Here is a 57,671-nt window from a genome sequence, read left to right on the forward strand (position 1 = left end):
ATGCTAATCTCTCCCATAGACGCCTCCATTCAGGTTGTTTGCAAACCCACAATGGCACATCGAGGCCAGCGGGGGCGTCTACACCTTCAGAACCAAGTTTTGCAGGTAGTGCGATTAAGGGATTTGCACTGTTGGAGAATTAGGCTGCTTGCTCCCTTACCAGGTTGGCAAATCTACGAATGTAGTCGGGCAGCGCCGGTCTCTGGCGAACGATCAGGTGGACGTCCCGTGCGGTGCTGATCCCCTGCACCACGCGGAACGCGAGGCCCGCCGGATCAATCATTGCCACCCTTTGTGGCAGAATGGTCACCCAACCGCCCGTACGCACCATGGACATAAGCGTCATCGTATTCTGCGCCAGCGCCGTCCCCCCACATGTCAGACCTTCACGGACGTCCTCGTCCAACTGCAGGCAGAGATCATTGTTGACAAAGCCGGACGCGGCGATTTGCCGGATAACCGGAGGCTGCTCCTGACGCGCCAGCGGATGATCGCGGGTGCAGATCAGCCCGAAACGGTCGCTGAACAGCAATTGCTGTCGGGTACCACGGATCCCGTGCGCTACCGACGCGATGCCGATATCAACCTGTCCACGCGACAGCGCTGCTGTAACCGAGGTTGAATCCGCGTCCCTGAGTTCCACCTGCACCGTAGGAAACTCCTGATGGAACCTGCGCAGCACCTCGGGAAAGATCAGCGCGGCGACAGATGGTACAGCCGCTGCGCGCACCAGCCCCTGTGGTGCCTGCGCGATGGTTTCAATTGCCCGAATGGTGCCGTCGAACTGCTTCAACTCTTCCTGCGCCAACTCAAGCACCTGCACACCAAGCGGCGTTAGCCGATTCTTGCGGTCCGCTTCAAACAGACGTTGGCCCAAGTGATCCTCCAATGACTTCAGCGTCATTGAAACCGCCGACGGCGTTCGCCCCAACCGTCGGGCCGCGTCAGCCAGGTTGCCGGCCTGGGCGACCGTATTGAAAGTACGCAACATTTCGATCTTGATCGCCAATTTCAAGATTCCTGAAGTTTTGTTAAGTTGTTTGAATTTGACTGACAATGAGGTCGAAGTCCATCCTTGCTCAAATTTTTGCAAGGGATCCCTGATGACCGAGACCAAGCTGAACCTGATTGCCGGAAATTGGATGGCTGGCGAAAGCGAGATCGAAAACCGTAATCCGTCTGATTTGAGTGACCAGGTAGGTGTCTTTGCCCAGGCCAGCGCCGATCAGTTGGGCGCTACGCTCGATCAGGCGCAGCGGGCGCAGGTGGAATGGGCCGCCTTTGGGCCAGAACGCAAACAGGCGGTGCTGATGAACATCGGCAGCGAACTGATGAACCGCGCCGAAGAGTTGGGCAGGCTCCTCAGCCGCGAAGAAGGCAAACCGCTGGCCGAGGGCCGGGGCGAAGTCTATCGCGCCGGTCAATTCTTTACCTATTACGCCGCCGAGTGCCTGCGTCAGATCGGAGAAAACGCCGACTCTGTGCGCCAGGGCGTCGAGATTGACGTGCGCCGCGAGCCGGTGGGCGTTGTGGCCGTCATCAGCCCCTGGAACTTTCCGACCGCAACCGCTTCCTGGAAAATCGCGCCTGCGCTCTGCTATGGAAACGCGGTTGTCTGGAAGCCCGCCAACATCACCCCAGCCTCTGCCGTGGCGCTGACCGAGATCATCAGCCGTCAGGACATTCCAAAGGGCCTGTTCTCGCTGGTCATGGGGTCCGGACGGACGGTTGGACAACGTCTTGTGGAAAGCCCGAAGGTCAACGCGATCTCGTTCACCGGTTCCGTCCCGGTCGGCAAAGGCATCGCCGCCGCCGCCATCGAGAACCTGACCAAGGTGCAGATGGAGATGGGCTCGAAGAACGCACTGGCGGTAATGGACGATGCGGATCTGGATCTGGCCGCCGCACTGGCCGTTGGTGGCGCCTTTGGCGGGACTGGGCAAAAATGCACCGCCTCGTCGCGCCTTGTGGTCCATTCTCGAATCCATGACGCCTTTGTCAATAAACTGCTGACGGCCACACGGGCGATGAAGGTCGGCCACGCGCTGGAAGCAGGTGTGCAGATGGGCCCCGTGGTAAGCCAGCAGCAACTGGACGAAAACCTGGCCTATGTGGATCTGGGAAAGTCTGAAGGCGCCGAGCTTGCCTGTGGCGGCCACAGACTGGAGATGCCGCACGACGGATTTTACATGTCTCCCGGCGTGTTCCTGAACACTTCCAACGACATGCGCATCAACCGCGAAGAGATGTTCGCACCTCTGACCTCGGTCATCAAGGTGGACAGCTATGACGAGGCGCTGAGCGTGGTGAACGACACCAACTTTGGACTGACATCGGGCATCGTCACCCAGAGCCTTGCGCGCGCCACTCATTTCCGCCGCAACGCGCGTACCGGGGTGGTGACGGTTAACCTGCCGACCGCAGGAACCGACTATCACGTGCCCTTTGGCGGTCGCGGCGACAGTTCGTACGGTCCGCGTGAACAGGGCAGGGCGGCGGCCGAGTTCTACACCACCGTCAAAACCGCCTATGTCAGCGCCGGGACACCGCTCTGATGCCGGCTGTTGCATTCACCCGCATGGGCAATGCCGGAAACAGCGCCTGCTCCTCCCCTCACGGGTACGGGCGCTGTGGAAAAAATCATGAGGTGCCACCATGCTGATCGACGGGTTGCAATATGCGAACTGGTCGGAAAAGATCTTTCGCCAATTGCGCGCCGGTGGTGTGGATGCGGTTCACGTCACAATCGCCTATCACGAGAATTTCCGCGAAACGGTTCTGAACTTTGAGAAATGGAACCGGTGGTTCGAGCAATATCCGGACCTGATCATGAAGGGTCAGTGGGCCTCGGACATTGACAGGGCGCGCGAAACCGACCGCACCGCGGTGTTCTTCGGGTTCCAGAACCCCTCGCCGATGGAAGACGATCTTGGCCTGATCGAAATCCTGCATACGCTTGGCGCGCGTTTCATGCAGCTGACCTACAACAACCAGTCGCTGCTGGCGAGCGGGGCTTACGAGGCCGAAGACACCGGGATAACCCGCATGGGCCGCCAAGTCATCAAAGAGATGAACCGGGTCGGGTTGGTGGTGGACATGAGCCATTCGGCAGACCGCTCCACAATCGAGGCGGCGGAGGTTTCCGAACGCCCGATTGTGATCAGCCATGCCAACCCCAAGGAATGGGCTCCGGCGCTCAGGAACAAGACCGAAGACGTGATCCGCGCGGTCACCAGCAACGGCGGCATGTTGGGCTTTTCGGTCTATCCGCACCACCTGAAGGACAAATCGGCCTGCACGCTAGAAGACTTCTGCGGGATGATCGCTCGCACGGCGGAGAAATTTGGCCCCGAACACCTCGGAATCGGAACCGATCTTTGCCAGGACCAGCCCGACAGCATCGTGGAATGGATGCGCGTCGGTCGCTGGACCAAGGAAATCGACTATGGCGAAGGATCGGCGAGCGACGCGGGTTTTCCCGCCATGCCCGGCTGGTTCAGCGACAACCGCGACTTCGGAAACATCCGCAAGGGTCTTAGCGCGACGGGCCTCAGCACTGCCGAAGTGGACGGGATCATGGGCGGGAACTGGTACCGGTTCTTCGCAGAAAATTTCACTCCAAAAGGATAAGTCATGAACACATCCGCGCAAAACACGGTCCCCCGGCGCGATCCCGCGCTGGTGATGCGCCTCAGTCGCCTCGGCTCGGCCCATCAATGTCGCCTCAGCTTCATGCGGGTTCTGACCCGTCGGCTGGCACGTGACAACTGGAGTTTTGCGCGCGCCCTCTTTGACATCGACGAGAAGGGCGTGGGGCACGCGGTCTACACCGCAACCGGCCCGGAACGGACGTATTCGCTGATCGCCTTTGCACATGATCTGCTGCCGGAAATGCGGTCGGACCGGGTGATCGCCACGGCCTGGGACGCCACCTTCACTCTGTTTGACGGGGTGCCGACGGCGACAGACATCGAACGGCTGTCGAAGAATGTTCCCCGACAGGAGGCGGGACGCGTCGACGAACAATCCCTGTCTGTTTCCCGCGCCAACCGTTCGGTCAGGCTATGGGAACATACGGTTAACGCGCTGTCACAGGGCCGCCAGCCGGATGCCGAGACCGTTACCGCCGTGGGTTATCTGATGCGAACCACCGCCGTTTATGGTTCGGGCAAACTGGGGGCTGCGGATCACGAGAAGATTTCCGACCGCCCGGAAATGGCCGCGCCGTTTCAGGCAGAGATGCTGTCGGTCTTCCTGACCCGCGCCTTCGTGCGTGATCTGGTCAACCACATGGCGTGGCGGAAAGGCGGCAACCAGGCAGTGGAACTGGACGTGCGGACCGCCCGCAATCTCGGTATTGGCAATTCCACCGGGCTTGGCATGGCGCCTTTCCTGATTAACCACCCGGTCCTGTTCAACAACTGGATCGGAGCCCGCGAAGAGGCGATCGCCCGTGTGCGCAGCCTGCCCGCGGCATCAGAGGATGAGGCCGACATTTTCCGCGACTTGTTTGCCCGCTCGCGGGCTTCGGTCGACGCGTGGAACTCCGGACATCCGGTGCAGATCGAAAAGCTAAATGAACTGCGCGGCGACCTGTCCAGGATAGCGGCCTACCTGGAGCAGAAGAACCTGACGACGGATGCGCCGTGGAACCGGCTTTATTCTTGGGCTGAAAACGCACTGTCGGAAGAGGGGCAGGAATTTATTTCGTCCCTGATGCTGGAGCCCTACGGCGATCTGGTGGACGGGCTGTCCGCCTCGATGTCCGACGGTCGGCCAGAAGCCTCCCTCATCAATGGCGCAATGACCGTCGGTGCGGTGCGCGACCTGATCGAAGCAGTTCATGGCTGGACGCTCGGCACCGACTGGGCGGCGCGCGAGAATTGCGCCCGCGCCTGGTATGTGTCCGAGGAAAAGCTGGAACCGCGCCTCGGCGAACGCTTCGAGGAACCTATTGCAGAGTACGAACAACCGCTGGCCCCGGCCCGCGATGCTGCCGCCGCCCACGCCGCGTTGGCGGGGTGGGACGCCGAATTGCCGGTCGCCGAGTTCCTGCTGAAACATCCGGAGCATCGTCACAGCATCCGCCGCGCGCAAATCAGCGCCGATGCGCCCTACAGCGAGATCCAGGACAATACCATTTCCGCCGATGTGCTGCCCATCGACATGTTGCGCTGCAAGCTGGCGGTCTTCGGGGCAATCCATTTTGACCCGCGCTCGGACCGATGGGTGCGGATCAGCATGTTTGGCAATGCGCCATACCCTGAGGAGCTGACAGCGGATAACGCCGATATGTGGGTCTATCCGGCTGTGGAGGATGTGAAATGAGTTTTGCACTGAACGAGATCGAGGCCACTGCCAAACGCTCTGCCCGCGGTGCCGGCCTCAGTTGGGGCATGGCGGAAGAAGCGTCCAGGGCCACCCGCTGGCTCTGTGCGCAGGGCATTGACGGCGCTGCGGTTCTGGCTGCGGTGCTGGAGCGGAATGACGGTAGGCCCGCCGACATCCTGCGCCCGCAAAGCCTGTCCGGTGACTGGCGGGCCGAAGGCGGCATCCTCTGCCCGCTGCTAGCCGGGGCTGCTCTTTCCGATAGCGCCGCGCGTCTGGCGGATGGGGACATCGTGATGCAGGCGATATCGCATCCGGCGATGCTTCTGCCCTTTGCCGCAGCGGCGTCCGCCCAACTGAGCCGAACGGTGACGCTGGAATGGGAAGGAAGTGTGGCTGTCACCGATGGGAAAGCCGTCTCTGTCAGCGGCGATGCGCTCCTGCAGGCAGATGCCGCCGGTGCCCGCGCCAGCCTTGGCGGAACGCTGGCCGCGCCTTTGCCACAGGCCACTCGGGCGACACCCGACACCGCCGCGTGGGGGCTCCTCAACCGCTTCGCCCACCGCACCCTTGCACCCGCCACCGAAGCCTCGCGTCTCGCAGGTGCCGGGGCCGGGCTTTCCGACAACGATTAACCGGGAAAGATTGAATGACAGACACCCGCACGCTTACCCTGACCGAGATTGAGGACATCGCCTTTCGTGCCCTCGTTGCGGCGGGCACGTCCGAGGCAAACGCGCGGCCCCTCGCGGCTGCCACCGCGGCGACCGAAGCCGATGGCGTGGCCTCGCACGGACTCGCCTATATCCCGATCTATGCCGAGCATGTTCAATGCGGCAAGGTGGACGGGCAGGCGAAACCGGTGCTTAGCCAGCCACGCCCCGGCGTGATCTGCGTCGATGCGGCGACCGGTTTCGCCCATTCCGCCATCGACGCGGGTTTTGAGAAATTGATCCCGCTGGCCCGCGAACAGGGCGTGGCGGCGCTGGCCGTCCGCAACAGCTATAATTGCGGTGTGCTGGGTATCCACACCGCGCGGTTGGCCGAAGCCGGACTGCTGGCGATCGGCTTTACCAATGCGCCGGCCTCCATTGCGCCTTCGGGCGGGTCGAAACCGGTTGTCGGCACCAACCCGTTTTCCGTCGCAGCACCCGGTGCGGACGGTCAGGCCGTAATCCTCATCGACCAGAGCGCCAGCACCATCGCCAAGTCCGAAGTGATGAAACACGCGCGCGAAGGCAAACCGATCCCCGTCGGCTGGGCGCTGGATACGGACGGCAACCCGACCACAGATCCCAACGTTGGCCTCCAGGGTTCGATGGCGCCGTCGGGCGGCTACAAGGGTGTCGGCATCGCCCTACTGACCGAGATAATGGCCGCCGCCATGACCGGCGCCGCTCTGGGCACGCAGGCTTCACCATTCTCCGGCACCGCGGGCGGGCCGCCAAAGACCGGTCAGTTCTTCCTCGCCATCGATCCGGGCGCAACCTCGGGCGGGGATTTCGCCACTGGCATTGCCGCGCTGGCCGCATCCATACGCGAACAGGAAGGTGCCCGGCTTCCGGGTGACGGGCGCAAGACAAAACGCAACGCAGCATTGCGAGAAGGAGTCGCTGTCAATGCGGCCACACTCGACCGGATTCGGGCCATAACGGGCTGATTTCCAAGTCGTGTCACTTACCGGCCGGGGACATGGTCACCGACGGAAAGGAACCCTGCGGCGGCTGCGCGGGGCCAAAGGGACAATTCGTGCGAACAGGGAGGGGACATTATGTCATCCAAAGCACCATTCACAGATCTGGAAATCAAAACATCCAGTTCCGGGTTTTACGAGGGATACAGCATTCCGATTGCGCTGCTCAGCAAGGGCGTGATGACGGCTCTGGTAATCTGGGCTCTGGTCTGGCCGGCCAACGCCAATGGCGTTCTCGGCAGTCTGAACTGGCAAATCCTTGGCGATTTCAATGCCTTCTATATCGTCATCACCGGCTTCTTCGCCTTTTTCCTTTTTGCGCTGGCCGCCTTGCCCCAGACCGGCAATGTGCGGATGGGTAAACCGGGCGAACAACCTGAGTTTTCTAACTTTTCATGGTTTTCGATGATGTTCGGTGCCGGGCTGGGGGTGGGCCTGATGGTCTTTGCCACCGCCGAGCCGCTGGGCCTGTGGGGCTCCAACCCGGTCGTGGTGGCCGGTGAGGTTGCAGGCTATACACCCGAGGCGGTTCAGTCCGGCTATCGCTACACTTTTGCCCACTATGGCATCCACGCCTGGGCAATCTATGTGGTGACCGGCCTGTCGCTGGCCTATTACGCCTATACCCGCGGAATGCCGCTGACCATCCGCTCGGCGCTGACCCCGCTATTCGGCAAATACATCAACGGATTTCTGGGCCACGTCGTGGACGTTCTGGGAATTGTTGCAACCATTCTGGGCGTATCAGTGACCATCGGCTTCGGCGTTAGCCAGTTTATCGATGGTGTTTATGCAATCACCGGAATGCAGTGGATCATGGATCTGAACGGCGAGGCGCCGGTTCCGGGAACTGTGGGGCTTATCTCCGGCCTGGTCATCATCATGGGCCTGTCGATCGTTTCGGCCGTGACCGGCGTCGACAAGGGTGTGAGAATCCTGTCGAACCTGAACCTGATCCTGTCGGTGATCCTGCTTCTGACATTTGTGGTCTTCGGCTCATTCCTGTTTGCCATGACCACCTATGCCACCTCACTGGTGGATTATATCCTGCACTTCGTTCAGATCAGCTTTGGAGCCTGGACCCCTCAGGATCCGGCCGCCTTCGCAGCCGCCCTGCCGGAAGCTGCAAAACCGCTGGCCGATGACCTGATCGGAGGCGCCACCAATGCATGGGGCAGCTTCGACGGCTTCAGATCGGGCCTGGAAGGCCCCGCGGCCGAGCTGGATGAGGCTACCCTAGCCGCCGTCTACGAGGCCGGAAATGCAGGCCGTCAGTTTGGCTGGCAGGCAGGCTGGACCACGTTCTACTGGGCTTGGTGGATCGCGTTTTCACCCTTTGTCGGCCTGTTCCTGGCGCGCATCTCCAAAGGCCGCACAATCCGCGAGTTCATCATAGGCTGCGTATTCGCCCCGACGGCGGTCTGCTTCGCCTGGATGACCATCCTGGGTGCCACCGCTATCGACTTGGAAATTTCTGGCGCAGCGCAAGGCGCGATCATCGGCGCATCGCAGTCCTCCAAGCTATTCGTGACGCTGGAACACATCCTCTCGGGCGGGTTCCTGTCGCTGATAACCGCAATGTGCGTGGTGCTCATCCTGACATTTCTGGTCACCTCGGCGGATTCCGGCATTCTGGTGATGAACACCATCATGTCCGGTGGCGAGACCCAGGCCGGCGTAAAGCACCGTATCGTCTGGGGCGTGATCCTGACGTTGGTGATGGGCACTTTGCTGATTGCTGGTAAAACCAATGGCGAGGCCGATCCGATGGAGGCACTGAAAAGCGCGATGATCATCGGCGCCCTGCCGTTCACAATGGTCATGGGGTTGATGTGCCTGTCGCTGATGAAAGCGCTCTACAACGACCACAGACGCAGCAAATCGGCTCAGGTTCTGGCAGAGTAAGTCGGGCCCGACAACGGCGGGGCAGGTATTCATGCTTTCGAAGCGCAGAAACGGCCAAATTCCGGCGAAGTTCTCTATGCGTCTCGGAGGTGATCGACCTGCCCCGTAAGATTGTCATCGGGGATCAACCGAGAAGTTTCGGTTTCAAGGCCATCAATAAAACGCTCCGTAGGGGCCTTTGAAGTTTACCGACTTGGCCCGAAGTTTTGGCTGATTGCGATATTCACGCTACTCCGAGTTGAGCGATGCTCGACCCCAGGCATGATCTCGCGCTTTGCCGCCGGATATGAGAGAAGTTTGTCGGCAAACAGATCCCTCGGCGGATGGCCTTTCCGGGTCAGCAGCTTGCGCATCGGGCGCAGGGCAGCCCGCCGGTTGCGGCGGAGTTGAACCAGTACATCCAGAACGAACCTTTCCTGATCGATCGCGCGCCAAAGCCAATGCTTGCGTCCCCCGGTCGAGACGTAAACTTCGTCCAGATGCCAATTGTCGCCGAACTTACCAGCTGACCGGCGCCGGATCGTTTTTGCGAATTCCCTTCCGAACTTTCCGGCCCAAGCTTGCACTGTCCGATGCGATGATGCGGCGCTCGGCAAAAAAATCTTCGGCCACCGGAAGGCTCAGAGAAAACTAAAACTCAGCCAGGCGCATAAGAAATCACATCGGGCGGGAAACGGTGGCGGCTATAGAGACAGGCATCGGTCATGCCGCCAAGTCGTACTTTACGCAGGCAGCCGCATAAACTTTACGGTGCCGTTGAGACCCTTACTGCGCCATTTGAACCTGAAGAGATGAACGTTGGCCACTTGTATTACACATCAGGAATGTGTAAATGTTGCACACGAACCGGAGCACATCATGCCTCAGCCAAACAACGAAAAGCAGCGAACAAATGTGACATTGAACGCCAGTAACTTGGCGAGGGCTCGTGATTTGGGTCTCAATGTTTCTGCGATCAGTGATGCCGCACTGGCCAACGCCGTTGCGCAGGCGGAAGCCGAGGCATGGGCTGAGGAGAATGCTGCCGCGATTGCAGAACGTCGAAAATGGATCGAGAAGAATGGAACACCTTTGGCCGATGTCCAGGTTTTGAGAGTCGATTGATGGCTCAGTTCCATGTCTATCACATTTCCAGGGATCGGATTGTTCTCGATTTGCAGTCCGATCTCATCGAAACTGGAACCCGCGTTGTGGCACCTCTCATTCCGTTGTCGCAGGGGCCTACGCCTCTCGGGCGGTTAGAGCCCATTTTTGAGATTGGCGGGATCGCGCATGTTTTGCATACTGCCGAGTTGGCCGCGGTTCCCTCAGGCATCCTGAAGGGCCAATCGCTGGCCGACCTGACCGAACACGATTACAAGATTCGAGGCGCTCTCGATATGGTATTCTCTGGTTTCTGATATCCTGAGACATCTTTCACTTCCAACCGGGTTTAAGCCAAAGATCAGCCTTAACATTGCGTATTGCACTTTTGGATCGAAGGGGAACGCCGACACAGACAATCAAGCAGTCTGCGGCCAACAGCCACCTCGAGCTGATATTGTTGAAAAACACTGATTTTGCCGAAAACAGAGACAAAATTTGCGCACAGAAAGCCGGTTGCAAATACTGGTCAGGGCGTCGGCCAAAGCGCGGGTGTGGCCATGTAGGGGTCGATTCCGGCTGAGTGCTGAATAGGGCGTTAGGGCCGGATTGGGCTTGTGCAAATGAGTTCAGTCTTCATTTTCGGCAAGAAACCGGTAGCTGGTGGTCTTGGAGAGGCTGAATTCGGCCATGAGGTCTTTAATCAGATAGAAATGGCATCATCAGTCCCATGAACAAGGCGACGCCTCCCGTCGCGACATAGTGCGGGAGGACGTCACTAATCCATGCGGGGCGCGGTTTGATCTCGCGCAGCGTGTTCTGCAGAACGATCCCGTCAGCAGACGCGCCCCCTGCAAATGCCTGTGAGGCATATAATCCGCTTATCAACAATCCTGCCAAGATCGGAGATGTTGGCGACACTTCGTCAGGGACGCGGATCAGGTCATCAACAATCACATCGTATGTCAGCTCTGTTTCCCGGCTGAATGAAGGTTTTTTCTGACCCCGTAAATTATCGCTCAGTGTCCCGAAGCCGCGACTTCGAAGTTCATGTGCGACGATAGCCTCCCAATGATCTGTTGATCCTGTCAGAGCGTTGACGAACACAAAGGTCGGTGCGCCATCGCGGGTTGACGACAAGTGGAGATAGAAAATTGAATTTTCGTGATCGAAACGCAGATGGCCATCCATTCGTCCACCATTTTTTCAGCATGAAACACCATGGTGCCGTCCCACCAGAACTGTTCGCTTGCGCTGGCTAAAATACGAATGAAAGCATTCGAGCGCTTCTGACTCGGAGCCGTAGTTGACTCCCGGATCGCTCAACGATCGCTTTCCACCACCGAACGTATGGGCCCTCGGTTGTGCCGGTGAAACGGATCAAGCCTCTGCAAGCAGACGGGCGGTTCAGAGCCCCATGCGAACTACTCGGAGCGAAGTGAAGGGCGACGCACTATCCTTAATCCGTCGCTGGATTTGCGCTATAATCGGGAGCGAAAGCGGGAGAGCCGGCATGCTGATTCAGCTGGGCGAGATCGAAATTTGGAGAATTTTGGAAAGCGTGGACCCTTTCCTCAAACCACATGAATTCTTTCCCGATATGGAACCTGATGGATTGGAGTTGCTGCGCCGCGAGGCACCACGGCAACTTTGCAGGTTGACCGGAAAGATGCTGATTCCGATCCAGGGCTTCCTGGTCAGGACCCCGTCGCACAACATCCTCGTCGACGCCTGTGTCGGAAACGACAAGACCTGCGCGATCGCACAGTGGCACATGAGATCGGATGGCAGGTTCCTGGCGGGCCTGACGGCGGCCGGCGTTTCTCCTGAAGATGTGAACGTCGTCCTGTGCACGCATCTCCACCTCGATCACGTCGGCTGGAATACGCGGCTGCGAGACGGCCGCTGGGTTCCGACTTTCCCGAATGCCAGATACATCCTGCCGGCGGCCGATGATGTCCATTTCAGCGCCGAGGCGGGCCCAGTCTATCAGGAGAGCGTTCTTCCCGTCATCGCCGCAGGCCAGGCGGACCTCGTGAGCGCCGATCACATGATTGGCGATCATGTTTCACTCGTTCCGACACCTGGACACACACCGGGGCACGTCTCGGTCAAAATCGAAGCCGCGAAAGGATCTGTCGTGATAACGGGCGACGCAATCCACAGCCCGGCCCAGTGTGGGAGACCCCACTGGAGTTTCACGAACGACACGGACGCCTCCGCCGCGCGCAAGAGCCGCCGCGCGCTTCTTGAAATGGTAAGTGGCTCGGAGGCGTTGGTGGTTGGAAGTCACTTTCCGCTGCCGTCCATTGGGTCCATTGCGCCCAAGGCAAAGGCATTCTCGTGGTCGGATAGTTATACGTCGGCCTGACAATTCGCCGTTTTATGGCCTCGGCGGACGGCCGCGTCAGCTTGAGACGCGCGGCACCGGGTATCGCAATTTGAAGGGCAGAGACATGTCGGACATATTCCAATCACTCGATCAGCTTGACCGTAAAAAACTGCAGATGGTCGCCGACCGTCTCGAGTATCGGGGAACCTATCCCGCGTTTGTTGCCATGCGGGAGAGGTATTTCGACCGCCTGCAGTTGGCTCGGCCCCGCAACGTGCTCGACATGGGCTGTGGAACCGGTGTTGTCACCCGTGCTTTGGCGACAAGGCTCGCCGCAGAAGCAAGGTTGACCGGGACCGACTACTCGGCAGAGCTTATCGAAATTGCCCGTGGTATTGCTGCCGCGGAAGGCCTGGGTGAAAGGATCTCCTTTGAGATTGCCGACAGCCATGAGACCCCAGATGGAGAGAGCCTATACGATCTCGTGGTGCTGCACACGCTTCTCAGTCACGTTAACGATCCTGCGCAGGTCCTGAAGGTTGCAGCCAGCATGACAGAACCCGGAGGGCAGGTTGTCGTGTTTGACGGCGACTACGCCTCGATCACGTTTGGAGCCGGAGACCCTGAACTCAACGAACGCGCGCTGCAGGGTCTCTTAAAGACGGTCGTTGCTCATCCCCGGGCAATGCGACAGTTTCCTGAACTCCTTCCCCGGTCCGATCTTGAACTCGTGGATTTTCTGCCCGAGGTCCTCGCGGAAGCAGGGAAAGCTGGTTTTTTCGTGAGCATGTTGGACAGCTATACACCATCTATGGTCGCGGCAGGGCATCTTGACGAAGAGACGGCACATCGGTGGTCGACTACGCATCATGAGGCCTCTGAAGCTGGAACCTTTTTCGGATCATGCAACTTCTTCACCTATATCCTGCGTAAGGTATGATACGAATTATTTCATCCCGAAAAAGAGGCATTTCGAGTATAGCCTGGCGGCACTTTCCGGCAGGGGCGGAGCTTGCTCCTGGTGCGGTGTCCGCATTCAAATCTCTCATCAGAGGTGTTCGACGAGTCCCAACTTCGTCCGCAAGCTACTCTAGCGCTTGCTCGACTCGCAGCGAAACGCACGAACGTCCGCTCTTGACTCCGCCGTGCAGTGCGCCGTGCGTCGCTAAAGGATGTTGCAGGTGCGAGTTAGATGGAACCAGTAATATCTGCCTTGGGCACTGACCCAATTTTCTGATGCGGCGAGGCTGTGGGTCCGGTCTAATTTGGCGAACGGCGCGCTGAAGGTGCGAGTCTAGGAGACCACTGAATGCGAGCTATTGGCAGATCAAGTGACGGGGGATCGCTGCATGCGTTTCGGGCGGCTCAGAGCCCATTTTGCCGGATGCTGCACGCTGCATGAATGGCCGGATTGCGCAAGACATTGCCGCGCTCAAAAGGATCCACTTAGCGCATAGCTTCCATCTTCGCGGTGCACTTCGCGGCCGCTTAGCGGAGGATTGAAAACGCAGACAAGCCTCAAGTCAGCGTCTGTGGCGCGCACCAAGTGCCGGTCATGTTGATCTAGGGCATAGAGCGTAAATGGTTCAAGAAGATGCCAGGTTTCATCGTCATCGGCTCTGATCTGTCCTCTGCCCTCGATACAATAACACGCCTCTAGGTGATGGGTGTATTCAAGCTCAAGCACTGCACCCTTTTTGATGATCGTATCGGTTAGCGAAAACCCCATGCCATCAGAGGCAAGCAGTAACCTTCTGCTATTCCATCCCGGACCGGAAACGTCTCGATCTGTATCAAGGATATCTTTGAGTGCCGTAACAATCATATTCCACCGTCTCTTTACTATCGAACCGCGCGGTTCATCCCGCCATCGGACAGAATGCTCTGACCATTGATATACCGGGCTCCCTCACTGGCAAGAAACACGCAAGCCTGTCCAATTTCTTCGAACGTTGCGGGCCGCTGCGCCGGGATGGATCGGCGGGCCTCTTCAGATAGGTTTACGTTCTCGCAGAACCCTGGGAGCAGGTTGTTCATGCGAATGTTGTGCCGTGCATAGCGATCCCCGTAAAGCTTTGAGAAACTGTGCAGGGCGCCGCGCAGCATACTCATGGGATAGGGAGCGCGCGGCTCGACTGCATTCATGGACGAGATGTTTACGAAAGCGCCACCGCCTTGTTCGATCAGTATGGGCGTGACGATACGGGCAATCTTCACAACGTTCAGCACATACATGTCCAGACTTTCGTGCCACAGTTCGTCGCTGAGTTCCAAAAGCGGCCCGTCAAAGTCAGGATCGAAACCAACGGTTTTGATGGCTTCAGGCACCGTTCCACCGTGACCCATGTTGCTGACGATTGCATCAATCCGTCCATACTTGCTCATGGTGTCGTCGATCATCGCTTGCAAATCATCCACGTCCAGCACAGAGCCGCGGCGGCCAATGCCCCCAAGCTCCTCCGCCAGTTCAACAGACCGGTTAGACGGGGACATCAACGAGACCTTGTAGCCAGCCTTGGCCATTTCGATGGCGCAGCCCCGGCCAATGCCTTGTCCTGTACCAGTCATTAGTGCGACTTTGGCTTCGGCCATTGCTTTTCCTTTCTTTAGACAAATGGTGTGTGAGATTTTTTGATCCGAAATCAGTGTAACCTTTAGGAATTATCGGATCCTATCGAGTTCTTGGAAATTACTGTTAGGTTTTCTCACATGGCGGAGAACCTCAGACACCTTCGAGCCCTTTAAGCTTTCGACGAAACCGCAACCCACTCCAGCCTGACCAAGGCAGCGGATGTTCTGAACGTCACCCACGGGGCGATCAGGCGGCAAATCAAGTTGCTGGAATTGCATCTTGGCGTGACGCTTTTTCATCGCCGCCCCAATGGCGTTGAACTGACCAAAGCCGGGGAACGCCTGTATCAATCAACACGCGGGGCATTTTCTGCATTGCAGCTGGGCGTATCGGAGGTGAGGCGATTGCATCACCGCCAGTCGATTACAGTGTCTTTATCCACGTCGCTGGCGCTCAAATGGCTTGTACCTCCACTAAGTTCATTTCAGCAAAAGCATCCGGGGATCGCGTTGTTGCTGGACACAAATGATGCCTTTGCGGATTTCGATACGTCCGAGGTGGATGTGGCCCTGCGGTTTGGGGAGCCCGGTTGGGACGGGCTATATCATGAGCAAATAAGACAAGAGGAATTGATTGTCGTGGCCGCGCCGTCTCTTGTTGAGAAAACACGGCTGCCAATGCGCGCCGAGGACGTGGCTGATCTCCCATTATTGCACGATGCCTACAACGTCGGATGGGAAAGCTGGGCTGCGCAAGTTCGGTTGAGCGCTGATCGAATTAAGTCTCAGAACATCAAGTACGTCGATAGTGCTGTTCTTTTGGAGGCCGCGATTGACGGGCAAGGCGTGACATTGGCGAGACATCTTTTGGCGGCAAGAGATTGGGAACTTGGCCGGCTGATCCGGCTCGACCAAAGCAGTATTCCATTGGATCGTGGGCTTTACTTCGTCTGTCGCCCTGGCGATCAGGAGCGGGTCACGGTGAGAATTTTCAAGAAGTGGCTCATGTCGATTTGAGCCTTGCGCCCTAATCGAAGGTCCGCGAGAGCGGTCATTAGACCACGTTTAACAGAAGTCAGCTTTGTTGCGAAAACTGTGAATTATTGACCTGAAATTTGCGGCATTCTGCGCGAATGGCCGGTTCTTCCGCTGCAAGGCAGCACCGTAATATTTGCGCGCGCGGCAGCCTTGACGCCTCGTAAATGCGCAGCGAGAGTTCAAGACTTCTCCTATGGGCTCGTTTCCGTCCCTCTCTGCGTGCTGAATGGAGGTCTTTAATGACCATTCGCGGCTACTCGAATGCAGGAGACACAATCACTCTGCTCCTATCCGGTTGATCAAACCTATTCCGAGAAAGAGGGCAAAGCGGCGATAGGCTCACACCGCCTGGGCGATGATCTCACGTGGAAAGCGAAAACCCTTCAGGCGTGGCATGTTGGTCGAAATCTTAATCTGGAGCGAATGGCGTGGTCGGAACTGTCAGAAAACTTGGTGATCCCGCCTGATTTCGTGCCCCAAGCGACCAATCTCCCGGCCCCAATAATGCGCACCGGCACAGGCTTCCATCGCCACCACGCATCTCAACAGCTTGGCAAAAAACTCAAGAACCTGACCTCTGCTAAGTTTCTTCCTCAAAACAGCGTGACCAGTGTGATCTGCTCCGTGCACCTGGAAAACGTTCTTCGCCAAATCCAGGCCAACCATGTTAATCTCTTCCCTAGACGCCTCCATTCAGGTTGTTTGCAAACCCACAACGACACATTGAAGCCAGCGGGGCGTCTACATCTTTAGAACCGGTAAACACAGCAATTTTCAACTTGACTTCAAACTTCAGAGAAGATTGCGAGAAAGCCCAAAGGAATTTGTGATAGATTTCGTCGCGACCGTGCATTCAAAAAATTCCGAGGAAAGAACAAGATCTCGAAGGATGAAACGGTAGATAGTCGGACTCTGCCGAAATGCATGTCCTTGCTAATTCTTCATTCAGTTCCTGGATTAGACAGTGGTTGCTGATTACTCCCGCCCGACGCCCGCGCGCATCCTCATTACATTCAAGCGGGCTCCAATATCCAAAAATGGCCGTGGCGGCAGGATAGCTGGTGGCGCAAGCCTTTGTGCTTCGGCCAAAGCCCGCGATTGGAGACCGGCATATTGTTCGACAAGTAGCTTTGCTAAAGCCGTACCGCGCGCGATACCTCCAGCATTGAAGCCGCCGACCGCTAGCACATTTGGTGCAGGACGGGCAAAAACCGAAGAGTAGTTTCTGCTGATTGCCACGACACCCGACCATGTGTATTCGATGTTGAGATCTGGCAGCATGTGCCAACGGTCTCGGATCGCGCGCAAATGCACGGCGCGGCGGGCAGCCAAATCCGCCTCGGACATTGCCAGATTAGGCCAATATTCGGCCGTGTTTCGCATCATGATCCGGTGATCGCGTGTATAGCGAATTGTCGCCCCCATCCGATGTGCCGACAGGATACCCCAAGGGTCCGGATCACCAATTTCGGCGCGTTCGTCTTTGGTCAAAGGATGGGTCATGCTGGCGGTCAGGGTCAGGTGCATCATGCGCCCCCGGAACAACCCAAATTCTCCCAGCAGGCCATTGGTCGCCACCACCACGTTGTCCGCAGTCACCGTCCCGCTCACACAAGTAATATCAATGGTTGAGCCATATTCGATTCCGGTGACCGGACTGTCCTCAAAGACAGTGACTGATTTCGGCAAGTTTATCGCTAGGCCACGCGCAAGTTCTGCAGGCTGTACCAATGCCGCGTGTTTTGTCCAGAGCCCCTTGTGGTAATAAGGGATGCCCAAGCGGCGATCCAGGCGATCCCCTTCCAGCCACTCGTATGGAATTTCGAGTTCTTGCAAGATGTTTTCGAAACTCGCCAGATTGCGGAAATGCCGGGGTTCGGCGGCGCAGTGAAACTTACCGTTGTCATCCCATGCTGCATACAACTCGTGGGCATGCACTGCAGTACGGAGGTAATCCAGCCCCTCCATATTGATCAGATAGTTCGACAGCGCCTTGGTGATCATGGTTTCGTCGTCACCGACCCGGCCCGGGGATGCTTCAACGGCAAACCCCGAATTTCGTCCGGCCGATCCTTCACCTATGCGTTGTCCTTCAATCAATGCGATATCTGCCTGCGGATAAAGTTCTGCAAGGCGACGGGCAGCGGCCAGCCCAGAGAACCCGCCACCGATCACGGCCCACTGTACCCGCAGCGCACCGTTCAGCGAGCGGATGTCATTCCGTTCGGGCAAGGTTTCGATCCAACCGCAACTGTTGTCGTTTACGGCGAGTTTCGAGATTTTGGCTCTGCGCGATCTGACAATATGTTCGTACATCACTTTTCCTCGAGTTTGCGCTTGATAAGGCCAGCGGTCACTAGGACCACAAGGCTGACGAACACCAGAACGGTTGATACAGCCGCCAGTGAAGGATCAATCTCTAACTGGATCCCTTCCCACAGACGCTTGGGCAGGGTGCTGACGCGGGGGCTGGACAGGAACAGAGCAATCAGCAACTCGTCAAACGACACCAGAAAGGAAAACAACCCCGCTGACAAAAAACCCGGCATGGCCATAGGCACGGTAATTCGCAACACCGTTCTGACCCGGTTGGCACCGAGGTTGCGGGCAGCGTTTTCGACACTGGGATCGATACCCCGAAACGACGCTGTCATGATCGTGATAACGAACGGGATCGCCAAAACCGAATGCCCAAGAACAAAGCCGAACACTGTTCCGGTCCAGCCCAGCACCGAAAAAAGTCGGAATATAGCAATCGCCGTCAGGAGGCTAGGGATGATAATAGGAAACAGAAAGAAGGAATTCAGCAGACGCTTTCCCGGAAAATTTCCGCGCACGATCCCGTATGCTGCGGCACTCCCTACGATCAGTGAAACAATGACTGTCAGGATGGCAACATAGAAACTGGTGAATGTTGCGGCGATCCAGCCCGGTTGGGTCAGGTATTTGTGATACCATTTCAGGTTGAACCCGCGCGGTGGAAATTCCAGTACCGAGGTCGGTGAGAAGGATATCGGTGCAACGATGAAGTTCGGCAGGATCAGAAAGAACAGCACTAGCGCAACAACACAGTATAACAGTGCTTTTTCGGGGGTCATGGGACCATCGAGTTTCATGGCTCAGCGTCCTTCGTAGATACGGTCGGCAGAGATGAAGCGGTCGTAAAGCGCATAAAGCGTGACCGTCAGCACCAGCAAAATGGTCGACAGCGCGGCGCCGAATCCCCAGTCCAGGCTGTCATTGATCTCCAGCTCGATAATCTGCGCCAGCATGGTGTCATTGGGTCCGCCCAGCAGGGCCGGGGTGACAAAAAAACCAAGGCTCAGGATAAACACCAGCAACACCCCGGCACCGATGCCGGGCAACGAAAGCGGCAGGTAGACGCGGGTGAAGGTACGGCGCGTGTCGGCGCCCAGATTGGCGGCAGCATCCATCAAGTTCTGCGGTATGTTTGTCATCACCGAAAAAAGCGGCAGGATCATGTAGGGCAGCATGAAATGCACCATGCCGATGGTCAGCGAGAAGTGGTTGAACAACATAGGAATCGGCGCGTCGATCAGGCCAAACTCCATCAGGTTGCGGTTGATCACTCCATTTCGTCCGAGTAGCGCCATCCACGCAAACATACGAACCAGGATATTCGTCCAGAACGGGATCAAGACCAGCGCCGTAACGATCAGCTTGATCCGATTTGACCCATGCGCCATCACGAAGGCCACGGGATAGCCGACCAATAAACAGATCAGAGTCGTCTCTCCTGAAACAAGCAGAGTTCGCCACAGGATCTTCATGTAGATCGGGCGAGTAAACGCCTTTTGGTAATTTTCCAGCGTGAAATTAGGGTCCAAAAAACTCTGAGACAGGAACATGCCCAACGGAACCACGAACATCAGTGCAAGGAACAGCAGAGCCGGGGCGAGAAAGGCCAGATAAACAAGCTTCTCACGACGCTCCAGGCGCTTGAGAAGGGATTCTGACGGAGGGTGCGAAGCCTGCGATACAGGGGTGGGGGAAGCGATTTGCATGGACTGTCCGTTCCGTGTGGTCCGGGCCCGCGTACGGGGAGAGGTTTTTGCGGGCCCGGCTGGTCCCGGCCTTAGCCGAGTTTCCATTCCTTCCAGCGATCAAGCATTGGAAGATAGGCATCGCCCCAATAATCATAATCACAGGGCAACTGCACATCAGCGAAGGTGGTTGGCAGCAGCGCCGCACGATCAGGGTTCACCTTCTTGATCGCATTGTGATTGACGGGGCCATAAGTTATGTAATCGCTGAGGCGCCAGTTGACGTCTTCGTGGCTGGCCCACGCGATGAACAACTGCGCCAGATCGGCGTTTGGCGCACCTTTAGGGATAGCCCAGGCGTCGCCCATCAATTGAGCTCCGTTCCAAACGATTTCCAACGGCACGCCTTCGTCGCGGATCACGTCCAGACGTCCATTCCAAGCCGTGACCATCACCGCTTCGCTATAGGCCAGCAGCTGGGGCGCCTGGGCGCCTGAGCTCCACCAGATCACGTCATCCTTGATCTCGTCCAGCTTGGCAAATGCCCGGGCAATCTTGCCCTCGTTTAACGGGTAAATCTGGTCGAGCGGCAGGCCATCGGCCTGCAACGCATAAGCGAGCGTGGCGATCGGATTGTCGCGGATGGCCCGCGGCCCGGGGAAGTCGGTCGTGTTCCACAGGTCGGCCATCGATGTGGGTTTCTTGTCGGTGAAAACGTCTGTACGGAAGGCCAGAACCTCGGAATAACTGAGGTTGCCGACACCCCATTTTGGCGCAAAGCCTTTGAAAACATTGGTCTTGTCGACGATGGAGTAGTCGATCTCCTCCAGCGCACCGGCTCTGCCCAGCGGGGTCGAACGATAGGTGCCGATATCGACCAGATCCCAGATCACATTTTCCGCCTCGACCATAGCAATGATCTTGGGGTCCTTAGGATCAGTATCCTCGATGATCTCGATACCAAACTCTTCGGCGAAAGGTGCAAAAAACGCGTTGCGCTGCGCTTCTTGGAAGGAACCTCCCCAAGACGCGACGGTCAGGCTGCGGCCCTTGTGCTTGGCCAGTTCAGTCTTGATCTGTTTCAGGCTGTAACCTTCCGCGCGGGCCATGCCCGGACTCATTGCGGTAACTGCAAGACCCGCCGCGGTGCCCTGCAGGAATGTCCGTCTGTCCAACTTCATGATTTCCTCCCATTAGCTTGGATTTCGGTTGCGGGTGTGTCAGGCCGCTTCGACCAGCAGCATGTCGTCAGTGTTCCAGCCGAGCGTGACTTGAGTATCGATCTTCAGGGTCTCGTCGGGCAGGTTGCCCGGCACCCGTGCCGTAAGACGCTGACCCGAAGCAAGACGCACCAGGTACTTCGTCGAATTGCCCACATACAGATATTCTTCGATGATGCCCTGAGCGTTGCATTCTGCCCGGTCTTCACCGCGCAAGATGCGCAGACTTTCCAGCCTTAAGGTGAACGTGGCCGCCGTATTGGGTCGCATAAAACCGTCGCGCATACGGCCAACAAAGCTCTGCCCGCCCGCATCGATGGTGACCAATCCGTTCGTCTGATCGGTTACCTTGCCGCTTAACAGGTTGGTTTCACCAATAAAATCGGCGACAAAACGGTTCTTCGGCGCACGATACAATTCGTCCGGTCGACCTATTTGCATGATCCGACCGTCATTGAAAACTGCGATCCGATCCGACAGGGTCAGCGCCTCTTCCTGATCGTGGGTAACAAACAGGATTGTGGCACCGATCCGGTGGTGCAGCTGCTTCAATTCGAACTTCATCTCTTCGCGCAGCTTTGCATCCAGCGCACCCAGAGGTTCGTCCAGCAACAGGATTGATGGCTCAAATACCAGCGCCCTCGCCAGCGCGATGCGCTGCTGCTGCCCTCCCGACAGTTGCTTTGGCCGGCGGTCGCCATGCTGGTCCAAACGCACTAGGTCCAGAGCGCGGGCCACTCGTTCGGTGATGTCGGACTTACCTATTCCACGCATCTGCAGCGGAAAGGCGATATTGTCCGCCACGCTCATATGCGGGAACAAGGCGTAGTTCTGAAACACCATGCCGATATTGCGTTTGTGTACCGGGACCGGCACGATCGACTGTCCGTCGACCAGAATATCGCCCCGGGTCGGGACCGTGAACCCGGCCACCATCATCAGGGTCGTGGTCTTGCCCGAGCCCGACGGGCCCAGGAAGGTAACAAACTCGCCCCGGGAAATGTCCAGATTGACAGCTTCTGCAGCCTGAACTGAACCGTAGTGTTTCGACAAGTCGGAAATCTGTATGCGCGATCCACCTTGCATGTGGCAATATTCTCCTCTTCATCCTGAGATGGATCTTTGATTCAACCATCCAAGGTGTTAGAGAATAAGTAACACTTTTTGCAAAGTCGTTTCGATTCTCTCATACCCTGTATATTTGGCTTAATTAATGTACTTTGATGTACTTTCAAAATCGCAAGTTGTAGAGATATAATAAGTAGAAGTTATTTTAATGGAGGTATCCGGGTGTGAATGAAAGGCAGCTGCGCGCCCTCAAGTTGGCGGTCAAGACCGGCACTCTTGTTCAGGCAGCCCGGCTTATGCATGTCTCGGCCCCCGCTGTCAGTCAGATGCTGACGGCGCTGGAGCAGGAGATCGGGATATCTCTTCTGAACCGTCGTCAGGGGCGCGTCTCTCCGACGCCTCAGGGGCTGTATTTTCTGGAGGCTGCGGACAAGGCGCTCTCGACGATGGAAGCTACCCGCGATGTGGCCAGAATGCTGCGAACCAGTTCGCACGGACAGATCAGGGTTTCGACCACTCCTGGAATGTCATTAAAAGTTTTGCCGCGTGTTTTTGCAAGATTCAGCAAGGTGTATCCCACGTGTGAAGTTTCGGTTCAGGCCAGAACCTCGCCACGAACCGTTGATTTGATCGCTCATCAGGTCATTGACATCGGAATCGCCGATGCCCCTTTTTTTGACGAAATCGCCGACCCGATAGTATTCGAAAGCCCGCTGCGTTGCGTATTCTCAGCCAGTCATCCTTTGCGCGCTAAAGACTATGTCACACCTGAAGATTTGACGGAAATTTCGCTGGTAATGCTTAGCAAAGATCTGCTGCCTACGCAGTTGTTAATGCAGACCTTTAAAGACGCGAATATCGAGATTGACCCAAAGTCCGATTGCAACCTCTTTTATTCAGTCATAGCGACGGCGCTGCATTCCAACATGGTTGGGTTTGCTCCGGGTGTCGCGGCGACTGGTGAACTGGATGGCTTGCCGTTCGAAAGCCGCCCATACTACCCAACGGTCAATTACAAATTCGCGGTACTGCAATCCATGGCCCAGGAGTTGCTGGATGAAAACCAGCTTTTCCTGGACATTCTCATAGAAGAATTGAACGCGGTATATCAAAGCGCAATTTAGGATCCGTCACCGAAAGTGGGCACATCGAGATCTCATCAAGCCAGCATCTTGTTGATAGCCCGCGCGCGGACCACGACGCGACGCATGTACCCCAAGGAACTCAGCCGAAGGCCAACAGAGGCAGAACGAGCCAAAATGTAACCAGCGACACCGCTGCGGCGGATCAATCGCACTGCGAAAAACCGCCTGACTGGGAGGGGCCAGTTACCGAAATCCTGACCACCGCGGGCACAAAAATTCTTCATCTGCAAAAGCGAAGCGAGTACAGCGGAGACTAAGGCAATCAACTAGATGCTTAGGGGTTATGGCTGTCCGATCCAGATTCGAGATGATCAGGAGAAACTTGGCAATGCCCGCCGGTGAGCCTGGTTAGGCTTCGAGCGCCAGCTTGTGCACATGGATCTCATTGATGGGGTGGCTTTCTGCGCCGATCACACCGGGGCGGGAATGACGATACAGTGACCGCCAGTACGGCTGGATGATTGTTCCGTCATCCCGCATGAACTGCTCGATTTTTTCCATGTGCCCACGTCGCGTTTCCGCGTCCGCTATGGCCGACGCTTCTTCCAACATTGCGTCGAACTCGGCGCTTGCCAAACCGGTTTCGTTCCATGCCACGCCCGACTTGTAGGCCAGTGTCAGAACCTGAACGCCTAAGGGTCGATGCCCCCAATCGGTCGAGCTAAACGGGTATTTGTTCCAGTCGTTCCAGAAAGTGTTACCCGGCAATACCGTACGTCTGACGTTCAGACCTGCGTCACGCAACTGGGCCGCCAGTGCGTCTGTCGTGTTGCGGCGCCAGTCATCGTCAATGGAGAAAATCTCATGCTCATAGTCGAGCATGCCGACTTCTTCCAGCAATGCGCGCGCAGCCTCGACGTCCTTTTCCGGAGCCCCAATGTCGGCGTACTCGGGGTGAATGGGGCAAACGTGGTGGTTCTCGCCCAACGTTCCGCGATTGGCATATCCCAATTCCAGCAAAACGGCGTTGTCGCAGGCCATTGCTAAAGCGCGGCGCACGCGTGCGTCGGCATAGGGCTTAACGCCGTCCACTTCGGCGTCGCGATTTGTGCGCAGAACCATCGTGTTCGCAGAGACAGACTCGCTCTGGTTCCAACCGATGCTTTCGTAGATATCGACAAATTCACCGACCGTTTCATAGGTCATATCGATTTCTTCTGCTTCCGCAGCAGCCAGATGCGCGGCACCGTCGGTGCCATAGTCTATGAACTCGATCCGATCTAGATAAGCGCCTTCGCCCCACCAGTCGTGATCCGTGTTCTTCTCCAGAACGACCTTTTCACCTACTTGATACTCGACGAGCTTGTATGGCCCCGTACCGACCGGATCATTGGCTGGATCGCCAGACCAACCGTCGGGCACGATTGCAGCAGGATATTCCGTGACGGCCGGGATAATGGTGATGTCAGGTCGCGTCAGCTTCAGTTTAAGTGTCAGATCATCGACCACTTCCAACGCTCCGTCGGCAGGGCCATCTCCGGCTTCGTTCTGTAAGGAGCCCATGCGCGCGGCCATGGAATTACCTTCCCAAGTACCGTCGCACCAACGTCCAAAATTGTACGCAACATCCGTGGCCGTCAGCGTTCCACGCCCGTCATTCCAGTTCACGCCTGGACGCACATGCAGAACATATTCCGTCGCATCGTCATTCACCTCCCAGCTTTCGAGCAACCGAGGCTCGAACGTACCGTCCGCATTGTACTGAACGAGGTATTCCAGAAAGCCACGGACAACGTTTCCAAGTTGAGGCCAGTTATACAGCGGCGGATCAAGTTGCGCGCGCACAACCTGTTGAATACGAATTGTACCACCGGGTTGAATATTCGTAGCAGCTTGTACTGGCTGAGATAGACCAATCACCGAATAAGCGGCCGATGCAGACAGCCCTAGTGCAGTAGCGCGTGTTAGGAATTCACGACGGCTGAGCGTTCCGTCTGCTACTTCGCCGACATGCATAGCAATCGCTGGATGAATTGTTCGGCTGCGACTTTGTTTGGTCATCATTGGCTCCCGTGTTTCTCCTGCAGGGTTGCTTACGCGCCCTTTGACACAGATTTTGGTATAAATTCTCTCATTTTTCTAGTAGCTGAGTAATTATGGATGACATTAATAGAGTTAATACCAAACTAAGCCGCAACCTGGTGGCGCTATATGCGTTCGAGGTGGTGGCCAAACATGGGAACTTTACGAGTGCAGGAGAGGCGCTTGGCTTGACCCAGTCTTCGATCTCGCAACGGATCAAGGGCTTGGAAGTTGATCTGGGTGTCGTACTTTTTAAACGAGAGCACCGCGGCGTTTCACTAACATACGAAGGGCTCAGGCTTTTGAATGTGGTCAGACCCGCGATGACGCAAATGGGCTATGCTGTCGGTTCCTTATTGGAACGAAAATCCAAACCCAAGGTTCGGATTTCAGCCGATTTTGCTTTCTCGACTTTCTGGCTGCTACCGCGCCTGGCATATCTCCGCGAGGAAATTGACGACGAAATTGAGATTCAAATTCTGGCTTCTACAGTACCCCCGGGCTTGGACTACACAGACTGCGATATACAGATCCACGTGGCCCCAAAAAGCCGGATAAAGCCTGGTGAAATTCTTCTTCTGGAGGAAGCTGTCGCCGCGGTTTGCAGCCCCCAGCTATTAGAAAAGATTACACCAATCCAATCTGCTGCGGAATTGCTCGATGTACAACTTCTCAGTTTGTCAAAACCGGCAACTGCAGAATGGCAAACCTGGCAAGGATGGTTTGACAGTCTGGGGATAACGGGCGAGCGAAAGAAAAACTATATCAGTTTCAACAATTACGACATGGTCACGCAAGCGGCTTTAGCCGGAGACGGTGTTGCATTGGGTTGGATCGGACTCATTGATGATTTGCTCAGAAACAATTCACTGGTCAAGGTTACAGACGACGTGGTCATCAGCGATGCGGGCTATGTCATGTCACGAGACCAAAGCAACTTAGGTCGCGGCCCGCGCATGGTTTTTGACTGGATCGCCGATCAGGTCTTTTCAAAACCTTCGAACTAGCAACTGTACTCCGCACTCGGCCCAGGTGTCCATTTCCACGGTTTGAAGGCGCGATGGTGATGTCACATTTACTCTGGGACAATTGCTGGAAACTTGATTTCCGCGTAGGTGGACCGGGCGCAAAACCCGTCGATGAGCTACTAGCGCCACCGCTTCCCACCTCACATCATTGCGCACGCCGTTTGACTGTACGTTCGCTTCAATCTGAGCCTGCGCAAAATTAAGGATATGTTGTTGGAGCTCGGCATCGACGTGACTTGTGAAACGATCCACTGCTGGACTGACAAATACAGACCGCAGATCGCCCGGAACCTGCGGCGGCGGCATTGCCGGCCTGGCGATGTCTGGCATCTGGACGAAGTCGCCGTGAAGATTTCGGGGAGGTCATTCTGGCTGTGGCGCGCCGTTGATCAACACGGAGTCGTTCTGGAGGAAATCCTCCAGCCCAGGCACAACAAGAGAGCCGCAAAACGGTTGTTGGCCCAGCTGACGAAGCCATCTTGCGTAACGGACTGTCCGTACGATGGGGCCACGCCCCTTCAAATGTCGCCAAAGTCACCAGACGGTTGCTGAATCCGGGGTGCTATGAAGTCAGCCTAGGCAATACGATTGGAGCAGGGACGTCTGAAGCCGAAAAAATACCTGTGAAAGCTTCTCGTCGTCGCGACGGCTGTTCTCAGACATGCCATCCGAAGACAAACGCGAACTGGGGAACGGCTGCGCCATCTACTTGAGCGCAAGCCATCTCGGCTGTTGAGCGTGGTATTGGCCAGCAAGACCGCCCGGATCGTCTGGGCCGTTCTGGCAAAAGGAGGATCCTACAGCACAGCATAAATTTCGGACGGCAGAGCACCTGCGGCAAACCCGGATGCAAGAGCCATCCAAGTGATGATGATCAATGCAGCCACAATCGGAACATCCCGTGGTATCGTCAGGGCGTCACAGCCTGGTTAATTGATAGGCACCCGGGACGCGGGCTTCATCAAGGCCAGCGGACCTATACACCGCCAAAACAGGCCGGACAAATGAGAGCTAGCTAAAAGATCTCAACCACTTAGAAAACTCTTGCAAATCACGGGCTGTCCACATATGACGATCCCATCCCGAGTTTCAGTGCCAGATATCCGGAAGCTGTTCCTTCTTTCGGGCCATGAAATCGCGCAACCCGTCATCTATCCCCTCATCCAGCGGCGGCGGTTCATAGACTCTGAGTTGTTCTTTCCACTTCCTATTGGCGCGTCTCGCCATATCCGACGCACCCTGTTCAGACCATGTCTCAAATGATTGGGTATCCGACAATTCGGCATCGTAAAATGCCCTCTTGTAGTGCCTCATTGTGTGGGCGCAGCCGAAGAAATGCCCACCGGGCCCGACCTCGGAAAAAGCGTCCATAGCAAAGGCGTCCTCCTCAATAGGCAGACCCTTCAGGAAGCGATGCATCGCACCCAGATAATCCGCGTCCATGACTAGTTTTTCATAGGACAGCGTCAGCGCTCCTTCCAGCCAGCCTGCAGATTGTAGCACGAAATTTGCACCGCTCAGAACCGAGGCGTGCAACGCGGTCACGCTTTCCATCATCGCCTGCGCATCCGGCAGTTTGGAACTGGTGAACGCGCCCGAGCACCGGACCGGCAGGCCCACGCGCCGCGCCAGTTGCCCGGCCACATAGGATGCGAGCGCCGATTCGGGTGTGCCGAAGGAAGGTGAGCCGGATTTCAAATCCACCGAAGTTACAAAGTTGCCGAAGATCACCGGCGCTCCGGGACGGACGAGTTGCGCCAGAGCGCAACCCACCAGCACCTCGGAATACGCTTGCATAACGGCAGCAATCATCGACACTGGTGCGGTTGCACCGCCCAGCACGAAGGGCACGATGACAGGGCACTGCCCGGCCGCCGCATAGGTGCGGATTGCACCCGACATCGCGTGGTCGAAAACCAATGGCGAGTTCATATTGATGTTGCCCATGATCACGCAGTTTTCTTCCAGAAAGTCACGACCGAACACGATGCCTGCCATCTCTATACTGTCGGCCGCCCGTTCAGGCGCGGTCACCGAACCCATGAATGGCTTGTCGCTCCATTTGAGGTGGGCATAGACCATGTCCAGATGCCGTTTGTTGACCGGCAGATCGGTCGGCTCGCAGGTTGTTCCGCCGGAATGGTGCAGCCAGGGCGATGCGTAGACAAGCTTGGTCAGATTCTCGAAATCCCGGATGGTGCCATACCGGCGCCCACTATCGATGTCGCTGACAAAAGGCATACCGTAAGCTGGTGCAAAAACAACATTGTTGCCCCCAAGTTCGATTGTCCGCGCAGGATTGCGCGCGTACTGCTGAAAGACCTTCGGCGCAGTCTTGAGCAACGTGTGCAACAGACCGGGCGGGAACCGCACCTGATTTCCTCTTACTTCCGCTCCGGCTTCACGCCAGAGCGTCAGGGCCTCTGGGTCGTCGATAAACCGTACGCCGATCTCCTTCAACAATTGTTCCGAATGCGCCTCGATCATTTCCAGACCTTCTTCGCCCATCAGGTCATAGGTGGGTATCTCGCGGCGAGCACCCGTAACTATTGAAGGCTCTGAAATACTCGAGCTACGACGAACCCGTCGGCGAGCGGTGCTTGGCATGGCAAATCCTGCAGCTCATAATTTGTTCAACCATGCTCACGCAGGTTGCCGTTCTGAACTCAGACAGAAACGACAACACAATTCGAAGGCGACATCAATTCACGTATAATCAATCACAAACCCGAGATTTGTTCTGATTGAAAATGTCGCGGCACTCGTTGGTTCTGATGGAATGGACATCCCCTGATCACTTTTCTGGTAAATCTTGGAGATGGAAGTTATCTGGTTTCCATTATAGGTTGTAGAAAGCGCTTTTCCTATGTCTTTACAATAGCATGTCAAATTTGGTTCTGGCGCAAACTTATGGGGCTGTCTGTTTGAACTGAAACGCTTGTGATGTCGGCGGACCGAATATCGTCCGAGGTGTGCGGAAGATGATGATTTCATTCAAGGGTGTGCACTTCCCAAAGGATGTAATCTTACACGCGGCCTTCTTCTACCTGCACTATGGTGTGTCATACCGCGATCTGGAAGCAATCATGGCCGAACGTGGCGTGGACCTGGATCATACGGCGCTAAACCGTTGAGCAGGTAAATATGCCGGGCTGGCGTCTGAAGCCGCGCGATTTGGACAGCGTGCTGCGGATCGTTGTTGGCGCATGGATGAGACTTTTGTGAAAGTGAAGGGCGAATGGGTATACCTCAATCGCGCCATCGAAAAGTTTGGCAATACACTTGGTTTCATGCTGTCGAAACGCCGGAACGAAGCCGCGGCAACGAAGTTTTTGCCCGCGCGCTCGAAGTCAACGGGCTGCCACGTAAGATCGTCATCGACAAAAGCGGTGCGAACACAGCCCGGATCAAAGCGATCTACAAGATGCTCAAATGCATTGGTTGTCCGATACTGATCGAGATAGTTAGGCGGAAATACCTCACGGATGTATTTGACAAGAGCTTTGTGAAGCGTTGGCCGCTTGTTCGTTGTTAGCGAGCTGAGGCGAAACCGGCTTGGCCATGGGAGATTGTCGCTTCCACTTCGCGACGAAGCGGCGGTAGAATTCCTCTGCGTGGCCGGTGGCCTCCCTCTCCCGGTCGCGCACCGCATTCAAGCTGTAGTCAGCAGCGGAGCCCTTTGTCTTGCCACCGCGGCGAGAGGGGTATCCGGCGGCCAGTTCCAGATTTCTCAGCTTCCATTCCAAGAGAGCGGGGCGGCTCCAGATGTATTCCTCACCTTTGGACAACATGTGCCAGACGACGACCGTCAGCTTGCGCGCCGTCGCAACAGCAGCAACTTGGTTGCCCCGCTTTTCTTTGATCCTCCTGAAGAAGGCGCGTAGCGGGCCTGGCGTTCGTGAAATTGACCAGGCTGCCTCAACCAGCATCGCCCGCGCATGTGATCTACCCTGCTTGGTGATGCGGCCGTGGTAGGCGGGTTTGTCACCGGATTGACGCACCCGAGGATTGAGCCCGAAGTAGCTGACCAGCTTTTCTGGAGATGGGAAACGCTCGATGTCGCCGATTGCGGCCAGAACACTTAGTGCAACGATCATGTTGACACCGGTGATCGTCATCAGCTGTCTCACGCGCGGCTCTTGAAGCGCTGTTTGTGCAAGGTCCTCATCGATCTGTTTGAGTTCGCAACCGAGACGGTCTAGCTCGCCGGCATGACGGAGGATGACGCGCCGCTGGTCTTGCGCGACGGGTTGGTCCTCCAGCCATTTTCTCCCACGCTTTGTAAAAAGAGACGCATTGTACGGCGGGATCAAATTGGCATGCAGCACCGAATGGATCCTGTTCTTGAGACGCGTCATCTGGGAAACTAGCTGCACCCGCTCAGCCACGACCCGACGCAGCCGTTCCGTTTCTTCATCCGGCATCCAGACTTCTGGCAGAAAGCCACTGGTGTGAAGCTTCGCCAGAACACTTGCATCGATCTTGTCGGTCTTGACTTTGGCCCAGGCGATGGCGCGAACGAGCAGTGGATTTGAGATGACAACGCGATTCACAAAAGGGGACAGCAGCCGCACTATGGCCTTTGTGTTGACTGTCGCTTCCAGGACGATCTCATCATCCAAGCTAAGTTGCTCGGCGAATTTCAGGATGTGTTCACGCTCAAGTTCAATGCGACCGGCATCCCGGATCTTGCCATTCTCCAGGATCGCCACCTGAGCGAAGGTACGATGCACATCAAGGGCAATGATCTTCATGGCTGGCTCCTTTTCATGGTCAGCAACCAAGGGAGCCAGCGGGCTACACGACAACTACGGATTCGCGCTCGCAGCGCAACCGGGCAAGTCGAAGGGGCGGCCAGATAACAACTCGAGCTCACAGCTCATGAGATACTTCGGCCTGCCCGCCTTTCGTGCTCCCAACGCCCCAATCCCGGTGGATCAACAGTAATCCACATCGAGGTCTAAGAACCCCCGATTGGGGCGTCGAGCTCATTCATGCCGGATAACAACGTGATTGAGCAGGACCACCGCTTCATCAAACGTCGGATCTGGCTCAGCCCTGTCAATAACTCCAGGCTGATCCGCGCCCAGAAGTGCTACGCCGAAACGCAAATCGCTGCGCGCGGTAAATTCGACGCCCGTGGGGCAAGTCCCATCTTCGCTGAGAAAATGCACCGCGATGCCAAAGAGCAGCGCCATTGCGGGCCTGCGGTCAGTTGAGCTCGCCGTTTGGAAGGGGAGATCCCGAATTCCTGGATGTATCTTTTGTGCGAAACTCGATGGGCTTCCAAAACCGCAGGCCACGGAAATTTCTGTAATGGGCAATACAGTCTGTTCAACCAGCGCTTTCGCGCGGCGCAAACGCAAAAACCTAAAAAAAGATGCAGGGCTCCGGCCAACTAGCGCTTTGAACTTGCGCTCCATCTGACGAACAGAAGAACCCAAAATTTCAGGCAGTTGGGCGGTCGAGAAGGGTGTCTCGAGCGCGTTTTTCATGGCGGCGATGATGGGTTCGAGATTGCTGTGGCGTAGGGGCATCACATCGTTTTCGCTGCGCGGCTGAGTGACCGCGCCATCCCGAATGTCGCCTATCAAAAGCACTTGGGCGACAGATTGGGCCAAGTGCAGCGATTGCGGTGCCACGATCCGCATCAACACTAAATCCGCGGTTGACGCCATGCCGAACCCGGTCGTAACTTGCGCTTTCTGAGTAAACAAGGGCAAATGGCTCTCGATCGAGCATCCCGCGTCCCTGTCCACCTGCTGGTTTTCCCAATGGTTGGCAATTTGATCTGTATCGGGATGCAGAAACTTCCACTCGGCTGCAGCGCCGGACAGCAGTGTAATGCCGACCTCTTTGCGTTTCATCCATGCAAAACGTCCTTTGAGCCCGCGGAATGAAATCCGAATGCCTTTTCCGCCTAAGACCACAAAATGGTCAGGCAGGGCGTTACAGCTGGTCTGAAATGAGCTAGCGTGCACGAGGCTGCCCTTTTCCTTCGACCAGCGGGGGCATCCTGCATAGTGTTAACTAGGTGATCAAAGCGGACGCCGGAGCCCAGCCGCGTGGAGATGCGCAATACGTCAAGCACCAGAGCCAGTTCGGTCGGAACAAACCCATGCTCCGCCAGGTTTGTGACACGAACAACCTTCATGACAGGCTCAGCCGCGCGTCAGCTCATAGTTGGGATCATAGGGCGACGGAGCGATAACCTTGGCGTCCACCAGACTACCACACATATCCAGTTGCAAGGTGCTGCCTTCTTTGGCCAGACCGGGGTCGACAAAGGCATAGGCCAGGTTCATACCTACTCGGTGCCCCCAGTCGCCCGAAGTGATGGTACCGACCACCATATCGCCCTGCATCAGCGAGGCACCAGCGTGAGCCGGGGCGTGGGTCGTGTCCACTTTCAGGGTGACGAGTTTCTTGCGGACGCCTTCGGCTTTGCGTTTCAGCAGGGCTTCCTTGCCGATATAGTCACCTTTGTCGAGCTTTACGAAGCGGTCCAGCGCGGTTTCAAAAGGGTCAAATTCCGTTAGGATATCGGACTTCCAATGCAGGAAGCCTTTTTCCATGCGCATCGATTCCACCGCCCTTGCACCGAACAGTCTGAGGCCATGAATTTCTCCTGCTTTGCGCAGTGCGAGATAGGCAGCGTAGTGCGAGGCATTGGGGACGTGGATTTCATAGGCCAACTCGCCTGAGAAGCTGACGCCCAACACAGTGGCAGGGGCAATGCCGATGAAACATTCGCGGGCGGACAGCCAGGGGAAGGCCTCGTTGGACCAGTCGCCACGGGCGCAGGCCGAAAGCACCTCCCGTGCCTTGGGTCCGGCCAGAACCAGGATGGTCTGATCGTTGGTCAGCGAGCGGATTTGCACGTCTTCATCTTTGTGGATGTGCTGAGTGAGCCAATCCATGTCGTGGAACTCGCTGGCCGCGGCAGAACCGTACCAGACCCGTTCCGCTCCGCGGTCCGAGGCCGGTAAGTTGGCCACTGTGGCCTCGCTCTTGACCATGCCATGGTGGTTCAGCAGGTAACCCAGGCCAACACGGCCATCGCGTTTTGTAACAGTGCCGCAGAACATGCGGTCAAGAAAATTGTGGCGATCCGCGCCGGTGATTTCCAACCGGTTGAAACCGTTGACCTCGCACAGGCCGACATTTTCCTGAACGTTCTTCACGTCGGCAGCGACGATGCCAAAGGTTTCGTCGAAGTTGAAACTGAGCGTGGGGTGAAAATCAGGAGAAGGCTTGATGTAGTCCATCCGCTCCCAGCCGTTCACAACGGTGAACTCGGCCCCTTCGGCGGCGAGAACCGGCGTCAGAGGGGTTGTTTTGGCTGGGCGTCCGGCGGGGCGGTGCTCATGGGGGAAATGGAACCGGAATTCGTTCTGGTAGTCTTCAATAGCCTTAAGCGAGGTCAGTTCCACGTTGGTGTGACCGGTAAAGCGGCGCGGATCTATGCACCAAGTATCGTAGCAGGCTTCGCCATGCACGATCTGCTGCGCCAGCAGCCAGCCGTGGCCGCCCCCTTCACCCAAACCAGCCCGCAACCCGATGATGCAGAACGCGTTGCGCTTACCCGGGATCGGACCCACCAGCGGAGCGCCGTCGATAGTATAGGTGATCGGGCCGTTGACTATGGAGCGGATACCGGTTTCTTCCAGCGCAGGCATGCGTTCGAAAGCACCCGCCAGCACGTCCATTACGCGGTCCAGATCATCGGGGCAGAGCGCATTTACGAAGTTCGAGTCGATGCCGTCCATGCCCCAGGTCTTGCAATCCTGCTCATAAAAGCCGACCAGCAAGCCGCCCTTTTCCTGTCGGGAGTAGTAGTCACTGATCGGGCAACGCAGCAGCGGCATCCGGTGGCCGGCCTCGGCAATACCCGGGATGTCTTCGGTCAGAAAATACTGGTGCTCCATCGAGGCAACCGGGTGGTGAACACCCATCATTGCACCCACTTCGTTCACACGGTAGCCGCAGGCGTTGACGACGACGTCACAATCGATGTCGCCGTGTTCGGTATGCACGGTCCAGGTGTCATCCTTGTGCTGGGTCAGTGCGGTGACAGGCGTGTTGCGGTAAACCTCGGCACCCGCCTTGCGCGCGTGATAAGCCAGTGCCTGGCAGAGCTGCGCCGGATCGATGTCACCGTCCAGAGGGTCCCACAATCCGCCCAACAGGTTTGTGGTTGAAATCAGCGGGTGGCGGCGCGCGCATTCTTCGGCGTCGATTACTTCGAAATTCACCGCCATCCCACGCGCCATTGAGGCGAAGTGACGGTAGCCCTGCATCTGCTCTTCGGTATTCGCCAGCCGAATACCTCCGTCGGCATGATGATAGTTGATCGGATATTCGGGGTTCTCGGAGAGTTCCTTGTACAGATTGATCGAGTGGGTCTTGAGGCCCACCATTGTCTGGTTCATGCCGAAATTCGTCACCTGTGCCGCGGAATGCCATGTAGTGCCGCTGGTCAGTTCATTTCGCTCGACGAGAACAACGTCACTCCATCCCTCTCGGGTCAGATGGTAGAGCGTCGAACACCCGGCAATGCCGCCGCCAATGACAACAACTTTGGTGCGAGTTTTCATTGAAGAGAGCCTCCGGAACAATTTCGAAAAGATAGACCTCCAGATTGCCGTCCGGGCAATCACGCGGCTCTGTTTTCATGCAATTTCGAATTTAGAATACGATTATCTAAAATAATGGCGGCAAGTATTGCGCTAAGTACCATCCAATCCTCTGAATTACAGCTGTAGCCCCTGCTTCAAAGGACTTGGTATGGCTGGACAGCGTGGAAAAAGAGGCGGACGCAGAGAACGTCTTGCTCAACGTGCAGCAAAGCCTGCAGTGGACCCGTGCCCCCCTGGCCAAATTGGCGGCACATACAAACCACTCAGCGATTCTGATTTGCGGCGCATATACGATACCGCGCTTGACTTGCTCGAAAAACTGGGCATCGGCGAAGTGCCGGACAGGCTGCACGCCGATCTGCTGGCCATCGGTGCCATCGACAATGGCAACGGACGTGTCCTGTTTCCGCCTTCATTGGTTGAAGAGGCAATTGATCAGGCCGCCAAGACCTTTACCCTGCATGGTCGCGACCCGGGGCGCTCGATCGACGTCGGTGGCAACAAAGTGTACTTCGGCACCGGTGGCGCAGCTGTACAGACGCTGGATATGGACAGCGGGATCTACCGCCCGTCGACCCTGGAAGATCTTCATGATTTCACACGGCTCCAGGACACGCTGGCCAATGTCAGCTGGTTCACGCGTTGCTGCGTGGCAACTGATGTGTCCGACAATTACGATCTGGACGTCAACACTGTTTTTGCGCTGCTGAAGAACACCACCAAACCCACGGCGACCTCGTTCACGCTGGCCGAGTATGTTGCCCCGATAGTTGAGATGCTGGATATCGCGGCAGGCGGCCGGGGAGAGTTTTCTAAGCGCCCTTTTATGAAGGCCCATATCAGCCCGATGATCTCACCTATGCGCTATGGCGAGGATGCGGTGGGTGTCGTGTATGAGTGTATCCGGCATAACATTCCGATCTCCTGCATCACTGCGGCGCAGGCCGGGGCGACTGCGCCTGCCACATTGGCCGGCTTTCTGGCGCAATCTCTTGCCGAAACACTTGGAAGCCTGCTGATGGTACACGCCATCCAGCCCGGCTATCCTATGGTGTTCTCCAACTGGCCGCTGGTGATTGACCTGCGCACCGGTGCGTTTTCCGGCGGCAGCGGCGAGACGGCAGTGCTGAACGCGGCCTCGGCGCAGTTGTCGAACTTGCTGGGCTTGCCGTCAGGGGTGGCCTGTTCGATGACTGACGCCAAGGCCATTGACGCTCAGTACGGCATGGAAAAGGGCATCACCTCGATGGCGGCGGCACTGGCAGGCGGCAACCTGATTTATGAAAGCTCAGGAATGACCGCATCGCTGCTGGGGGCAAGTTTCGAAGGGTTCGTGCTGGATGACGAAATGCACTCGAACACCTACCGTGCGCTGCGCGGGATTGAGGTGACGGATGAGAACCTGGGGTTCGAGACCATTTGCGACGCTGTATTGGGAGAGGGCCATTTTCTAGGTGGTCAGCATACATATGACGCGATGGAGCGCGATTACTTCTATCCGACGCTTGCAGACCGCAACGAACCGCGCACATGGGCTGAAAACGGAGCTCAGGATGCTTGGTGGCGTGCCAAAATCAAAGCCCGTGAGATATTGAGTAGCCACAACCCGGCCTATCTGACCCCGGAGCAAGAGCAGGAAATCCGGTCCCGGTTCAACATCCTGGTGTCCTGACACCTGCATCAGTCTACCAGTTTGAAGCTGTCGGAAAGCCATGGCATTTGCTGAACCTGCGCAGAAATAACCTGTTCGCGTAGTAAGCTCCGCATTTTGCTGTCAATCAGTTTCAGAACGGATCTGGAGCAATCGGGTGTCGCGACAACGGCCAATGTGCGTGAAAAGCTCTTTCCTGGGAAACGGTGCATCGTCAGTTTTTGTTGAAACCGTTTTGCCCGTGAAAACAGCAGTGGGGTAGTGATGGTCCATCCGGCCCCTGCTGCAACCATGGCCATCAGTGTCTGGTTGTTGCTGCATTCAAAATTAGAAGGAGCCGTCAATCCCAGTCGCCGCATCTGCGATTCAATTTGCCGCGCTATGATCAGGTTGCTTGAAAACCGCAAGAACGGAAGTTTGGCGCGGCCCTCGACAATATCCGTCAATGACTGCTCGCTAAATCGGGGCAGCACCACAACAAAGGGGTCACGTAGCAACGGGCGGTCCTGCAGATCGCGCAGCCTTTCATCCGGTGTGGTCGTGATTCCCAGATCGAGATGACGATTGCGCAGCATTTCGATAATCGCGTGACTGGAATCCGTTTGATACATGAAGTCGCAAGACGACATGTTTCCCGACAGGAAGACAGCCAGTTCCGGTATGATATCGCTAGCAAAGTCCTCAATCGTGCCGATCCTCAGATAACTTGCGTCTGCAATACTTCCAGCCGAGGCTTCGGCCTTAGCTTTGCGAATGGCGTAAAGAGCATCATCTATATTGCGTAGAAAAACCTGCCCCTTTGGGGTCAATACCATTGGCCTGCGGGAGTGGTTGAACAACTCGACCCCAAGGTGATCTTCCAAATTACGCAGATGATGTGAAACCGTGCTGATGGTCAGGCCGGTTTCTTTGCATGCCGCCTGAAGCGAACCTTTCTGTGCGCATATCTGAAAGATCTCCAGCCATTTGAGACTGAGATCTTTGGGGGCTGATTGACGAGGCATGTGATCTTTCTTTCTTAGGATCTGCATCGGATAAATTTTAAATTATGATACCATTGATCAGAAATAGTCTAATCAATCGATTAGCTGTCCTCCGTTTCAGGATGCTGTGGGAGCGTCGCAAATCATAGCATATCGAACTTCTGGCGGCGCCAGGCCAAACTTGGGAGGGAAAATGAAAAAAACTGCTTTTGACATCCGCATTTGCCATAAGCCTTGCCGCCTCTGCTTGGGCCAAAGGCTACGGTGATGTGACCATCACGCAATTGGACTGGGCTTCGGTCAATGTCGTGACTTCAGTGGCCAAATTTCTGATGGAACAGGGGTATGGTTGTACCGTCACGACCGTTCCATCCTCGACACCGACAGCTTTGACATCAGTTGCAGAGACCGGCACCCCTGACATTCTGACCGAGCTTTGGGTCAATACGGCCCAGCCTATGCCGAACTCGTAGCCGACGGTTAGCTGGTCGAACTGGCCGACATGCTGTCAGATGGCGGTATCGAAGGTTGGTGGGTACCGCAATATGTGGTCGATGCGCATCCCGAAGCGGCTGCTCTTGATGGTATTCTGGCCAACCCCGACCTCGTTGCCCGCCGGTTTGACAATTGCCCGGATGGCTGGGGCTGTCGAACCGTAAATGACAACATGAATCGTGTCATCGGAATGGAAGTTAAGGGGATCGAAGTGTTTGATCACGGTTCAGGCGAAACTCTGGCAACCGCCATCGCTTCTGCCTATGCGGACCAGAAACCCTGGTTCGGCTTTTACTGGGCTCCAACCGCTGTTCTGGGCAAATACCCGATGGTCCTAGTCGATATCGGCGTGCATGATATTGAAACGCATACCTGTAGCGGTTCCAAGGACTGTTCTGAACCCGGCATCTCAACCTACCGAGTGCGGTAGTCAAAACAGCCGTCACGACCGATTTCCAACAGCGTGAACCCGAGATCGCTAAGTTGATGTCAAACATTTCGTTCAACAACGAACAGATGAACGGGGTACTGGCCTGGATGGAAGACAACAATGCCTCTGCCGAGGAGGAGGCGGTTAACTTTCTGACACACAACAAGGATCAGTGGGGAAGCTGGCTGAGCGATGAGGCCCGCGGGAAACTGTCGTCCGTTCTGAAGTAACTCCCGGACAAACAGCCAGATCCGGGAAGACACTGCGTCGGATCAGGTTGATGCCCAGAAAGCGGAAGGCCCAGAACGTGGCGAGCTACGAGAAGTTTTTTGATAGTTTGGGTTTGCGTGACGGGTGCGATACCGACGTGACGGACTCTCCCATGAGCATGGCTCAGTTGCTAGCTCAGACCAATGGTGGCAGCTCAGAGAACAACGAGGCCCTTCCGTTTCCATCGCTGGATGCCCTTCACGAGGCGAGGCTTGTAAAAAAATCCCTCAAACCCCGGACATGATCGCCGGTGTCGAGCAGGGATCTCTTACAATCAAGGACAGCCTCAAATTCGTTCTCGACCCGCTGACACAGCCGTTGTCGTGGATACTGGAAGGAGCGCTTTTTGCATTCATGGCTACACCTTGGTGGTTTCTGATCCCGCTTCTGGTCCCGGAGACTTGTCTGGCCACGCGCACGCTAACCATCACGGTATTTGTCACGGCCGTATTCCTGTTCTTCGGATTGATTGACCACCTTGATGTTGTCCTGCAGACGTTGTCGATCATATTTGTCCACACCGGGCTCAGTGTTTTGTTCGGTGTGCCGATTGGTTCCCTATGACTCCAACAGAAACAGCCCGGAGGCCCAAGGTACGGAAAGCGCATCAAACCTAGCGTAGCCGGGGTGTTCAGTTTTGAGTCGGCCCAAACGGTTGCACTTTGTCGGAGGCGGACAAATCACCAAACACTAAAAACTAGTGTGCTGCTCTCTCCAAGCAAGCTGTTTCTAATTTTGCCACGTTGCGGTGTTTGTCCAAAGAATCTGACATTGTTGCAGAACGCAGCATTTGGCAAATTGGACTCTTTCCCGTCGTTCTCTTCTGCGGAATGTTGACGCCTTGTCTTCCTGCGGATGTCTTTGACGACCCTCTCCGCCGCTGCTTTGGATTTCCCGGATTTCATTCTCATCTCCACTCTCTGATGGTTGCGATGAGCCTGAAATCCTCCTCTACGCAATCAGCCTAGCCTGTTCCATGGGTGCTGATGTCAGACAGCAACAGCACCCGCCGACGGCCTTGAAGGGGCTGTTGACTACCAATTCACCCCAACACTTCAGGTAGTCGTTGTGCGGGCGGTGTGTTTCGGCTCCGTGTTGACCGGACTTCTCCGTCGATGATCGTCATGCCGACACCGGGCAAGTTTCCGAGTTCCACCGATTCCAGTATATCCTTGCCCGGGGCGTGCTGCGCCTGATCCATCAGAACAAAATCCGCCGAGAAACCCGGTTCCAGAAGCCCGGCATCCAGTTCGCGCTGACGGGCAGTATTGCCATTGGCAAAGCAAAACGCTGTTGCGGCATCCACGTTTCCGAGGCTTGAGAGCATCGACACCATGCGCATGATACCCAAGGGCTGAACACCGGATCCGGCCGGACCGTCGGTGCCGAGAATGATCTGATCAAGCTTATCCAACTCGCGCGCCGTGTTCAGGGTCAGAAGGGCCGCGCGCTCGTTTCCGTTATGGACGATTTCCAGACCTTTGGTGCAACTTTCGCAAAGGCACACGATCTGATCATCCGGCAAAGCGGAATGGCCGCCATTGATGTGTCCGACAACGTCGGTCCCCGTCTCAAGCACCATATCGGCATCGATCAGCCCGGACCCGGGAATCGACGGTCCACCAGTATGTATTGTTGATTGAATGCCGTATTTGCGCGCCCAGTTGACCATCTGATTGGCTGTTTTTCCGTCTTTCACGGTCCCTAGTCCGACCTCGCCCAGGAATTTCACGCCTGCATCCGCGAGGTCCTTGAAATCCTGTTCTTCCATCCCGTGCTCGATCACTGGCGCGCCAGCCAGAACCTTGACACCGGAAGGGCGAAAGTTCTCGTACCAACGCTGTGCGGCGATTGCCATCGCCTTGAGGCCAACAACGTCCTTCGGACGGCCCGGCATGTGCACTTCACCTGCCGAGATCATGGTGGTGACACCGCCGTGCAGGGTCGAATCAATCCAATGCAACTGTTGCTGACGCGGGGTGTAATCGCCCACAACGGGATGAATGTGGCTGTCGATCAGGCCGGGTGCAAGGGTGGTGCCATGTGCGTCGACTGTTGTCGTCGCCCCTTCGGTATCAAGGTCTTTCTCATAGCCGAAGGCGCTGATCTTGCCATTGATCGCGATCACACAATCGCCGTCGGCGATCGGGGCCTCAATCTTTCCGGTCAACAGCAAGCCGATATTCTTGATCACGAGTTTTGAAGTGGTTTCCGTCATGTTCAATCCTTCGCTTGTCATTAGTATACTAATATATGTCACAAAAGCTGCAAGCTTGAGTTTCCATAAAAAGATGCTTTATTGGAGGGGAGGCATCCAGCAGTAGCACTGATCGGCTCAAAGATAGGAATCTGTGTCTTGGCCAGCTCGCAACGAATTCCTGCCACCGCCTGCGAACGGCTTTTACCGTTTGTTCCTGTGACCAAAGGAAAAGAAAAACGTGTCAAACAATGTGGACCAAACCGACGCAACTGCAAGACTCTACAGGTTGGAAGAACAGGTAGGATTCCTGCTTCGTCTTGCGGGCCAGAGGCACGCAGCCATCTTTCAGGATAAAGCACCGTTCGGCCTTACACCCACGCAATTCGCTGCGCTCGCCCGCCTGGCGGAATTGGGAGAGTGTTCACAAAACGAGCTTGGGCGCCGGACTGCAATGGACGTTGCAACCATTAAAGGGGTGATCGACCGCCTGCGAAAGAAGGGATTTGTCCAGGTAAAACCCGATTCGAAGGATAAACGCCGCGCGTTGCTGTCAATCGCGGAAGAGTACGAGAATATTAAGCCGGAATTGTGGGAGGCCGGGTTCCGGATTTCCGATGAAACGCTCGGACCGCTTACGCAAAAAGAACGCAAAGACCTGATCCACATCCTCAAAAAAATAAGCAAAACCTGATACTTAGATAGGCCATCGAGTCACGCGATCTGGTAATCCGTGACGGCGGAATCTCTCTTTTGAAAAACTGCCCTCCTCTCTGATTTTAACATTAGCATGCTAATGAAAAATTGGTGGTGGAGGACGCTCGGTTGCCCGGCATTGCATCTACTAATCTGTCGAACGAGCTTGGTCCGCCATGTGGCGCAGAGCCGATGTCGTCGGCAGACTGCGGACGAGTCTGGGTATCCGCGAAAGTACTCTGTCCCGACTGTGAAAGCAGACTTTCAAGAGTCTGGTAAAAGAGTAGTGACGGCCGGAGTTTCTTGTGCGGAACCGAGTGCTCTTGGTTAGCTTGCGAGTATCTCTAAAAAAGTTCTACCACGCTCTAAAGTCCACCAACTTGCGACGGCACCGCACCCAATTGAAATCGACAGCCGCAACGTCAACTCCGGGTTTGGGCCGAGCCTTGCGAACACGGCCAGTAGCGGCCAGGTCACCAAAACAATCGCAAGCTGCCCGACTTCGACGCCCACGTTGAACGCCAATAGGCTCTGCCAGATATTGGGCGACGTCACTTGCAGAATTTCATGCAGCACGAAACTGAAGCCCAGGCCGTGGAGCAGCCCCATCATGACCGTCACCAAAAAACCTTTCTGTTGGAGCTTGGTCCCGATTTGTCTCGTTTGACCGCCAGAACAGCAGCGTAAATGATTGAGAGCGCAATCCCTGTTTCTACCAATGGGACAAACCATGCGCCGGATGGAACATAGCCGAAGAAACCAAGCGAAAGCGTCACACTGTGCCCGACGGTGAATCCGGTGACACGCCAGAGGAGCGCGCGGAACTCAGGGGCGCCGATTACAAGGCAAATGACAAAGAGTACGTGGTCGATGCCTTCGAGTATGTGGCGCACACCCTCCCAGATGAATGTAACAATGCCCGCAAAGCTGGACCTGGAAACCTCGACAGGATCTTCCATCAACCCCCGTGTTCGAAACACAAGAGGATCGCTGGACGCGCCGGGATGCCAAAATCCTCTATCAGCAAGCGTTAGATATCATTCACCCACCAAGCGATCCTGCGAGGTTCGACGCAGCACAAGCCTTGTTGCAGCGTGTGGTCAGGCTTGAGCCAGACGCCCCGCACGGGCATGCGGGGCTGGCGTTTGCTAAATCTCACCGCACTTGGTTTGGGCTGGCTCCGAATACGGATGAATCGCGCGATCTGATCAGGCATTACGCCGATACCGCACTGGAAATGGACCCGGCAAATATTCGCGCCCTTTTGACTTTGGGGATTCTCGAGATCTTAATGGGCAATCCGCAACCGGCGATTGAATATGGTACGCGTGCTGTCGAACAAGAGCCAAGCTCCAGCCTGGCCCAGGCGTATCTTGGCATGTTTTTGTTATATGGTGGCCGGCCGGAACAGGCCATCACGCCGCTGAAACGATCGCTGAGCCTGGACCCGCTTAATATCCGACGTCCATACAGAAATATGCTTGGGGCGTCTCAATTCCATGCGGGCCGCTATCAGGACAGCTTGGAAACCCTTCAGGAGAATCTGGACCTTGGCGGGCCCTTCGGACCACATATGATGGTCTATCAGGCTGCTGGACACGCTGCGCTTGAGCAATTCGAAGTGGAAACTGAAATACTCGAAGGCCTTGCTGCCCTGATTGCCGAAGGCGTGACGTTCCCACTTAGAGAGTGGCTGGAAAGGGTAATTTACGATCCAAAAATGATGCAGCCGTTGTTGGAAGAGTATGAAAAAGCCAAATCGTTGGCCGACACTCGATAACAATTTGGGCATCGTCAAGTTGTTGACCTACCGCAATCATCCGCGTAGCGCGCCTACATAACCAGCCACGCGTCCGAATCCCGTCTGAAGGGTTGCCGCTTCCCTCGCTCTGTCAATTCTTACGCGGTCTGGGCCGATTACCGCTTCAAATCACCAAGGCAGCTGCAGCGTTTCCTTGCCGTTCATGATCCGATTGCCATTCTGTTTCACCTGCCGCGCCACGAGATGACATCCGCAGATTTTCGCGAGCTCCGTACCGCCGCCGCGGCAGTTTGGCATGAGATAGCTCAACTCGAAGCCGCGTGAAATTCGCGATCAGTCCAAAATATTCGGCCAGATCGATTAATCTTACGGTGCCGGGCGCCGTCCTCAAGATAAGTATATGCGCCGGAATCTTTGCCGCTCTGGGGCTCACGATAAAAGGTCAGCAGACGACCGCGAAGCAATCTCTGTGTTATGGAAGATCTCGTACGTAAGGTAGAGAAAGAATAGGGGGCAGCCATGCGACTGCCCCGCTATCGATCAGGCCTGTAGTGCAGGCGAGTCGTCGTCGATCAGATCGGGTTCATCCGGTACGATCACACGATGCTCGAGATCCTCTTTGGATGCGAACATCGGATAGATGTAGAGGAACGCGCCAATGATCAAGTAGCCGATGGTAATCCCGTCGAACTGAGGCATCTGCAGCGTATAGGAGTGGATGATCCCCACGGACGACATCAGCCCGCCTGCGACGGCAAACGCCCCTGCCATGCGGAAGCGACCATCGATTACGTCGGCCACGATGGCACCCCAGACCAGACCGGTGATGATCGCACCTTGGCTCAGAGCAAGATGTCCTTCGTAATGGGCACCTTCCATGAGAAGGGCTGCTGTCAGACCTTCATCGCCCAAAGAAGGCAACCCTTCGACACCACTGCTGCGCAGCGCGTTCATCAAAGACCCCCACTTGACCATCAGGAATGCCGAGATGTGGGGCAGGATCGCAAAGGATACCGCGGCCATATGCATAGGCTTCACAGCCCAGGCCGTGTTGGTGATCAGGCTCACCGAAACAAAGACCAGCACGGGTGCAGCGGCAGCGATTGGGATCAGGCCCGCAAGGAAGGACAGGAAGCCCAGGAAAGCGGCGGCGGCGATCACGACAGCCACACCAACGATGTAGCCTGCATGCGCATCAAGCCGCTTATATGCCGGGTGACCAATGTAAACGGTTGTCGGGAAGGGCGAACCAAAAAGTGCACCCAGCATCGTGCCCGCGCCATCTGTTACCTGACACAGCCCGACCGGGTAGTGGTCGCCTGCAGCCTCGGCCGATTCCACATTGTTCATAGTTTCGATGAAGTTGTAGATCTGTACCGGGATCAGCACCAGAAACAGCTCGGGGTTGGCGAACAGGTACTGCACACCGGCGATGAGATCACCGATATAGGGGATTGGCGGGTAGAAGCCGATACCGCTTACGTCGATTTTGGATTCGCCGAGGATAAGGGCAATCACGGTACCGGCTGCAATCGCGACAAGACCGGCCGGCACATTGCGCGGAAGGCGGAAGCGACCGATCAGACCCCAAAGGATAAACAGCAGCGAGGTAAAGCCGATGATGGGGTTCTCGAATACTTCTGCCAGTGGCACGGAGCCGATGAAAACCAAAGCGATACCGCAAAGCGTGCCCAGCATACCGGCGCGCGGCGTGATCCGCTTGAGGTATGGCCCAACGATAGCGCCCAGGGCCGCAACGATGCCGCCCATGAAACCGGCGCCGATGCCCACTTGCCACGCAAGCATTGGATCATTGGTCGTCCAATAGATGGGTCCGATCACACCGAACAGGTAGACGAACATAACCGGCGTCGAGATGCCATAGGGCAGGGCGGTAACATCCTTGCCCTGTTTGTTCGCCGCCCATCTGGCGAGAAATGTGTATACCGCGACACCGGCCAGGATCGCAATGGCGGCACCGGGGACGATGCGGCCAAAGACAATTTCGGCTGGCATTTGAAACACGAACTGGCAGACCCCTGACAGGATCAGCAAGTTCACAAGGTTATCAGTGAACAGCGCCCAGAAAGCGCTGAAGTCGCTGCGGGTAAACAGCTTGTATTCGTAGGTCCTCCCGTCCATGACGGTCTCCTCCTCTGATGTGACTGGAATGGCCCGACAGATGTCAGGCCGATCTCCCTCTCCGGTCGTGATGGTGGCCCTGCAGGGGCGCCTGGTTTGCCCCGATCGGGGCGGTCGCGGCAGTTTCAGAGGTCAATTCAGCCATCACCTCGGCCACCACGAAGGCGGCGATGACGCTGGGCCGCTTGTCGCGGCTACCGCTTGCCCCAATGGGACATTTCAAGTGTTCAATGGACTGTCCGTCACAGTTTTTGTGGGCCCAGTTCCTGAGCTTTACCCGCTTGGTGGCGGATCCAATCATCCCCACGTAGGCGGCGTCCTGGCGTTCCAGTGCAGCGGATGCCAGCAGAAAATCCAGTCCGTGATCATGGGTCAGGACGATAAAGGCACTGCCCGCTGGCGCGCTCCAGATGTCGGCCTCGGGGATCGCGCTGACCCGGGTTTCAACATTTGAAGTGCAAAGTTCAACCTCTTCGGGTCGGGTATCGACAAGGATGCAGCGCACCGGCAGGTGCTGAAGCTGATTGGCCAGAGCGCGCCCCACGTGCCCCGCACCCATGACATAGACATGCGGCAAAGCCTCTTTGCGCAAGGCCGCTCGTTCTGTTGCGGCCCATTTGTCCGATGCACGCATGCGGGTCAGTTGCATTTCGACCCGCCCGCCGCAGCATTGCCCGATTTCCGGGCCGAGCGGAACATCCATATCCTGATGCAACACCCCGTCGCGCAGCATGTCGCGCGCGGCGTTGATGGCCAAGAACTCCAATTGACCACCGCCAATGGTTCCCCACAACGCGCCGGGCGTCACGAACATCTCAGTTCCTTCGTTGCGCGGCGACGACCCGCGCACGCGTGTCAGCGCAACGCGGATTACGCTGTGCTGTGCGGCCAGAAATTCTTTCAAAGTGCCTGGGACAGCCATGGCTCAAGGTCCCGCCTGCAGCCGCGTGACGGCCATCAGAACACGCTCTGGGGTGGCCGGCGCGTCAAGGCGCGGGCATTCGCGGTAGTCGGTGACAGAGGCCACGGCCATCGACAGGGCTTCGAATACCGAAATGCCCAGCATGAACGGCGGCTCACCGACGGCCTTGGAGCGCTTAATGGTCAACTCGCGGTTTTCCGACCAATCGGCGAGGTTCACGTTGAAGATGCGTGGGCGGTCGGACGCCAGTGGGATCTTGTAGGTCGACGGCGCATGGGTGCGCAGACGGCCAGAGTCGTCCCACCAAAGCTCTTCGGTGGTCAGCCAACCCATGCCTTGAATAAAGGCACCCTCAACCTGACCCTTGTCGAGTACAGGGTTCAGCGATCGTCCCACGTCGTGCAGCACATCCGTACGGTCCACGCGGTACTCACCAGTCAGGGTGTCAATCGTCACTTCCGAACACGACGCCCCGTAGGCGTAGTAGTAGAATGGGCGGCCTTGTCCCTTGGCCCGGTCCCAGTGGATTTTCGGGGTTTTGTAGAACCCGGCCGCCGACAGTTGCACGCGCGCCAGATAGGCTTGCTTGATGAACGCGTCGAAGGGCAGAACCTCTTGGCCGATATGCACTTGATTGGCGTGGAAGGCCACTTCCTCAGGGGCGACATCCCAGGTCTCAGATGCGAATTTCACCAGGCGTGCTTTGATCTGTTCGACCGCATTCAGCGCGGCCATGCCGTTCAGATCGGTCCCGCTGGAGGCTGCAGTGGCCGAGGTGTTGGGAACTTTCTCGGTGGTCGTCTTGGTGATTTTGATCCGGTCGAAATCGACTTGGAAGGCTTCGGCGACAACCTGCGCGACCTTGGTGTTGAGGCCCTGTCCCATTTCGGTGCCGCCATGGTTCAGATGGATCGAGCCGTCATTGTACACATGCACCAGAGCGCCCGCCTGATTGTACCAGGTCGCGGTAAAGGAAATGCCGAACTTGACCGGTGTTAGCGCAATACCTTTTTTCAGGATCGGCGATGTCTTGTTGAATTCGATGATGTCCTGACGGCGCTGGCGGTATTCCGATGTTTCTTCCAGCTCTCCGATCAACCGGTCGAGGATGCTGTCTTCGACCACCTGGTGATACGGGGTCACGTTGCGGTCTTCGGTGCCGTAGAAATTGGCCTTGCGCACGTCCAGCGGATCTTGACCCGTGGCATAAGCAATCTCTTCGATCATCCTTTCAGCGGCGATCACGCCTTGCGGCCCGCCAAACCCACGAAACGCGGTATTCGACACCGTGTTGGTTTTCATCGGATGGCTGTTCAGTCGGACGTTCGGATAGAAATAGGCATTGTCTGCGTGAAAGAGCGCCCGGTCGGTCACAGGGCCCGAAAGATCCGCCGAGAACCCGCAGCGCGCGGCAAAGCTGCCTTCGACCGCCTGAATACGGCCATCGTCGTCAAAGGCGACGTCATAGTCGATCACGAAGTCATGGCGTTTGCCGGTTGCCGTCATATCCTGATCCCGGTCGGGGCGGATTTTCACGGCGCGGTTCCACTTTTTAGCAGCCATGGCCGCAACAGCGCAGAACAGGTTCATCTGGCTTTCCTTGCCGCCAAATCCACCACCCATGCGGCGCACGTTGACCACAACGGCGTTGGACGGCACGCCTAGGACATGCGCCACCATATGCTGCGCCTCGGACGGGTGCTGGGTGGAGCAATGCACGATCACATCATCGTCTTCGCCAGGAATGGCGAAGGCGATGTGGCCTTCGAGGTACATATGGTCCTGACCACCAACATTCATGCGACCTTTGATCCGATTGGGTGCAGCAGCCTGCGCCTGGGCGACGTCGCCGCGCTCCAGCTTGAGGGGGGCTGTGACATGCGGGTATCCGGCTTCTTGCGCGGCGATGGGGTCCAGCGCGTGGGGCAGGGTTTCGTATTCGATCTTTGCCAGCTCTGCGGCACGGCGCGCAATGTCACGGGTTTCGGCAACCACGGCAAACAAAGGCTGGCCGTGAAACTGAATGGCATCGGTCGGGAAAACCGGCTCGTCGTTCAAATGTGTCGGGCTGATATCGTTGACCCCTGGCACGTCGTCTGCGGTCAGAACGCCGACGACTCCGGGCGTGGCCAGAACATCTGAGAAATCAATGCCCAGAAGCCTGGCATGCGCGACGTCAGAGACGCCGAGATACGCGTGCAGCGCGCCTTCCGGAAGCGCAATGTCGTCGGTGTAATCGGCCTGACCAGTGACGTGCTTGATCGCGCTGTCATGGTTTACGTTGGAGTGGGCCGATCCAATGATGGAAACGTTATCTTTCATGTTTTCGTCTCCTGATTAGGCACAAGCCAGTTGAATGGGGGTGTCGGCCTGGGCGTCTTTTTCAAGGAAGAACCGACGCAGCAGGTTTTGCGCGGTCAGCATTCGGTAGTCAGACGAGGCACGCCAATCGGTCAGGGGAGAGAAATCTTGTGCCAGCGCCACGGCGGCGGCTTCAAAGCTTTCGCGTGCCCAAGGTTGACCGTTCAGCGCCGCCTCGGCTGTCGACGCGCGCTTTGGCGTGGCCGCCATGCCGCCGCATGCGATGCGCGCATCGCTGATGGTGCCATCTGTGACGGTCATGTGGATGCCGGCAGCCACCGACGAGATGTCTTCGTCACGACGCTTGGAAATCTTGTAAGCCGCATCCAGGTCGTTGGGCCCGGGCAGGGGTACATGGATACTTGCGACAAACTCGTCGGGTTGGCGGTCCTGCTTGCCATAGTCGATGAAGAAATCACTCAAAGGCAGTGTCCGGCTTTCGGAACCGCGCCGCAGCGTGATTTCCGCACCAAGTGCGATAAGAACAGGCGGTGTGTCCCCGATAGGGGAGCCATTGGCGATATTCCCGCCGACGGTTCCCATATTACGCACCTGCCACCCTGCGATGCGATCCCAGTAGGAGGACAGGTGTGGCAGGTGTTCAGACAGGAGTTCCTGGCAATCGGTGTAGCTGGCGCCAGCACCGATGAGGAGGAGGGAACCCTGTCTTTCGACGGTTTTCAGGTCTTCGAGGTGACCAGTGAAGATGGCAGGCCCGATGTTGCGCAGGAATTTGGTGACCCAAAGGCCCACATCCGTGGCTCCGGCTACGATTGTGGCATTGGGATAGGTCTGCAGACACTCGGCAAGATCATCAACGCTGGACGGGATGATGCTCAGGTTATCCTCTGGTCCGGATACAACGCGACGCCCATCCGTAAGTGCGGCCAGACGCGCGGTCATGGATTCACGTTCGGTGTTCAGATGGTCCGACGCCGGGGTGCCATAGCGGCTGACAGCAACGGCGGCGCGAATGATGGGTTCATACCCGGTGCAGCGGCACAGGTTACCCTGCAATGCAGTCTCAACCTGCGCCTCGGTCGGCTCAGGCGTTTGCATCCAAAGCGCATAAAGCGCCATGACGAAGCCCGGCGTGCAGAACCCGCACTGGCTGCCGTGATGGTCGATCATCGCCTGCTGAACCGGGTGCAGACGACCATCGGGGCCGGACAGGTGTTCGACTGTTACGACATGACAACCATTGACGGAGGCAAGAAACCGGATGCAGGCATTCACCGGAATGTAGGTCAGGCCAGCGTCGCCAAGCCGTCCGACAAGTACGGTGCATGCGCCACAGTCGCCTTCTGCGCAGCCTTCTTTTGTGCCTGTCAGCCGACGCTCCAACCGCAGGAAATCCAGAAGCGTCTGGTCTGCTGATACGTTTGGTACGGACACATCCTTGCCATTCAGGACAAATCGGATGTCGGTGCGATGCGTCATGGTATTCTCCCTCTGACCCTGCCTTTCAGGTGGGTGGTCGGAGAAAGCATAGAAGCAACGATTGAGTCTTAAAATCGCCGGAAACGGCAAATACTTTCAACAGAACGTTGAAAAAGAAAATGTCGTGGCGCAGTCTTTCCGCGAGGAGAGGATCGAATGTCGTACATCGAAAGCCTACGTGTTTTTGTCAGAGTGATGGAGCTGGGCAGCATTACGTCCGGCGGGCGCGACCTGCGATTGACCCCGGCCGTGGCCAGCAAACGGTTGAAAGAGCTTGAAAACCATTTGGGCGTGCGGCTGTTCAACAGAACGACACGGTCGATGACCCCTACCGAAGTCGGATCGGTTTTTTATGATGAGGCCAAGGCCGTTCTGCTGGCGATTGACCATGCCGAAGCGCGTGTCGCCAGCTTTTCCGACGCACCCCGAGGGGCCATCCGCATCACTGCGCCATTGGGCGTAGGGCGAAGAATCGTTGCCCCTTTGGTCCCGGAATTCTCGGATCGCTACCCGGAGACAGAGATTCGCATGCGTCTGTCCGACCGCAAGGTGGACATTCTGGCCGACGGGCTGGACATCGCGTTCTTTATCGGAGAGCCCGGCGACTCCACAATGAAACTGCGGAAGTTCGCGGATTGTGATCGTGTTCTGTGCGCGTCGCCGGAATACCTGTCGAACTACGGTGTGCCTAATACGCCGGATGACCTGCTGCATAACCCCCACAACTGCCTTTTGTTGCGGTATCCCAGATCACCCGAATACTTCTGGACCCTCAACACCGATATGGGCCCACGAAAGCTGGAGGTTCGTGGCAAGTACGACGCCGATGATGGTGACGTGCTGACGGATTGGGCCCTTGCGGGCAAGGGGATCGTGAACAAACCACGCTTTGACGTGAGAGAATATCTTGAGAATGGGCGGCTGGTCGAAGTCCTGCCAAAGACGCCCCCGGTGCCCACGATTTTCGGGTGTCTTTACCCGCATAAAAAGCTTCAGGATCCCAAAGTGCGCCTGTTCGTCGAACATATCGCGCAGCACAGCAAACGCTTTTTCGTGCCGGGCTGAGAAACAGACAAAACTGGGCGTGAAAGCCGAGTTCATCTGTAACCATATTGTCAGCTGGTGCTATTGGTCCCTGACTTCGTTCACCCATGCGACAATTGTCTGGCGCGCTTCTTCATCCATTTGAACCGCAAAAGGGGGGGGCATCGCGTGGCTGATCCCGGCCTGCAGATAAATCTGGTCGGCCTGGCGGGCAACGTCACCGGGTGTTTCAAGGTAAACTTTCTTAGGAGCCCATTTCATGGTGCCATACACCGGTTCGCGGGCGTGGCACATTGAACAATTGCCCAAGACTGTGTCGTAGGCTTCTTCGAAACCCGCGGCTGACGCAAATTTCTGCTCATATGGCGTCAGCTCACGTGCTTCGGCGTCTTCCCATGTCTCACCGTTTCTTACCGAAGACAGCCAGGCAATTACGACCATAAGCAGAACCGTGACAGCCCAGGTCCAGTGCGGGCCCTTTCCGGTGGCATGCATTGTGTTGAAGTAGTGCCGGATGGTCACTCCAGTCAGGAAGATCAGGCTGGCGATGATCCACGAATACTCGGTGCCGAAAGCCAGCGGATAGTGGTTTGACAGCATCAGGAACACGACCGGCAGGGTCAGATAGTTGTTGTGCGTGGAACGTACCTTGGCGATTTTCCCGTACTTGGCGTCAGGCGTCCGACCAGCCTTGAGGTCTTCAACCACGATCCGCTGGTTCGGCATGATCTGGAAGAACACGTTGGCTGTCATGATCGTCGCGGTAAACGCACCAAGATGCAAAAGCGCGGCCCGTCCGGTGAAAATCTGGTTGTAGCCCCAGGACATGATTACAAGGATCACGAACAACAACAGCATAAGGACGGTCGGGTGTTCGCTGAGATTGGATTTGCACATCTGATCGTAGAGCAGCCAACCAATGGTCAGTGATCCGCCAGAGATCAAAATCCCCTGCCAAAGCGCCAGGTCCACCTTGGTCGGATCAAGCAGGAACAACTCGCCGCCGACCCAGTAGATGATCATGAGAAGCGCCGCACCAGAAAGCCACGTCGTATAGCTCTGCCATTTGTGCCAGGTCAGATGCTCGGGCATCCGTGCGGGTGCCACCAGATATTTGACGGTGTGGTAGAACCCGCCCCCATGCACTTCCCATTCTTCACCGTAGGCCCCGTCCGGTAGGGCGGGATTCGGCTTTAGCATGAGGTCGAGCGCGATAAAGTAGAATGACGCCCCAATCCACGCCATCGCGGTGATCACATGCAGCCAGCGGACGGAAAAGGCGATCCATTCCCACATTACGGCCAGATCATACATGGCTTTGCTCCTAAGATTCTATCGTTTCAGCCACTCTATGCGAGACTGATTTGTTCTGGTATTGCTGGTAAAGACCAAGCAGTATCAAAAAATGCAAAAAAATGTCATACCTTGATAACATCAGAACCTTTGTCCGGGTTTACGAATTGGGCAGCATGTCTGCCGCGGGCCGTGACTTGCGGGTTTCACCGGCCGTGACATCGGCGCGAATATCGCAATTGGAAGAGCATCTTGGAGTGCGATTGTTTCAGCGCACTACACGCAGCCTCACGCCCACTGAGCAGGGAAAATCTTTCTATCGGGGGGCGGCTGAGATACTTGAAGCGGTTGATCGCGCTGAAGCTCAGATCGTTAACATTACAGAAAATCTGAAAGGGTCACTTTACGTCGCGGCACCATTGGGTGTCGGACGACGATTGATAGCGCCGCAGGTGCCAAAGTTTCTCGCCGAGTATCCTGACGTGAATGTCAGGCTAAGGCTGACGGACCGAAAGGTGGATTTGACGACTGAAGGCCTGGACCTTGCGTTTTTTCTTGGTCAGCCAGAGGACAGCAACTTGCGTATTCGCAAGATTGCGGATGTTGAAAGAGTTCTTTGTGCATCTCCGAAATACATCAAAAAACATGGGATGCCAGAAAGTGGCGACGATATTATCGCCGATGCGCATGAGTGCCTCAATTTGCGTTTTCCTGGTGCGCCCGAATTTCAATGGCTTTTGAGAACCGATACGGGACCAAAACGGTTTCGCGTCTCTGGACGTTACGAGTCAGACGACGGCGACGTATTGACAGATTGGGCGCTTGCCGGTCACGGTATCGCGTTAAAACCAATATTTGAGATTGCTCAGCATCTTAAGGCTGGAAATCTGGTTCCAGTGGCAGAAAAAACGCCGCCGGAACCAGTTCAGATGGCGTGCCTGTTTACGCATCGCCGGATGCAGGATCCCAAAACGCGGCTTTTCATGGAATTCGTAATAGAACGCATTGGATCATCGATTGCCGCTACAAATACGTCTCGGTAGGTCGCTCAACTGCCACGATAAGTCGAGTAACCGAAGGGTGAAAGAAGCAACGGCACATGGTAATGCATGTGTTTGGACATCCCGAAGCGGATCGGTATCACGTCCAGAAAACGTGGGTCTTCAGGCGGGGTGCCCGAGGCATCGAGGTATTCTCCGGCATAGAAGATCAGCTCGTATTCGCCTGTTGAAAACTCCGCTTCGGGCAGAATCTGTTCATCGGTCCTGCCATCGTCGTTGGTGACCAGAGCTTTCAGCAAAGTACGTTCTGAGCGCTCGAGACGAAACAGCTCGATTTTCAATCCTTCGGCGGGGCACCCCCGCGCCGTATCCAGAACATGTGTTGTAAGGTAACCGGTCATTTTCGCTACTCCTCAAGTTATTCAGTTACTACTCTGTTTTCTTCCCAAAGGGCAAAGGCTGACTATTCGAAACTGCTTTCTGTATTTTTTGAAAAACATCTCAGATTATCTAGGGTATTGATTAAAAGAAGAAGAAGGAAATTGATGTGACGCGCTATCCACGAGACATGACCGGCTATGGTGGGCAAGTGCCTAAAGCCAACTGGCCCAATGATGCCAAGATCGCGGTTCAGATTGTACTGAACTATGAAGAAGGTGGCGAAAACAACGTTTTGCACGGCGATGTTGCTTCCGAGGCGTTCTTGTCCGAGATCACTGGTGCTGCCCCGTGGCCGGGGCAGAGGCACTGGAATATGGAGTCGATCTACGAATATGGCAGCCGCGCCGGATTCTGGCGCGTGCATCACCTTTTGCATGATTTACCTGTCACTGTTTACGGCGTTGCCACAGCTTTGGCGCGTGCACCGGCGCAGGTCGCGGCAATGAAGAATGCCGGTTGGGAGATTGCCAGCCATGGGTTGAAGTGGATTGAACACAAGGACATGGACGCGGAGGGCGAGCGCGTTCAGATCCGTGAAGCAATCCGGCTGCACACTGAAGTCACGGGCCAGCCACCGCGCGGTTGGTACACGGGCCGCTGCTCGATGAATACGGTCGATCTGGCCGCCGAGGAAGGCGACTTTGCCTATATCGCCGACAGCTACGCCGACGATTTGCCGTATTGGGTAAAAGCTGGAGGCAGGGATCAGCTGATCATGCCCTACACGATGGATTGCAACGACATGCGTTTTGCGATCCAGGCCGGATTCACCAATGGGGATCAGTTCGAGAGCTATTTGAAGGACAGCTTTGACATGCTCTATGCCGAGGGTGAGGCGGGCGCACCGAAAATGCTTTCGATTGGACTTCATTGCCGGTTGATTGGCCGCCCAGGTCGCGCCATGGCGCTGAAACGTGCGCTGGACCACTTCAAGAAACACGACGGTGTCTGGTTTGCGACGCGCGAACAGATAGCCGACCATTGGGCAAAGGAACACCCACCGATGCAACGCCTGACCCCGTCCGAAATGGATCAACCAACCTTTGTGTCTGAATTTGGCGGGGTGTTTGAACACAGCCCGTGGATTGCCGAAGGTGCGTATGAACTTGAACTGGGCCCGACGCATGACAATGCCTCTGGTGTCCACAACGCTTTGGCGCGTGTTTTCCGTTCGGGCACGTCCGAGCAGCGCCTCGGCGTCCTGACCGCTCACCCGGACCTGGCGGGCAAGTTGGCTGCGGCTGGTCGCCTGACCAAGGAAAGTACTGCGGAGCAGGCCGGTGCGGGTCTGGATATGCTGACAGATGAAGAGCGCGCGACGTTCACTTCGTTGAACGAAGCGTACACAACCAAGTTCGGCTTTCCGTTCATTATCGCGGTCAAGGACAATACGAAAGCCAGCATTCTGGAAGCCTTTCATCGCCGTATCGACAGCGATCGGGAAACCGAATTTGCCGAAGCCTGCCGTCAGGTCGAGCGGATTGCTGAATTGCGTCTGATTGAAAAGTTCGCGGAATGACGACTGCCTTGAAACTCCGACCCCTGACGTCAGAGGCATTTGCGCCATTTGGCGATGTCATCGAAGTGGCAGGCCAAGTGGACAAATTCATCAATCAGGGCAAGTGCGCGCGGTATCATGATCGTGCCCTTCTGGAGTTCCACGAAGGGCGCGCCGGAATCAGCGTGTTTCAGTCCGAAGCCTTTAGCCTGCCGATCAACCTGGAAATGGTTGAACGTCACCCGGATGGCAGTCAGGCCTTTCTGCCTTTGTCGGATAAGCCCTTTGTTGTGGTTGTGGCCCCGGACGAAGACGGCACGCCGGGACAGCCCATCGCATTCAAAACAGCGCCCGGGCAGGGCGTGAATTATCATCGCAACACTTGGCATGGCGTGCTGACCCCGCTTCATGCGCCCGGACTTTTTGCGGTGGTCGACCGAATTGGAGCCGGGCCCAACCTCGAAGAGCATTGGTTCGAGGAGGCTTTTGCAATCACGGAATGAGGTGCGTTGCCGGAAGAGGAGCCGGTTTACGAACCTCAAGGGAGGAAAGACAAAATGTCAGATGCATCCATCGGAACGCCGGAACAACTTCGCGATCCGAATTACACTCCGCCATTAGTAAAGGCGGTGCCACTTGGAATTCAGCATGTGCTGGCGATGTTCGTGTCAAACGTCACGCCAGCCATTATCGTTTGTGGTGCGGCCGGGTTTGGGTTCGGTTCGAACAGCCCCGATTTTCCGCAGATGATCTACATGATTCAGATGTCGATGTTCTTTGCGGGCGTCGCCACGCTGTTTCAGTCCATTGGTGTAGGGCCTGTTGGTGCCCGACTGCCGATCGTGCAGGGGACGTCGTTTGCCTTCATCCCGATCATGATCCCGCTGGTGGTGGGAAAGGGCGTTGATGCCATTGCCGTCCTGATGGGCGGTGTTGTCATCGGTGGTTTATTCCACGCATTCCTTGGGCTGTTCATTGGGCGTATTCGCTTTGCGCTTCCGCCTTTGGTTACAGGTCTTGTGGTGACCATGATCGGTTTGGCGCTGGTTAAGGTCGGCGTCCAATATGCCGCTGGTGGTGTGCCGGCAATCGGTACCGAAGAATATGGTTCTGGCCTGAACTGGTTCATGGCCGGAATCGTGATCGTCGTAACGCTTGGCCTAAAGTTCTTTGCGCGGGGCATGCTGTCAGTGTCGGCTGTTCTGATCGGCCTGCTCGTTGGTTACGCTGTGGCTTTTGCTCTTGGTCAGGTCAATTTGGGCAATGTTGGTCGTGCAGCCTCGTTCGCACTGCCAAATCCGTTGCATTTCGGTATTGAGTTCTCGGTCGCGGCCATCATTGGTTTCTGTGCGATGTCCTTTGTATCGGCTGTTGAAACCGTCGGGGACGTTTCCGGTATCACCAAAGGGGGCGCGGGACGTGAAGCAACCGACAAGGAAATTCAGGGTGCAACCTACGCCGATGGTATCGGCACCGCGATCTCTGGTCTCTTTGGCGCGTTGCCGAACACGTCGTTCAGTCAGAACGTTGGCTTGATCGCCATGACCGGGGTCATGAGCCGGATGGTCGTTACCATCGGCGCGCTCTTCCTGATCGTGTGCGGCCTTGTTCCGAAAATTGGTGCGATTATCTCGTCGATCCCGATCGAGGTTCTTGGCGGCGGCGTCATCGTGATGTTCGGAATGGTGGTCGCGGCGGGTGTCTCGATGCTGTCGGACGTGAACTGGAACCGCCGTAACATGGTGATCTTTGCAATTTCCCTGAGCCTGGGCTTGGGCTTGCAACTTGAGCCCGGCGCTCTGCAATACCTGCCCGGCACGCTGAAGGTTTTGGCGACTTCGGGTATCCTGCCCGCCGCGGTCATCGCTATTATCCTGAACCTGGTTCTTCCCGAGGAGCTTTCGGACGAAGCAACGGAAGAGGTTTCTGGCGGTATGGCGGGTCACGGTCTGGGCTCCATTGGACATGA

49 protein-coding genes and 6 pseudogenes (1 of these 55 running past the window's edge) are annotated in these 57,671 nt (G+C 56.4%); 29 read left to right on the forward strand and 26 right to left on the reverse strand.

Translation table 11 applies throughout. From position 1 onward, the window contains the following. Window positions 1-139: 139 nt before the first annotated feature. A complete protein-coding gene (locus ACR0AO_RS15740; protein ID WP_480605233.1) occupies window positions 140-1,117 on the reverse strand; it encodes a LysR family transcriptional regulator in 978 nt (325 codons plus the stop codon). Between ACR0AO_RS15740 and ACR0AO_RS15745 the strand changes: the two genes are divergently transcribed. From ACR0AO_RS15745 to ACR0AO_RS15770, 6 genes are all read left to right on the forward strand, one after another. Beyond that, entirely contained in the window at window positions 1,104-2,555 is a 1,452-nt protein-coding gene (locus ACR0AO_RS15745) for an aldehyde dehydrogenase family protein (protein WP_480605235.1), read from the forward strand. The two genes, ACR0AO_RS15740 and ACR0AO_RS15745, sit on opposite strands and share 14 nt — an antisense overlap. 100 nt (window positions 2,556-2,655) lie before the next feature. Beyond that, window positions 2,656-3,630, forward strand: coding sequence for a membrane dipeptidase (locus ACR0AO_RS15750; RefSeq protein ID WP_480605237.1), 975 nt, complete (start codon window positions 2,656-2,658; stop codon window positions 3,628-3,630). 3 nt (window positions 3,631-3,633) lie between these two features. Next, entirely contained in the window at window positions 3,634-5,328 is a 1,695-nt protein-coding gene (locus ACR0AO_RS15755) for a hypothetical protein (RefSeq protein WP_480605239.1), read from the forward strand. Continuing rightward, window positions 5,325-5,963 carry a DUF3726 domain-containing protein gene (locus tag ACR0AO_RS15760; RefSeq protein ID WP_480605241.1) on the forward strand — a complete coding sequence of 213 codons (639 nt, stop codon included), beginning with the start codon at window positions 5,325-5,327 and terminating at the stop codon, window positions 5,961-5,963. The genes ACR0AO_RS15755 and ACR0AO_RS15760 overlap by 4 nt, the downstream gene beginning before the upstream one ends. 14 nt (window positions 5,964-5,977) lie before the next feature. Further along, window positions 5,978-6,988, forward strand: coding sequence for an Ldh family oxidoreductase (locus tag ACR0AO_RS15765; protein ID WP_480605243.1), 1,011 nt, complete (start codon window positions 5,978-5,980; stop codon window positions 6,986-6,988). A 111-nt stretch (window positions 6,989-7,099) separates the two neighbouring features. Then, window positions 7,100-8,926, forward strand: coding sequence for a BCCT family transporter (locus tag ACR0AO_RS15770; RefSeq protein WP_480605245.1), 1,827 nt, complete (start codon window positions 7,100-7,102; stop codon window positions 8,924-8,926). A gap of 185 nt (window positions 8,927-9,111) precedes the next feature. Here the strand turns inward: ACR0AO_RS15770 and ACR0AO_RS15775 are convergent, their stop codons facing one another. Beyond that, entirely contained in the window at window positions 9,112-9,492 is a 381-nt protein-coding gene (locus ACR0AO_RS15775; RefSeq protein WP_480605247.1) for a DDE-type integrase/transposase/recombinase, read from the reverse strand. A gap of 292 nt (window positions 9,493-9,784) precedes the next feature. Here ACR0AO_RS15775 and ACR0AO_RS15780 point away from each other — a divergent pair, with 292 nt between their 5' ends. Together ACR0AO_RS15780 and ACR0AO_RS15785 are read left to right on the forward strand one after the other, a co-directional pair. Then, a complete protein-coding gene (locus ACR0AO_RS15780) occupies window positions 9,785-10,030 on the forward strand; it encodes a type II toxin-antitoxin system CcdA family antitoxin (RefSeq protein ID WP_480605249.1) in 246 nt (81 codons plus the stop codon). Then, on the forward strand, window positions 9,973-10,326 hold the full coding sequence (locus ACR0AO_RS15785; protein WP_480605251.1) for a CcdB family protein: 354 nt from the start codon (window positions 9,973-9,975) through the stop codon (window positions 10,324-10,326). Before ACR0AO_RS15780 ends, ACR0AO_RS15785 begins: the two co-directional genes overlap by 58 nt. A 382-nt stretch (window positions 10,327-10,708) precedes the next feature. Here ACR0AO_RS15785 and ACR0AO_RS15790 read toward each other — a convergent pair whose 3' ends face one another. Then, window positions 10,709-11,200, reverse strand: coding sequence for an alpha/beta fold hydrolase (locus tag ACR0AO_RS15790; protein ID WP_480605253.1), 492 nt, complete (start codon window positions 11,198-11,200; stop codon window positions 10,709-10,711). A gap of 247 nt (window positions 11,201-11,447) precedes the next feature. Between ACR0AO_RS15790 and ACR0AO_RS15795 the strand changes: the two genes are divergently transcribed. Together ACR0AO_RS15795 and ACR0AO_RS15800 are read left to right on the forward strand one after the other, a co-directional pair. After that, window positions 11,448-12,380: an MBL fold metallo-hydrolase gene (locus tag ACR0AO_RS15795; protein WP_480605255.1), complete on the forward strand. Its 933-nt coding sequence runs from the start codon at window positions 11,448-11,450 to the stop codon at window positions 12,378-12,380. Window positions 12,381-12,465: 85 nt separating this feature from the next. Then, window positions 12,466-13,281 carry a methyltransferase domain-containing protein gene (locus ACR0AO_RS15800; RefSeq protein ID WP_480605257.1) on the forward strand — a complete coding sequence of 272 codons (816 nt, stop codon included), beginning with the start codon at window positions 12,466-12,468 and terminating at the stop codon, window positions 13,279-13,281. A gap of 492 nt (window positions 13,282-13,773) precedes the next feature. On the opposite strand, the gene ACR0AO_RS15805 is transcribed toward ACR0AO_RS15800, so the two are convergent. Continuing rightward, window positions 13,774-14,166 (reverse strand): ectoine synthase, encoded by a 393-nt coding sequence (locus tag ACR0AO_RS15805; RefSeq protein ID WP_480605259.1) that lies wholly within the window; start codon window positions 14,164-14,166, stop codon window positions 13,774-13,776. A 17-nt stretch (window positions 14,167-14,183) separates the two neighbouring features. Further along, window positions 14,184-14,933 (reverse strand): SDR family oxidoreductase, encoded by a 750-nt coding sequence (locus ACR0AO_RS15810; RefSeq protein ID WP_480605261.1) that lies wholly within the window; start codon window positions 14,931-14,933, stop codon window positions 14,184-14,186. 165 nt (window positions 14,934-15,098) lie between these two features. On the opposite strand from ACR0AO_RS15810, the pseudogene ACR0AO_RS15815 reads away from it, so the two are divergent. Both ACR0AO_RS15815 and ACR0AO_RS15820 read left to right on the forward strand, forming a co-directional pair. Further along, window positions 15,099-15,239 (forward strand): annotated as a pseudogene (locus ACR0AO_RS15815) (LysR family transcriptional regulator); the annotation flags it as partial. 69 nt (window positions 15,240-15,308) lie between these two features. Beyond that, window positions 15,309-15,929, forward strand: coding sequence for a LysR substrate-binding domain-containing protein (locus ACR0AO_RS15820; RefSeq protein WP_480605625.1), 621 nt, complete (start codon window positions 15,309-15,311; stop codon window positions 15,927-15,929). 483 nt (window positions 15,930-16,412) lie between these two features. On the opposite strand, the pseudogene ACR0AO_RS15825 reads toward ACR0AO_RS15820, so the two are convergent. From ACR0AO_RS15825 to ACR0AO_RS15850, 6 genes and pseudogenes are all read right to left on the reverse strand, one after another. After that, window positions 16,413-16,643, reverse strand: a pseudogene (locus ACR0AO_RS15825) (IS110 family transposase); the annotation flags it as partial. Between the two features lie 282 nt (window positions 16,644-16,925). After that, complete coding sequence (locus ACR0AO_RS15830) at window positions 16,926-18,266, reverse strand: NAD(P)/FAD-dependent oxidoreductase (RefSeq protein ID WP_480605263.1); 1,341 nt, start codon at window positions 18,264-18,266, stop codon at window positions 16,926-16,928. Then, a complete protein-coding gene (locus ACR0AO_RS15835) occupies window positions 18,266-19,066 on the reverse strand; it encodes an ABC transporter permease (protein ID WP_480605265.1) in 801 nt (266 codons plus the stop codon). Before ACR0AO_RS15835 ends, ACR0AO_RS15830 begins: the two co-directional genes overlap by 1 nt. Before the next feature lie 3 nt (window positions 19,067-19,069). Next, entirely contained in the window at window positions 19,070-19,975 is a 906-nt protein-coding gene (locus tag ACR0AO_RS15840) for an ABC transporter permease (protein ID WP_480605267.1), read from the reverse strand. Between the two features lie 71 nt (window positions 19,976-20,046). Continuing rightward, a complete protein-coding gene (locus ACR0AO_RS15845; RefSeq protein WP_480605269.1) occupies window positions 20,047-21,135 on the reverse strand; it encodes an ABC transporter substrate-binding protein in 1,089 nt (362 codons plus the stop codon). Between the two features lie 39 nt (window positions 21,136-21,174). Continuing rightward, complete coding sequence (locus ACR0AO_RS15850; RefSeq protein WP_480605271.1) at window positions 21,175-22,260, reverse strand: ABC transporter ATP-binding protein; 1,086 nt, start codon at window positions 22,258-22,260, stop codon at window positions 21,175-21,177. Between the two features lie 206 nt (window positions 22,261-22,466). On the opposite strand from ACR0AO_RS15850, the gene ACR0AO_RS15855 reads away from it, so the two are divergent. Then, window positions 22,467-23,366, forward strand: coding sequence for a LysR family transcriptional regulator (locus ACR0AO_RS15855; RefSeq protein WP_480605273.1), 900 nt, complete (start codon window positions 22,467-22,469; stop codon window positions 23,364-23,366). 369 nt (window positions 23,367-23,735) lie between these two features. Here the strand turns inward: ACR0AO_RS15855 and ACR0AO_RS15860 are convergent, their stop codons facing one another. Then, window positions 23,736-25,388 (reverse strand): ABC transporter substrate-binding protein, encoded by a 1,653-nt coding sequence (locus ACR0AO_RS15860; protein ID WP_480605275.1) that lies wholly within the window; start codon window positions 25,386-25,388, stop codon window positions 23,736-23,738. A gap of 95 nt (window positions 25,389-25,483) precedes the next feature. Between ACR0AO_RS15860 and ACR0AO_RS15865 the strand changes: the two genes are divergently transcribed. From ACR0AO_RS15865 to ACR0AO_RS15875, 3 genes and pseudogenes are all read left to right on the forward strand, one after another. Further along, window positions 25,484-26,416 (forward strand): LysR family transcriptional regulator, encoded by a 933-nt coding sequence (locus tag ACR0AO_RS15865; RefSeq protein WP_480605277.1) that lies wholly within the window; start codon window positions 25,484-25,486, stop codon window positions 26,414-26,416. 165 nt (window positions 26,417-26,581) lie between these two features. Next, a pseudogene (locus ACR0AO_RS15870) lies at window positions 26,582-26,911 on the forward strand (IS6 family transposase); the annotation flags it as partial. A gap of 3 nt (window positions 26,912-26,914) precedes the next feature. After that, a pseudogene (locus ACR0AO_RS15875) lies at window positions 26,915-27,045 on the forward strand (hydroxymethylglutaryl-CoA lyase); the annotation flags it as partial. 481 nt (window positions 27,046-27,526) lie between these two features. Here ACR0AO_RS15875 and ACR0AO_RS15880 read toward each other — a convergent pair. Next, window positions 27,527-29,044, reverse strand: coding sequence for a trimethylamine methyltransferase family protein (locus ACR0AO_RS15880; protein WP_480605279.1), 1,518 nt, complete (start codon window positions 29,042-29,044; stop codon window positions 27,527-27,529). A gap of 374 nt (window positions 29,045-29,418) precedes the next feature. Between ACR0AO_RS15880 and ACR0AO_RS15885 the strand changes: the two are divergent. Continuing rightward, window positions 29,419-29,951, forward strand: a pseudogene (locus ACR0AO_RS15885) (IS6 family transposase); the annotation flags it as partial. On the opposite strand, the gene ACR0AO_RS15890 reads toward ACR0AO_RS15885, so the two are convergent. The 3 genes from ACR0AO_RS15890 to ACR0AO_RS15900 form a co-directional block, all read right to left on the reverse strand. After that, a complete protein-coding gene (locus ACR0AO_RS15890; protein ID WP_480605281.1) occupies window positions 29,917-31,191 on the reverse strand; it encodes an IS110 family RNA-guided transposase in 1,275 nt (424 codons plus the stop codon). The pseudogene ACR0AO_RS15885 and the gene ACR0AO_RS15890 sit on opposite strands and share 35 nt — an antisense overlap. Window positions 31,192-31,425: 234 nt before the next feature. Beyond that, window positions 31,426-32,304: a helix-turn-helix domain-containing protein gene (locus tag ACR0AO_RS15895; protein WP_480605282.1), complete on the reverse strand. Its 879-nt coding sequence runs from the start codon at window positions 32,302-32,304 to the stop codon at window positions 31,426-31,428. 294 nt (window positions 32,305-32,598) lie between these two features. Then, entirely contained in the window at window positions 32,599-35,034 is a 2,436-nt protein-coding gene (locus ACR0AO_RS15900) for a GcvT family protein (protein WP_480605284.1), read from the reverse strand. A 190-nt stretch (window positions 35,035-35,224) separates the two neighbouring features. On the opposite strand from ACR0AO_RS15900, the gene ACR0AO_RS15905 reads away from it, so the two are divergent. Next, window positions 35,225-36,748: a trimethylamine methyltransferase family protein gene (locus tag ACR0AO_RS15905; RefSeq protein WP_480605286.1), complete on the forward strand. Its 1,524-nt coding sequence runs from the start codon at window positions 35,225-35,227 to the stop codon at window positions 36,746-36,748. An 8-nt stretch (window positions 36,749-36,756) separates the two neighbouring features. On the opposite strand, the gene ACR0AO_RS15910 is transcribed toward ACR0AO_RS15905, so the two are convergent. Next, the gene (locus ACR0AO_RS15910; protein ID WP_480605288.1) at window positions 36,757-37,731 is read right to left on the reverse strand and encodes a LysR family transcriptional regulator; all 975 of its coding nucleotides are present in this window, start codon (window positions 37,729-37,731) and stop codon (window positions 36,757-36,759) included. A 188-nt stretch (window positions 37,732-37,919) separates the two neighbouring features. Between ACR0AO_RS15910 and ACR0AO_RS15915 the strand changes: the two genes are divergently transcribed. From ACR0AO_RS15915 to ACR0AO_RS15930, 4 genes are all read left to right on the forward strand, one after another. Then, window positions 37,920-38,183, forward strand: coding sequence for a glycine betaine ABC transporter substrate-binding protein (locus tag ACR0AO_RS15915; RefSeq protein WP_480605290.1), 264 nt, complete (start codon window positions 37,920-37,922; stop codon window positions 38,181-38,183). Window positions 38,184-38,212: 29 nt separating this feature from the next. Next, window positions 38,213-38,635: a glycine betaine ABC transporter substrate-binding protein gene (locus ACR0AO_RS15920; RefSeq protein ID WP_480605292.1), complete on the forward strand. Its 423-nt coding sequence runs from the start codon at window positions 38,213-38,215 to the stop codon at window positions 38,633-38,635. A gap of 44 nt (window positions 38,636-38,679) precedes the next feature. After that, on the forward strand, window positions 38,680-38,865 hold the full coding sequence (locus ACR0AO_RS15925) for a hypothetical protein (RefSeq protein ID WP_480605627.1): 186 nt from the start codon (window positions 38,680-38,682) through the stop codon (window positions 38,863-38,865). A gap of 280 nt (window positions 38,866-39,145) precedes the next feature. Beyond that, window positions 39,146-39,469: a hypothetical protein gene (locus ACR0AO_RS15930; RefSeq protein ID WP_480605294.1), complete on the forward strand. Its 324-nt coding sequence runs from the start codon at window positions 39,146-39,148 to the stop codon at window positions 39,467-39,469. A 116-nt stretch (window positions 39,470-39,585) separates the two neighbouring features. Here ACR0AO_RS15930 and ACR0AO_RS15935 read toward each other — a convergent pair whose 3' ends face one another. Both ACR0AO_RS15935 and ACR0AO_RS15940 read right to left on the reverse strand, forming a co-directional pair. Next, a complete protein-coding gene (locus ACR0AO_RS15935; protein WP_480605296.1) occupies window positions 39,586-39,810 on the reverse strand; it encodes a hypothetical protein in 225 nt (74 codons plus the stop codon). A gap of 137 nt (window positions 39,811-39,947) precedes the next feature. Next, window positions 39,948-41,123 (reverse strand): amidohydrolase family protein, encoded by a 1,176-nt coding sequence (locus ACR0AO_RS15940; RefSeq protein ID WP_480605298.1) that lies wholly within the window; start codon window positions 41,121-41,123, stop codon window positions 39,948-39,950. A gap of 220 nt (window positions 41,124-41,343) precedes the next feature. Here ACR0AO_RS15940 and ACR0AO_RS15945 point away from each other — a divergent pair, with 220 nt between their 5' ends. Beyond that, window positions 41,344-41,796 (forward strand): MarR family winged helix-turn-helix transcriptional regulator, encoded by a 453-nt coding sequence (locus ACR0AO_RS15945; protein ID WP_480605300.1) that lies wholly within the window; start codon window positions 41,344-41,346, stop codon window positions 41,794-41,796. A gap of 329 nt (window positions 41,797-42,125) precedes the next feature. On the opposite strand, the pseudogene ACR0AO_RS15950 reads toward ACR0AO_RS15945, so the two are convergent. Beyond that, window positions 42,126-42,757 (reverse strand): annotated as a pseudogene (locus tag ACR0AO_RS15950) (HupE/UreJ family protein). Between the two features lie 8 nt (window positions 42,758-42,765). On the opposite strand from ACR0AO_RS15950, the gene ACR0AO_RS15955 reads away from it, so the two are divergent. After that, window positions 42,766-43,578, forward strand: coding sequence for a tetratricopeptide repeat protein (locus tag ACR0AO_RS15955; RefSeq protein ID WP_480605302.1), 813 nt, complete (start codon window positions 42,766-42,768; stop codon window positions 43,576-43,578). A gap of 522 nt (window positions 43,579-44,100) precedes the next feature. On the opposite strand, the gene ACR0AO_RS15960 is transcribed toward ACR0AO_RS15955, so the two are convergent. The 4 genes from ACR0AO_RS15960 to xdhA are packed head-to-tail and all read right to left on the reverse strand — an operon-like array spanning window position 44,101 to window position 50,425. Continuing rightward, window positions 44,101-45,702, reverse strand: a complete 1,602-nt coding sequence (locus ACR0AO_RS15960; protein WP_480605304.1) for a xanthine/uracil/vitamin C permease — start codon at window positions 45,700-45,702, stop codon at window positions 44,101-44,103. Between the two features lie 43 nt (window positions 45,703-45,745). Then, window positions 45,746-46,624: a xanthine dehydrogenase accessory protein XdhC gene (gene xdhC, locus ACR0AO_RS15965; protein ID WP_480605306.1), complete on the reverse strand. Its 879-nt coding sequence runs from the start codon at window positions 46,622-46,624 to the stop codon at window positions 45,746-45,748. Window positions 46,625-46,627: 3 nt separating this feature from the next. Further along, window positions 46,628-48,946 carry a xanthine dehydrogenase molybdopterin binding subunit gene (gene xdhB / locus ACR0AO_RS15970; protein ID WP_480605308.1) on the reverse strand — a complete coding sequence of 773 codons (2,319 nt, stop codon included), beginning with the start codon at window positions 48,944-48,946 and terminating at the stop codon, window positions 46,628-46,630. 15 nt (window positions 48,947-48,961) lie between these two features. Next, complete coding sequence (xdhA, locus tag ACR0AO_RS15975; RefSeq protein ID WP_480605310.1) at window positions 48,962-50,425, reverse strand: xanthine dehydrogenase small subunit; 1,464 nt, start codon at window positions 50,423-50,425, stop codon at window positions 48,962-48,964. Window positions 50,426-50,581: 156 nt separating this feature from the next. On the opposite strand from xdhA, the gene ACR0AO_RS15980 reads away from it, so the two are divergent. After that, window positions 50,582-51,490 carry a LysR family transcriptional regulator gene (locus tag ACR0AO_RS15980; RefSeq protein WP_480605312.1) on the forward strand — a complete coding sequence of 303 codons (909 nt, stop codon included), beginning with the start codon at window positions 50,582-50,584 and terminating at the stop codon, window positions 51,488-51,490. A 60-nt stretch (window positions 51,491-51,550) separates the two neighbouring features. Here ACR0AO_RS15980 and ACR0AO_RS15985 read toward each other — a convergent pair whose 3' ends face one another. Continuing rightward, window positions 51,551-52,783: a urate hydroxylase PuuD gene (locus ACR0AO_RS15985; protein WP_480605314.1), complete on the reverse strand. Its 1,233-nt coding sequence runs from the start codon at window positions 52,781-52,783 to the stop codon at window positions 51,551-51,553. Window positions 52,784-52,884: 101 nt separating this feature from the next. Between ACR0AO_RS15985 and ACR0AO_RS15990 the strand changes: the two genes are divergently transcribed. Then, entirely contained in the window at window positions 52,885-53,805 is a 921-nt protein-coding gene (locus ACR0AO_RS15990) for a LysR family transcriptional regulator (protein ID WP_480605315.1), read from the forward strand. Between the two features lie 5 nt (window positions 53,806-53,810). Here ACR0AO_RS15990 and uraH read toward each other — a convergent pair whose 3' ends face one another. Then, window positions 53,811-54,164 carry a hydroxyisourate hydrolase gene (gene uraH / locus ACR0AO_RS15995; RefSeq protein ID WP_480605320.1) on the reverse strand — a complete coding sequence of 118 codons (354 nt, stop codon included), beginning with the start codon at window positions 54,162-54,164 and terminating at the stop codon, window positions 53,811-53,813. A gap of 146 nt (window positions 54,165-54,310) precedes the next feature. Here uraH and puuE point away from each other — a divergent pair, with 146 nt between their 5' ends. The 3 genes in view from puuE to ACR0AO_RS16010 are tightly spaced (at most 54 nt apart) and all read left to right on the forward strand, a layout consistent with a single transcriptional unit that may run on beyond the window. Beyond that, entirely contained in the window at window positions 54,311-55,723 is a 1,413-nt protein-coding gene (gene puuE / locus ACR0AO_RS16000; RefSeq protein WP_480605324.1) for an allantoinase PuuE, read from the forward strand. Continuing rightward, window positions 55,720-56,205, forward strand: coding sequence for an ureidoglycolate lyase (locus tag ACR0AO_RS16005; RefSeq protein ID WP_480605327.1), 486 nt, complete (start codon window positions 55,720-55,722; stop codon window positions 56,203-56,205). The genes puuE and ACR0AO_RS16005 overlap by 4 nt, the downstream gene beginning before the upstream one ends. A gap of 54 nt (window positions 56,206-56,259) precedes the next feature. After that, a protein-coding gene (locus ACR0AO_RS16010) for a uracil-xanthine permease family protein (protein ID WP_480605331.1) crosses the window boundary here: on the forward strand, window positions 56,260-57,671 show its 5' portion. 13 nt of this gene lie beyond the right edge of the window; only the first 1,412 of its 1,425 coding nucleotides appear in the window; its start codon is at window positions 56,260-56,262; the stop codon falls past the right edge of the window.

The sequence above is a fragment of the Ruegeria sp. AF8 genome (assembly GCF_056541825.1).

Excerpts from the sequence above, each read along its gene's own strand:
- ACR0AO_RS15745 (WP_480605235.1), top strand. The coding sequence starts at position 1,104 with ATGACCGAGACCAAGCTGAACCTGATTGCCGGAAATTGGATGGCTGGC.
- ACR0AO_RS15750 (WP_480605237.1), top strand. The coding sequence starts at position 2,656 with ATGCTGATCGACGGGTTGCAATATGCGAACTGGTCGGAAAAGATCTTT.
- ACR0AO_RS15755 (WP_480605239.1), top strand. The coding sequence starts at position 3,634 with ATGAACACATCCGCGCAAAACACGGTCCCCCGGCGCGATCCCGCGCTG.
- ACR0AO_RS15760 (WP_480605241.1), top strand. The coding sequence starts at position 5,325 with ATGAGTTTTGCACTGAACGAGATCGAGGCCACTGCCAAACGCTCTGCC.
- ACR0AO_RS15765 (WP_480605243.1), top strand. The coding sequence starts at position 5,978 with ATGACAGACACCCGCACGCTTACCCTGACCGAGATTGAGGACATCGCC.
- ACR0AO_RS15770 (WP_480605245.1), top strand. The coding sequence starts at position 7,100 with ATGTCATCCAAAGCACCATTCACAGATCTGGAAATCAAAACATCCAGT.
- ACR0AO_RS15780 (WP_480605249.1), top strand. The coding sequence starts at position 9,785 with ATGCCTCAGCCAAACAACGAAAAGCAGCGAACAAATGTGACATTGAAC.
- ACR0AO_RS15785 (WP_480605251.1), top strand. The coding sequence starts at position 9,973 with ATGGATCGAGAAGAATGGAACACCTTTGGCCGATGTCCAGGTTTTGAG.
- ACR0AO_RS15790 (WP_480605253.1), bottom strand. The coding sequence starts at position 11,200 with ATGGATGGCCATCTGCGTTTCGATCACGAAAATTCAATTTTCTATCTC.
- ACR0AO_RS15800 (WP_480605257.1), top strand. The coding sequence starts at position 12,466 with ATGTCGGACATATTCCAATCACTCGATCAGCTTGACCGTAAAAAACTG.
- ACR0AO_RS15805 (WP_480605259.1), bottom strand. The coding sequence starts at position 14,166 with ATGATTGTTACGGCACTCAAAGATATCCTTGATACAGATCGAGACGTT.
- ACR0AO_RS15810 (WP_480605261.1), bottom strand. The coding sequence starts at position 14,933 with ATGGCCGAAGCCAAAGTCGCACTAATGACTGGTACAGGACAAGGCATT.
- ACR0AO_RS15830 (WP_480605263.1), bottom strand. The coding sequence starts at position 18,266 with ATGTACGAACATATTGTCAGATCGCGCAGAGCCAAAATCTCGAAACTC.
- ACR0AO_RS15835 (WP_480605265.1), bottom strand. The coding sequence starts at position 19,066 with ATGAAACTCGATGGTCCCATGACCCCCGAAAAAGCACTGTTATACTGT.
- ACR0AO_RS15840 (WP_480605267.1), bottom strand. The coding sequence starts at position 19,975 with ATGCAAATCGCTTCCCCCACCCCTGTATCGCAGGCTTCGCACCCTCCG.
- ACR0AO_RS15845 (WP_480605269.1), bottom strand. The coding sequence starts at position 21,135 with ATGAAGTTGGACAGACGGACATTCCTGCAGGGCACCGCGGCGGGTCTT.
- ACR0AO_RS15850 (WP_480605271.1), bottom strand. The coding sequence starts at position 22,260 with ATGCAAGGTGGATCGCGCATACAGATTTCCGACTTGTCGAAACACTAC.
- ACR0AO_RS15860 (WP_480605275.1), bottom strand. The coding sequence starts at position 25,388 with ATGACCAAACAAAGTCGCAGCCGAACAATTCATCCAGCGATTGCTATG.
- ACR0AO_RS15865 (WP_480605277.1), top strand. The coding sequence starts at position 25,484 with ATGGATGACATTAATAGAGTTAATACCAAACTAAGCCGCAACCTGGTG.
- ACR0AO_RS15880 (WP_480605279.1), bottom strand. The coding sequence starts at position 29,044 with ATGCCAAGCACCGCTCGCCGACGGGTTCGTCGTAGCTCGAGTATTTCA.
- ACR0AO_RS15890 (WP_480605281.1), bottom strand. The coding sequence starts at position 31,191 with ATGAAGATCATTGCCCTTGATGTGCATCGTACCTTCGCTCAGGTGGCG.
- ACR0AO_RS15895 (WP_480605282.1), bottom strand. The coding sequence starts at position 32,304 with ATGAAACGCAAAGAGGTCGGCATTACACTGCTGTCCGGCGCTGCAGCC.
- ACR0AO_RS15900 (WP_480605284.1), bottom strand. The coding sequence starts at position 35,034 with ATGAAAACTCGCACCAAAGTTGTTGTCATTGGCGGCGGCATTGCCGGG.
- ACR0AO_RS15905 (WP_480605286.1), top strand. The coding sequence starts at position 35,225 with ATGGCTGGACAGCGTGGAAAAAGAGGCGGACGCAGAGAACGTCTTGCT.
- ACR0AO_RS15910 (WP_480605288.1), bottom strand. The coding sequence starts at position 37,731 with ATGCCTCGTCAATCAGCCCCCAAAGATCTCAGTCTCAAATGGCTGGAG.
- ACR0AO_RS15920 (WP_480605292.1), top strand. The coding sequence starts at position 38,213 with ATGCTGTCAGATGGCGGTATCGAAGGTTGGTGGGTACCGCAATATGTG.
- ACR0AO_RS15930 (WP_480605294.1), top strand. The coding sequence starts at position 39,146 with ATGATCGCCGGTGTCGAGCAGGGATCTCTTACAATCAAGGACAGCCTC.
- ACR0AO_RS15935 (WP_480605296.1), bottom strand. The coding sequence starts at position 39,810 with ATGAAATCCGGGAAATCCAAAGCAGCGGCGGAGAGGGTCGTCAAAGAC.
- ACR0AO_RS15940 (WP_480605298.1), bottom strand. The coding sequence starts at position 41,123 with ATGACGGAAACCACTTCAAAACTCGTGATCAAGAATATCGGCTTGCTG.
- ACR0AO_RS15960 (WP_480605304.1), bottom strand. The coding sequence starts at position 45,702 with ATGGACGGGAGGACCTACGAATACAAGCTGTTTACCCGCAGCGACTTC.
- xdhC (WP_480605306.1), bottom strand. The coding sequence starts at position 46,624 with ATGGCTGTCCCAGGCACTTTGAAAGAATTTCTGGCCGCACAGCACAGC.
- xdhB (WP_480605308.1), bottom strand. The coding sequence starts at position 48,946 with ATGAAAGATAACGTTTCCATCATTGGATCGGCCCACTCCAACGTAAAC.
- xdhA (WP_480605310.1), bottom strand. The coding sequence starts at position 50,425 with ATGACGCATCGCACCGACATCCGATTTGTCCTGAATGGCAAGGATGTG.
- ACR0AO_RS15980 (WP_480605312.1), top strand. The coding sequence starts at position 50,582 with ATGTCGTACATCGAAAGCCTACGTGTTTTTGTCAGAGTGATGGAGCTG.
- ACR0AO_RS15985 (WP_480605314.1), bottom strand. The coding sequence starts at position 52,783 with ATGTATGATCTGGCCGTAATGTGGGAATGGATCGCCTTTTCCGTCCGC.
- ACR0AO_RS15990 (WP_480605315.1), top strand. The coding sequence starts at position 52,885 with ATGTCATACCTTGATAACATCAGAACCTTTGTCCGGGTTTACGAATTG.
- uraH (WP_480605320.1), bottom strand. The coding sequence starts at position 54,164 with ATGACCGGTTACCTTACAACACATGTTCTGGATACGGCGCGGGGGTGC.
- ACR0AO_RS16005 (WP_480605327.1), top strand. The coding sequence starts at position 55,720 with ATGACGACTGCCTTGAAACTCCGACCCCTGACGTCAGAGGCATTTGCG.